We start from the raw sequence: 57,671 nt of genomic DNA, 5'->3' as shown, positions 1-57,671 counted from the left end.
GTTTGATACCGGTAACGCCACGGTTATATTGCGTCAGCTGGCGCACACCGGTTGCATCCTGCGTAGAGAAATCGCCGTAAAGCAGATAGCTCTGACCTTTATCGATCCGCAGATACAAGCGACTGGTAGATTGCGCATCAAAGCCACGCACCGAAGAGTCGCCGTAGACCGGATAGTAGCGCTCAGGCTGGATATCGCGGAACAAACGCTGCTTGACGTCCTTTTCACTGTCATAAGCGGCGGTCAGCAAATATTCGCCTTTTACCTTACCTTTAAGGAAGAAAGCGGCACGGCCTCCGGCAGTGATTTTGCCGTTATCCCATGAGGTGCTCAGTCGACTCAGTTCGTTCTCAAAACTGTCGCGCTCGCCCACTGGTCGGATCAACCCATTACGAAGGCTAACCACGCCCTCGACAATACCGTTCGCCAGCATGGGGCGCAGCGGTGCAACCAACTGGATTTGACGTCTGGTCTGAATCGGACCGCTGACTGCACGTAAAGTCAGCGCACCGGGTTGCTCTGGCGGCAGAAGATCAAACTCAGCCACGCCATCTTTGATAATTCCTCTATAGACGTCATCACCGACATGACCGGACGCATCCAGCCATTGCCCGGCGCTGGCGCTCAACGTGACCGTGGTCGGTGCAGTCACCGGAACATCATTGATGTCGGTGACGTGCAAGCGCACGCGTAATGGCTTCTTGCTATCTGCTTCTGCTGTCGCCGCGACTTCAATTGTTAGCGTCTGAAAGTCCCCCGGCGCAATGACCGTGATGCTTTGTTGCTGCGTTCCCTGACGTACGGTGAGAACATTCTTACCCGCTTTGAGCGCAACGCCAATGTATTCCCATGCCGCAATCTTGCGTGAAATCAGTTCTGTGCGGGTACCAACGCGATCTTGTCCGATCAATTGCCCGTTGACCTCGAGTACAAAGTCACCCGCTGCCAATGTGGCTGACGTCGCGACTGTGATGGCACCTTTGACCCGCACCCGGATCTGGCGCGTAGGGGCAATCTGTCCCTCGTTAAGGTCGACAAACCCGAGTGATGGGTCCAGCTTGGGTAGCAAGGTCGCCAGGGGTAACGGTGCTTCGACTAGTGCTGCACGGGCCGCATGCGTCACCAATGTTGGTACAAGCGCCTGATTTTTTTTCAGATCAATAGGGGCATTAGAAAACCCCGACGTTGCGGGGACATCGCGCTGCTGGACAATCGCTACATTTCTGTCGCTATTATCTGTCGGCTTTTTGGATAACGAGAGCGGGGCCGTCGTAGTACCTGACGCGCCGACGCCAATTCTGCCAGTAGCAGATAAGGTCTTCAGACTTTCCACCGAGGTGTTACCGTCCGTCGCGGATGGATTTACATCAAAACGACGCTTGATGACGGTCTCGATTTCGGACGCGTTGCTGGCCGCTTTTTCACGCCGCGATTCAACGTCTGTCAAACTACCGACGCCGCAACTGAGTGTAAAATCACCGCGCCCAAGTTCGCCATTGCGTAGATCGATGAATTGATTACCACCGTGACCGGAATTACGGTTAGTGGTCGCCAACGGTATCGCGCCAACCGGTAAGGTAGTGTTATCTATTTTCAATACATGGGTCAGTGGTTTTACACCGTAAATACTGTACTTTCCGTCCTGGTCGGTCTCGGCAAAAGTCCCATCTTCCAGATAAATACGCACGCCGGGGACGCCGATGGTGTGGGACTGGCCGCTGGCCTTACTGTCCGCGGCATCGCAGATCATCGACACCTTGCCGAGAGCGTATGCGTCATTGGTGAACACGCCACCGATAACATTGACGGAAACACTGGCTTGCTTAGAACGCAGGTTGCCGGAATATGCAGTGGCATGGCTTTCTGCACGTGCGCCTTCACGTGCATTGACGCCTACGCTGGCACGATACTGAATAAGTATCGGGGCATCGTTCAAGAGTATGGTATCCGCTGCATTAAAGCGTAAAGCGTTACCGCGGGTTTCTGGTTCAAGCGCTACGCCTGATCCGTTGTCGGACACGCCGCTGCCGCCACCAACGCTGCCAGCAACCATCCTTGCGGATCCTGGCACGTAAGTAAATCCTCGTGGCAACTGGTCTGCGATATTGAACCCTTTACGTGGGTCTTTTCCTGTGTATTTGAGTGTGAGCGTGTAGTTAACGTAATCAATCAATTCAACCTCACGACGATCCGCATCCTTGCGCAAAAACAGCACGTCGCCCGCACTAACGTTGACCGGATCAATTGCCAGCAGGTTATTTACCAGACGCGATGCATTGACCTCGCGCTGAATCTCTTTGTAATACACCACCTTGTCGTTAGCGGCCGGAATTTCCAACGAGTCCGCCGCCATCACAACATCCGGGGCATCGCCAGCGCCGGACAGGCGAATCGGTGTTTCCATGGGCGGCATGGCACTTGAAAAGTGTGGCTCGTAGCCAGCAGTTTCAACCGCCAGCGTATAGGTCCCAGCCGGTGCAGTGGGCGTAAAGGCATAATAAAAATAGCCCTCTGCATCGGTAATTACTTCTGCATTGGTCGGCTTTCCGACCAGATAAGCGGATAGGTCGGCCCCGCGGGCATTGACCCCGAGACGAACTTTTGCGGCGGCCACCGGCTTACGCGATTGCGCATCGTACACGCGTCCGCTGTAGGATACTGCAAGGTTTTGTTCGGCATAAACATGACCGTTTTCGATCCGCTCATAAACCAGTTCACCGGCCTCATAGTCACGCGTTACATTAGCTTGCGGCAAGCCTGTTTTACCGTCAAGTGGCGTACCGACGCGTACACCGCCGGGCGAAATAAAGCGTAGTCGATAAGGACCACCGGCAGGCAGACCAGCCAGTTGATATGCTCCTTGGGCATCGGTGATGGCCTCGGCTACTATCTGGTCGGTCTGGACCGGGGTATTACCGGTGTCGCTGTGGCGCGCAGTCTTTGCGCCACTATTTGCAGTGGGAGTCGGTGAGGCAGCGGGAGCGGCACTGGCGGCACTAGCGGTGCGTAATTGAACGCGCCATCCTGCCAATAAGGTATCGCCGCTATCGTACGCGCCGGTATGACCGCGATCCATCCAGACGCTGCCGGACAGTGAGGAGCCGCGGGTTACTCTGCTGTTGAAATTAAGCAGATTGTTGTCCGCGTGGATAGCCAACTCGCCGCCACCGCTGACTGAAACGTTGCCAAGTAAAGATATCAGGTTCTCGCCGGGCGGAAACGCCGCATCGACTGCACTTACTTTAACGATAATGTCCGAACTAAATTTATTGCCCGCAACCGCCTGCTCTGTCGAACAGGTCACAAGTTGAGCGTCGGTGATCGCACATTGCCACTGCTTATCGGCACTTGCGGTTAAAGCGCGTACGCCCTTCGGAATATTTGCAATTAAGATGATCGGTTTATCGGTAAGACCGCCACCGATATTGTTCACGCGTAGTAAGTACTCACCCGGAACACCCAGTCCCAGGTCGGGGGACTGGATATAGGGCACGATATCAGGCGTTGCGGCGCTGGCGCGCCGCAACATGACGGGATTACTTTGCACCCGCTCATTCGCATCCCAGCCGTCACTTTGCAACGCAAGTGTGTCTGGTGCGGAGGCGTCTATTACTAACGAAAATGTTGCTTGTAAACTTTCGTTCTGATCCAGTGTATTGATTGCCACTGCGATCTCGGCCACCCGTGTGCCGGGTGCCAGAGTAGATGAATGCGCCGCTGCAGCAAGGGTTGCCGCAGTTTTACTGTCCCGGACCGTGCGGTAGTGAAACAATGGATCGCTCTCGTAGCGATATAGTCTTTTTATTAGCGGATTTTGGGTAAGTAACGTGCCCTCTACATACGAAGCCCCGGCGGGTATGACATGGCGCAGCAATACGACGGTTTGCGCTTTGCCGTCGATGGTTATTGTGGTGTTATTGATGCTGCTAATTCCCGTGGCTGCTACTGCGCCCAGATTTTTAGCACTAAGCTTAACGTCAACCGCACCGTTTTGCGCATACCATAATGGCGACGCCTGCATCATCAATTGGAGTAATGCGTTGTCCGCGATAGTCGCCTTGAGGACAAATCGCGCCTGTACCTGTTGCAGCGCAGTGGTAGCGATCAATTCAAGTGTCGCTTTTCCGACCGCATTTTCCGGTACGTCGGCAACCATTAATAATGCGACCTTTTCATTCGGCTGCAAACTCAGGCCGAGGCCCGCAGCACCGGATGCTTTGAAATCTGTGATCAGGGGCGCATTGGGGTCAAACTCGCCGCTTTGCCGCACGTCCCGGTATAGCTTTGGCGCGCTCAGCAAAAATGCAGGCGGACCGCCCATGTTTGATGTAGCAGAAAATGAAAACTGACTGGCAATATTGCCAGCGTTATGCAATTGCAGCGGAACCACCAAGCGCGTGCCAGGCTGCGCGAGTGCCGCGCTATTACCTGCCAGCGTGACGAACTCCAGCGGCGCGATTTTTACGATCACCAGATTGGATGCCACGTTACGCAGGAGGCTATTCGCTCCCTCTTTATAGCTCGCCTTCGCTTGCACACTGAGCACCGTACCGGGTGCCGGGGCGCGAGCGTATGAAGCGCTGCCTGCCAGAATTAAAGCAAGAAATATGCTTCCTGACAGAAGCCACATCCACGATTGAAAATAACGTACGTTCATTTTTATTACATCCGATGCAATCCACTCAAACACGACATGGCGCGTTAAACGGGAAGATAAATTAAGAGTTGAAATGAGGACTTACGCAAAATCGCCTCAGCGGGGTTATACTTTCTAAACCCCTTGACCCGACTTGCGGGCTCGACCGGCTTTGAACGGCATGGTCCGACCTTCCTGGTCCGGCCTCCGTGGCCGGATTAATGTGCCCGATCAATGTGGCCCATTCAATGGACACCGCCAATGTGACGCGGCCAACATGGCCGAACTAATCAGCTGCCTTGGTCGACAGAGTTAGCAACCACGTTACTAAAACAGTTTTGCGTAAGTCCTAAAAATTAAAAATCGGCGATACCCTCCAGAACGGATGCTTCTCCGCCCGTTGAAATGCGCATTGCACCGGAAGGCTATCTTGGTATTACTCACCGACCTGCGGTGTAACGGCTGTTCACGCCTGAATAATAGTGACGCGAACAGCCATCATTGCGTTCAAAGCCCTCGTCAGAGACCGATCCCGTCGATTTTGACGCGATACTTAAGTACGGCTTTTTCCGTATTTTTTAATGCATTAAGTTTGCCCTCAACGGTATCGCCAGCGACAGCCGGGTCCGACTGAGGGCTGCTAACGCCGCCAGAAATTAAACTTAAGGCAGGCTTGTTTGCTGGCTCGTTGCTGATCGTCGATAGCGACGGTGCCTTGTCTGTTATGCCGAGTTCGGCATAATCCACACCGCTTTTATTTTCCAGCGTCAATCGATACCAAATGCAAGCACCGGGTTTGGCACTGATACCGTTACGTTTGAACATATCGTCAGCGGGCGCAGCGTTGCAAGCAGCATCAAGCGCTTGCTCCTTAATCAGAATGCCGTCGAAGATGCCCATTAACTTATAGGTAAATTTGTCCAGTTCACGGGGTTCAGTGGTGTACTGAAACGTTCCACTTACCGTCAGCAAGCTAGGCGTTTCTGTCGTCGGAACATCTGCAGGTGCTTTGATGGTGAGTTTAATGCGCGCTTTTTCTTTGCTGCCCAGTGTGACCTTCGCGAGCGGCTTACCATCTATGCTTACTAAGCTTGCATCAGCCAACCAGCCATCTGTCATATCGACCTCAAGATCGCTGGTATTGATCGTTAACTGAATATCACTGGTATTTAGAATGTCATGATAGAAACTGATAACACCGGTCGGCGCGATAACCTGCACCGGCGCTTTATCCGCAGATGCTTCAATCTGAGCAACGTATAGGTTCAATGGCAATTCAGCCGTTGCCTGACCAGTGGGCGCGATAACGGAGGCAACTTCGAGCATGACGCCAACTTTGGTCCTGTTACCAATACCACCGTTATTGCCCGATCCACTGACTTGAGCGCACATGTTTTTCACTTCGCCCTGACTGAGGAAGCCAGTATCTAAGAACTTAAAATTACCGGGATTCGGACCGCACGTGCCATCGACAGCCGCAAGGTATAGCGAGACATCCACGCCACCGGCATCTTTAACGCTAACGGTATAACGCTCTTGTGAAGGCGTTGTAGTAGTATTTTTAACGCGTAATTTGAAGTTGGTCACCGCAGCGTCAGTATCAACCACGCGATGCACGATTTTATCTTCTTTGTCGCCAGCTATACCTACAAAGTCGACGGTACGTTCGCCAACGGTTAGCGTGTAAGGCAACGTTTTAACCAGCGTTTCATCGGTATTATCTCGAGGAGTCGCTTTGATGTTAATGTTTGCCGCAGCGGCCAGTAACAGCGCGTTCTGCTGGTCTTCCGCAAAAGGTGCAAGCTGCACCTGCAATTCAATCGATTGCTTTTTACCCGGGGCCAGCGTAATTGCAGGGGTCTTTGACTCTTGATTACCGGTATTCCAGGCCAGTTTTGTGCCTGCTGGCAAACCTGTATCTTCAAAGGTCAAGTCAAAAGTATCTTCGCTTTCACCCTTGTTTTCAATCTCAGCGCGAAGCTTAGCGATCTGACCTGGAACAACGGCGATATTACTCTCGCCGAGCGGTAACAGCGCAAGGTCGCGTTGCACAATACCTGTGATATCGACAGGCAAGACTGGCGTTTTAACCGACGCACTAGTAATTATCGTAGCATTAAGGCCGTCAATCTTACCAACGGTAGCCTGGAAGTTCTTAACACCTAAAGTAGCGGCACTATCAGCATGCAATTTTATTCTTAACTGCGCGATGGTATTGCTTGCCCCCCCAGGGAACTCGAAAGCGAGGAAAAAATGCTTGTCATCGGTAGTAGTCAGTTTAGCCGTATATGAACCCCAAGCCACTGGCGCACCGGTAACCACTGGCGTCCACGCACCGCCGCCGTACCACACGTCGACCTTGTAATCACTAGGATCAAGGGATAACCCTTTCAACGCGTCGGTAGTAAGGTCAACATCCATCCCAATGAACATGGAACTATCGCCCGATGGCTTGATATCTAATACATAAACCAGACTGCCGGAGGCTCCATCACGCGCAAGCTCGACTGCTTTGTTATCAAGTGGACTGGCTTTGAAAGACGCTATATCAGGATGATATTCCTGTGCAAGCTCCGCCCCTGTGCCATCCGGCCCCTCCACCGACAACATGACGCTTGACACCGCGTCACTTTTGTCTTGGACCAGAGTACCATCCAATGAAAGTATTTCACCAGGCTTGATCCCGCCATTTGGCAGCCTAAATGTAACAACCGGTGAGGCGTTGGTCAGAGTAATTTCAGTATCATCGTGGGTGTTCAATCTATACCCTGACGCGTTCTTGAGGTCCGCGATTCTAATGGCCACATCCTTAATGACGACGTTACCCGTATTGCGAATAACGTTATGGAATTTGTTAGTGCCGCCGATGATTGTCTCGCCTTCGAGCGTCAGGCTATAAACGTTCTGAATAGTAGTAATAACCACGTTGGAATCAACAATCTTGGTCAGACCGGTGGGCAGCATATAGGTAGCAGTCGCTTTGGTACCAAGTTCAGTACCGCCCGGCAACTGACGCGATATTGTCTGTGCAAATACCGGCGCCATCGCGCCACCCAGCAAGACCGCAGCAAGTGTCCATGCGACAGCACGCGTCCAGCGGCTGAACTTTCTGGCTTCAATTGAGCCTGTTGTTAAAGACATTTTATTACCCCATTATTTAAAAAAACACGTCGACCACCCAGTCGATCAAAAAAATCGTTACGCTGATCCACTGACATGTGGCATCACGTTATTGTCGTTATGGCACTTCTAGTGCTACTTCCTTCCTACTTCTATTTTTACCTGCAGGCGTTGTGTCAGCTGGACCGAAAGCAACTACGCAAGTTTGCGCGGAACGGCGCATTTATGAGGCCGCACTTAATTACCCATATCTACTTATAATCACCGGCCATCACAAACGATTACTGACCACCGACCGGACGGATATTGGCGATGCAAAGTCAGCCAGCGTTTCCGTTAAAAGTATTAATAATTTTCTTGCAGCGTCTTCACAATCTGCTGCGCGACGTGTGATTTGAAGAGCGCGGCACCTAAAACTCGGATAGTCGCCAGACAACCCCGCTTTCTCCCCGCTATTTATCACCAGTTGACCTCGCTCGTTGCAATGGCTAAACCGATGCTGACAAGACGAAATAAGGCGATAAAATAATGAATATAAATAATCGGCAAATAACCTTTGTTTCAGGTACTCTGACGTCTCCATTTTGGGGCGACCTGAGATGCTGCTCCAACTGACTATGCTCTGGTTCCGTACTATCTTGCAGGCGCTGACGTACTCTTACATTCACTCTTTTTCATACTCCGATTACGGCGCTTATGCGAGCCTGCATGTCACCACCATGCGGTGCAAGTTTCAGAATGGAGAGCCTGATCGTTGACTGTTCGACCTTGCAAGCGCGACCCAACGATCAAAAATTGGAGCACGGTGCATCGCGATTAAATACTGGAGCAAGTAGATATAGTTACTGCAGGCGCCGCTTACAGTGACCCGCACTTTCACACCAAAACCGGAACAAGGCTATTTGGCGGACTCGTACGTACTGCTTTTCGTAACCATGGCAGGCTCGACTGCTTTAATGGCTTTAGCCACATCGGAAGTCTTAGGAGCGTTCACCGTTTTAGCTGCTTTAGTAGCGCCAGAAACACTATCCTGCGCATATCCTCTTGGGACAACAATGCGCGCCTTAACGGTCTTACTTTCGCCTTTTTTGAGTTCGGCGAGATTCCATCGCAGTTCGCGGTATTCTGATTCCGGTACGTCGACCGCTTGGGATTTTCCTGCGACCACAACCTGGCGTTTGATCGGGACAGGAACAAAATCCGACAAGACAGTTGTGGTTCCATTCATGGTCCGGGCCATAACCAGCGCTGGTCGTGCGCTACCTGCCAAATAGTTTGCCCCAATTGGTATCGGCAACGTTGCTTGCACGTCGCTGACGGTCTGCTCACTAAAATTAAGATAGGTCACACGGTATTCGATGACGTCGCCAGGTCGTACCTGGCGCGGGTCATCAATGAATACTTCCTTACCATCCTTGATTTGTAGTGTGTGCGAGCTGAGGGTCGCTTGCACCGGACCCTGAACTACGTTGACTTCCCCCGCTGATACGATCTGCTGCCCATGGGCGGTCATCATAGAGGCGATTAGGCACAGGGGCACGACCGCTATGCGTAACACTGCATTAATAGTTGTCATTGCTATTCCCCGTTTAAAGAAGTCCATTCTCCCGAAAATTGGGGCGATTAAATACGGGAATATTCTATTTTTCGTGCAGACTTTTCTATATTCGCTACAGACTTTTCTGTATCGACTACAGATAATTCTATGTTCGCCACAGACTTCTTAGTTTTGATATTCATTCATCAACTTTAAGTTCACTCCCGGAATGAAAGCGCCTTCTTTTTTTAAGATTTAACAGGGCGTGGTGTCAGTGCTCTTTTCGGTTTATTTTGTATAGACTCGCCACTTTGGATAACGATAATGGATAACGATAAGTCAGGAAGGGATTCAACGGTTCGACTGGCTCCGTCTCCGGTACGTCCAGCCTGGCACCGCCCCGGTGCACCGGAACTGAGATTGATGATGCGGCCGCCCTCCGGCGCAGCGGGGAAGCGCGGCCGAGATCGCTTTTGGCTGAATAAATCCCGACGGCATCGGATCCAGCATGAAGAAGACTGTGTAGAAGACCGCCTGCGAGACGGTGGCCAGCCGCGAGGTGGCGCCGAGTTACGCTGTCGCATCAGCCTCAAAGTGGCGCGGCAGGTCAGTCAGAAAGCCAGCTCAATGCTCTTCAAGTGAAGGCTGCCCGTCCTTAGCCGAGTTCTATGCGCCAGCGTCGCCGACGTCAACGAAAGCTTTGAAGCGGCAGCCCTGGCACAGCAGGCGGCAGAAGCAAGGACATCAATACGCACCGATGTCCTTCCCCAACCGCTGGGATCATTTTCCCTCAGGATTATCCAACTCCGGTATGCCGCTGTTGCGGTCGGCATAGGCGGCTTGGAAGCCAGGGCGCAGCTGCCAGCGTCTCCAGTATGCATCCAGATGCTCGAAACGCTCGTCCAGCGGGGTGGCGTTGACCGGAAACTTGGAAAAGGCGATCGCGGTTGCCAGCGTCATGTCCGAGAAGGTGGGCGCATCCCCGCCGAGGATCCATTCGCGTCCGTCCGACAAATGCTGGTTGACCAGGGCTGCATGCGCCAGCGCCTCCTTGCGACAATGTTCGCCCCAAGCCTCATTCTTGGTGAGTTCAAGCTTGAATCCGAGTCCGGTATGCAGGACGTGGAACGCCGTGACGATCCGGTAGAGGATATGCACCCAGATGCGGTGATCCCACATGTTGTCGAGACCCTGCTCCAACGCGTTCTCGCCCATGATCTTGCGGCCGGGATAGGCCTGGTCGAGATACCTGGCGATCGCGGCGGTCTCGGAAATAAAGTTGCCGTCGGCCAGCTGCAGGGTAGGAGTCTCGCCCCACGGATTCATCTTCAGGTGGGGCCATTGGCGCTGCTCACCGCCCGGTGTCATATCGTAGATGTGTTCCTGGAACTGATCGGCAATACCCTTTTCGTGCATGAACAGGCGCAGGCGCTGGGGGTTAGGAAAGGCCGACGGCGAGGTGAAGAGATGAAGTTTGATTGCCATGATTGTGGTTCCTTATGGTTGGAGCGGATAGTGTGGTGAGTCTCAGCGAAGGACCCCTGTTAGCTTGCAATCGGTCTTTTGCACAAGCATTAACGGTAGTATATTAGTTTGTTTGTCGCGGATAAATAGAGGGGTAGAGTCAATTCATTTATTGCATGGTGGAATGAACGATGGCGGTAGTTGATTCGCTTCAACTCGCAAGCATCAAGCAATTTTGCAAGGCGGCAGAATTGGGCAATTTCACCAGGATAGCCGAGTTCTTCGGCATGACACCCGCAGCCGTCAGCATAGATTGCTGGCCCTCATGCCCAAATTCATCAAGGCATACCGCAGATCGACATTGAGCTAAGCATTTCGGACAAGATCATCGATTTTATTGAGGAGGAACTCGATCTTGCAATACGCGTAGGCATTCTGCGCGATACGCGGCTAGTTGCACACAAGCTCAAGGACGCGTTTTTGGACGTCTTCGGTACGCCGGAATACCTGATGAAAAAGGCGACGCCACTTTCTCTCAATGACAATGAAGTTCACGATTGCATTCAGTACGTGTCACCGAATACCGGCCGTCCGATGCTATGGAAGTGAATTTCGCGGCAAGCGCTCATGGGATTTCGAACAAGGCTGCAGCGCTCATCCCACCGCCAACGCACATGGCGACAATCACGTAACGCGCTCCGCGGCGCTTGCCTTCAATGAAGGCATGACCTGTTAGCCGCGCCGGTCATGCCATAAGGATGGCCGACCGAGATGCTGCCACCGTTGACGTTATAAATTTCGGGGTCAATACCCAGCTTGTCACGGCAATACAATGCCTGGCAGGCAAAGGCTTCGTTTAGCTCCCACAAACCGATATCCTGCACCTTCAAACCATGCTGCTTTAACAGTTTTGGAATCGCATAAATTGGTCCTAGACCCATTTCTTCCGGCGCATTTCCTGCCACTGCCATGCCACGATATATGCCCATCGGCGTCAGGCCGCGCTGGGCAGCAAGCGCACTACTCATCAGTACACATGCACTGGCGCCGTCCGACAGCTGACTTGCATTGCCGGCGGTGACTACGCCACCCTCCAAAACCGGTGCCAATCCGGCGAGCGATTCCAGCGTGGTGGCAGGTCGGTTGCCTTCGTCCTGATTTAAGACAACGTCACTGTACGATACCGCACCGCTCCGTTTGTCCGTTATCTGCATAGTGACCCCGATTGGTACTATTTCGTCATCGAACAACCCTTCTGTCTGCGCCCTCGCAGTGCGTTGCTGAGATAGGAGTGCATAAGCGTCTTGCGAATCCCTGGATATTCCATATTTCTTTGAAATGAATTCAGCAGTTTCTAGCATTGCCACGTAACCATTCGGATAGTTCCTGATAAGATTCGCGTCTTTTTCCGCACTCACCCACTCAAAATACCGGTTCTGCACTGCGGATATATTCTCCGGTCCACCTGCCACTACCACTTCCATCCGGTCAACCAATATTTGCTTGGCCGCCGTCGCAATGGCCATCAATCCTGATGCACACTGACGGTCAATGGTCTGGCCACTTACCGTGTAAGGAAAGCCAGCCGCCAGCACTGCATTGCGAGCGATATTGGAACCGGCGGTACCGGCCGCAAGGACGGTCCCAATGACGGTATCGTCAATCCGGTCCGGCTCAATGCCGGATTTCACTACGGCATGACGCATCGCATGTGCCATTAACGTTGGTGATTTTGTATTATTGAATGTTCCTCGAAAAGCTTTACCGATCGGCGTACGAGCGGTAGAAACAATTACGGCTTCTATCATGGTGTTGTTCCAATGTATTGAATAGCGGCTTAACTTGATTTACAAATCGGAAAAATCTTTGTTGGCGTCCGCGAGTCGCCGCAGCAGCGGACTCACAGTCCAGTAGCCATGAGAATTGCCTCGGCTACTTGCGTACGCGTCCAATGCATCGACAATTTTCCGCGCCCCGAGTTGTTTGACCAGATACATCGGTCCGCCGAGATAGGCGGGAAAACCTTAGCCCTGTACCCATACGACATCGATGTCGCCCGCGCGATAGGCGATGCCGTCTTCGAGAATGCGCGCGCCCTCGTTTATCAAGGGATACAGGCATCGTTCGATAATTTCTTCATCGCTAATCTGGGCCCGACGTTGTATCCCATGTTGCTCGGCAATTTGAATACAGATGGTTTCCACCTCGATATCCGCGCGGGCTGTGCGGCCCTCGTAACGATAGTAGCCAGCCAACTTCTTTTGACCAAAGCGTTGGCGCTCGTATAGCTCGCGCACGAGCGCGCGATAAGCGGAATCGTCCGGCAACGCATTTATTTTTTTCTGTTCCAGGACGACTTTGGCAGCCACGTCCGCGCCCGCCATGTCAATCATTCGGCACAGGCCCATTGCCATTCCGGTCGACTCGATCGCGGCGTCAATCTGTGCCGGCGTGGCGCCTTCCATCAAAAGAAATTCCGCCTCTCGAAGATAGCCTTCCAACATGCGATTGCCGATAAATCCGTAACACACGCCCGATACGACTGCAGACTTTCCAATTTTTTTGGCAAATGCCATCGCGGTCGCAAGCACCTGCATTGATGTATCGCGGCCACGTACCACCTCTAGCAATTTCATGACATGCGCGGGGCTGAAAAACTGCATGCCTATCATATTGGCAGGACGCCCGGACGCAATAGCCAGCACATCGATATCCAGCGTTGACGTATTACTGGCGATGATTGCACCCCGCTTACACACTTCGCCGAGACGTTTGCTAATTGCTTTTTTAACCTCAAGGTCTTCGAACGCAGCCTCGCTGACCAGATCGCAATCCGCCAGTGCCAGGTAATCAGTAGAACCCAATATCAATGCCATGCGCTGTTCAAACTGCGTTGGGCTCAACTTTCCTTTTGATACCATCGACTCGTAATTCTTCCGGACCAGACTCAAACCGCGTTGCACGACTTCCGGTGTCATGTCGAGTAAAGTTACCGGAATGCCGGCGTTGGCAATGCTCATTGCGATTCCGCCGCCCACTGTGCCAGCGCCGACAATGCCGATCTTTCGGATTGATCGCAATGCCAGATTAGCGGGAACATCCGGAATGCGTGTCGCCGCCCGTTCAGCAAAAAAAATATGGCGCTAGGCCTGGGATTCTGAAGAATCCTTACATCGAAGAAATGCGGCGCGTTCAATTCTCAGGCCTTCGTCAAACGGTAAGACAAGTGATTCCTGGATACAGCGAACAATTTCTTGCACCGCCGTCCTGTTCCTGACCGCTGGCGTCAGTTTGCCACGAAAGTCCTCGAAGTAAGGGGGCGATGCCAGCGATACATCAAGCGTCAGATCTACCGCACGCTTGCGCGGCGCTTGCTGCCTGAGCAAATCCATTGCGAACGCGATCGACTCCTCCTTCAGATGATTTTCTGCGATCACATCAACAAGACCCAACGTAAATGCATTATCCGCATCGATTGGATTGCCACTCACTATCATATTGAGTGCATTCTCGATCCCTACGATTCTCGTCAGGCGCTGTGTACCACCGCCTCCGGGCAAAACACCGAGTTCCAAGCCACCACCGAGCACGGTGCCATGCAGTGCAGCAACGACCAGACCGCGGAATGACTCAAACGCAACGTGCACCTCGTTCGGGTCTGGAAGCGGAAGCTCGGCCTGATCAAACTCCTTGATGTCGGCGCCTGCCATGAACGTACGCCCTGCACAGATAACCACCAGGGCCTGAATGCTTGGGTCGTCTTCGGCAGCGCGCACGCAGTGCAGCAGCCCTTGCCTCACAGTACTTGATGACGCATTGACCGGAGGGTTATTGATTTCGATTACGCCAATCACACCGTGTTTGGTTAATGCTACTTGTGAATCCATGCCGCTTTGCTCCGTGTCGATACAGAAATGTAGAACCAGGCATCGGCCATGTCATTGCAAGTACTGTCGCAGTTCGTCACGACCTGCAGCCATGCACTAACTTTTGGCAATACATAATGGAAAAAATAACGTGTCGCCTGAAGTTTTCCTTGATGAAAATCACGTCGCTGCACATCGTTCGCAAGACCGAACTCAGCGGTGAGGCTGATATCCAGCCAGAGCCAGGCGATCACCACATGCCCAAAGGCCTGCAAATACGGCGTTGCGTTGAGAAGACCGTTGTTGGAGCCGTCCTCCACCAATGCCGCCCGCGTTGCCGTTTCGATTTCCTTGAGCGCAACCGCAAGGACACTGGCGTAAGCGCGCAAATTCGGCGAACTAGTAGCTTGGTCGATAGTGCGCTGAACACGCGCTAACACGTTGTCAATGCCTGACCGCCATTAATGCGTTAGGAGCAATGCAATGCAACCCCACTATCGTTCCAGCAATCCGGGCGCCATTTGGCGCTGAAATTCCCAGCGTTTTCAATTTTACTGACAACGCCCAGGATTTTTTATACCGTAGGTAAAGTGTAATTGATGAACTGTTCGCGCAACCTGTTTTTCAGGATTTTCCCGGTCGCGCCCATTGGCAACGCGTCAACAAATGCTACATCGTCAGGTGTCCACCATTTGGCAATTTTTCCTTCATAAAAAGCGAGCAATGCATCCCGATCCAGATCGGCACCGGGCTTTTTGACCACTACCAACAGCGGACGCTCGTCCCACTTTGGATGTTTGACTGCGATGCAGGCCGCCATGAAAACCGCCGGATGCGCCATCGCAATATTTTCGAGATCGATCGATCCGATCCATTCGCCACCCGACTTGATGACATCTTTGTTGCGGTCGGTAATGTGCAGATAGCCATCAGCGTCGATATGGGCGATGTCGCCGGTCGGAAACCAGCCATTACCCTCAATATCTATCTGGAGATCAGCATCGCCTTCATTTCTGAAGTAGCTGTTCACCACCCAGGGTCCGCGCACCAGCAGTTCCCCTGAGGTTTTTCCGTCCCACGGCAAAGCGTGCCCGTCCTCGCCGACAATTTTCATATCGATACCAAACACCGCACGCCCCTGTTTGGCCTGCACTGCGTAGCGTTCTTCTGGCGAAGCGGCTAACTGTTTGGGTTTAAGTGCACAGACGGTGCCGAGCGGACTTAGTTCGGTCATGCCCCAAGCGTGCAACACATGGACGCCGAAGTCGTCCTGAAACTTGCGCAACATGGCAGGTGGACAGGCAGCACCGCCAATCACGGTGCGATGCATCGTCGAAAACTTAAAGCCGTTGGTTTCTACGTAACTCAGCAAACCTTGCCAAATAGTGGGAACCCCTGCCGCCATCGTCACCTGCTCCGTTTCGAGTAGTTCGTAGAGGGATTTACCGTCCATTCCCGCTCCCGGCAACACGAGTTTGGCACCGACCATACAGGCGATATACGGCAGTCCCCACGCGTTAACATGGAACATCGGGACCACCGGCAAGATGACGTCCCGCGCGGAACAGTTCAACGCGTCAGGCAAGGCCGCCGAATAGGTGTGCAACAGCGTTGAACGGTGGCTGTAGAGCACGCCTTTCGGGTTGCCGGTCGTGCCCGAGGTATAGCACAACGCCGATGCGGTATCTTCGTCAAAGCTCGGCCACGCATAATCATCCGACGCGGCATCGATCAACTCTTCGTAACACAACAGATTAGCAATCCCGGTGTCCTGCGGCATGTGCGCGCGGTCGGTCATGGCAATGAACGCCTTCACCGTTGTGCAGTGGGCAGCAATCAATTTAACCGTAGGGAGGAACGTCAGGTCAAAGAAGAGATATTGATCTTCGGCATGATTACCGATATAGGCCACCTGATCGGGATGCAAGCGCGGATTGATGGTGTGCATAACCGCGCCCATACCGGATATCGCATAGTAAAGCTCCAGATGCCGATAGCCGTTCCAGGCCAGCGTCCCTACCCGGTCGCTGTGCTTCACGCCTAATCCGGTAAGTACGTTAGCCAGTTGGCGCGCACGACGGTGGCAGTCGCGATACGTGTACCGGTGAATATCTCCCTCGACCCGCCGCGACACAATTTCGGTATCGCCATGATGGCGATCCGCATGCACAATCAAGGAGGAAACCAGCAACTCTCCAGACATCATCAAACCATTCATGGCATTCCCATTCTTCAAATCTCCTACATTCGGATATCTATACGATATGATTTTTTCGCCATTTTCAATAGCGGGGAAACACATGACAATGCTAGCACGAGTGGCATCAAGCCAGAATCAGAATGCGTGCCGAATGCCCGTTGTCAGGGCCATTTACCTTTTTACCTACCGCGCCCGGCGCGATGGAGGTATCGTTGGACTTCAGCGTAGCCGATGCCGTCGCACCATTGTTTGGTTCGCCGTAGCTTGCATACAGCGTTGTTCTTTTAGATAAAGGATAGAGATAACTTAAACTGGACTAGGTACCTTTTTTCTCGGCACCTATCACTGCATCCTGCCGCATTCTATACACTTCCGTCAATAGCCTACCTGCACCCAGCGTCAGGGTACCGCCTAACGACACACCGCTGGCGTCACTCCAGGGCGTAGGCGGCGAGAAATGAGTTCGTGAAACGCTTGTACGGGCGGGGTGCCGCTAAAAGACAAATTTACCCACACGATCAAATAAGTAAATTTCTCCAGATGCGTAAGGGCCTTCCCATGAAAGTAGGGTGAAAATTTTGGACAAACTTGCTTTCGTTTACGAGTGCGGCCTGCGTTTTGGCGGATACGTGTAGCGCTGTACTGTCGTAGTGCTGCATCAACGCAACATAATGCAACGGTGTTTGAGGGATGTCACACTGGAAACTGCCATGGTGGTCGGCGATCAATAAGAATGGGCGAGGTGACTAGAGCCACCTGGTACAGCCTATTCAAGTACCACGTCGTCGCATTAAGTCGTCGCATTAAGTCATCAAATCATTTCGTCAGATCATCTCGCGGATCACTTCACAGGATCGAGGCTGATGCCACGCGTCTCCGGCATCATGATGTAAGTAAACAGGCTGATTAGCGCCCAAAAGATTACACAAGCGAGGAACCAGGCTACATGGTGCTGTGACGCGAAATACGTCATCAGATAAGGCGTGGTGCCGCCGATCAACGCAACGACCACGTTATAGATTGTGCCGATACTGGTAACCCGAACCTCGGCGCTAAAGACCTCGGCCATGACCGTCGGGGCGACTGCCGAATACAGTCCATAACTTAAAAGGCCGAAGCATTCCACCAGAAAAATCGACGTGAAATTTGCGCCGATCGACATAATGACAGGGTACAGAAACAACACATGCAACAGCGCGAACGCAATGAGCGGTGGGCGACGACCAACGCGGTCGGACAGCATCCCGAAGAACGGCTGTCAGATAAGGAACACCGCAATACCGGCAGTCGCGGCGCCGAATGCGACACTCGGAACGGCGCCCGCATGGCGGATTGCGTAGACAGGTACGTAGCTTACGAATAGGTAGAAAGTGGGTGCACCAAGCACTGCGATACCAAGCAGACGCAAAATCTCCCGACGATGATTTCGGCAGATCCAAAACAGCGAACGACGCTTGATCCCGCGCTCGCTGGGTGCGGCGTTGTTCGACCGCACCACGCGAGGTGTGGTGCTTACAGTAGCCGGTCAAGCCGCGCTCGAACATGCGCGCGATGCGGTGTTTCATGCGGATCAGGTTCGCGCAAGCATTGCGCTTGCCAACACGAATGCCACCGGCACGTTGCGTGTACATTTTGTTGCGTCGTCAATGCTGGCGTTTGTCCTGCGTACGATTGAGCGCTTTCGCCCGGCGTACCCGCGAGCGGAGCTGGATTTATATGAGGCGGATACACAAGCCATACTTAAGGCCATTGAGGTCGGGGACACCGATATCGGCGTAGTGCGCTTTCCAACGTCCAAGCTGCCATCTATCACTAAGGAGCCGGTGCTAAGCGATCGCTATATCGCGGCGCTGCCGGTCACCCACCGGCTCGCCGGTCGCAAGACACTGAAGCTGACAGAGTTACGCGACGAGCCCTTCATCCTTCCGTCGCAGCGCATGACACCGACCTCGCATCTGTGCGTGCTCGCGGCTTGCTATCAGACCGGGTTCATCCCACGCATCGTTCAACAGGGATCGCAGGCGCAAACCATCATCGCGCTGGTCGAGAGCGGGCTTGGCGTCGCTCTCGTACCCAAACTCTGGGGAGCGTATGGCGGGACGTTCAGTAGCCCTGCGCCCGCTTTCCGACCAGCGGGATGGCACTACCGGACTGGGCATCGCGTATCGTACTAATGCGGTGACGCCGCTGGCCCGGCATTTTCTGGAATTTGCGAAGGCAATCGTGGGTTGAGTGGGTTGAGCGGCCTCAGTCACACTGAAGCCGAATGGTCAACTCTCCCCTCCGGCGGATATTCCGGTTGTCCTCCTCAAGTTCGGGTGGTAGGAATTTGTTAATGGAAACGCTTACCGCTCCACACCTTTTTCTGGAGTAGCGGCGAGACGCGATAGCGGTCCTCACCATACACCTGTGCAAGATTGTCCAAGACGCGCACCACATAGTTCAGTCCGATGCTATCTGCCCAGGCGAGTGGCCCTCGCGGATAATTCACGCCCTTCTGCATAGCGATATCTACGTCGGCCGCGTCGCAAACACCCTGGTTCACCGCATCGGCCGCCTCATTGGCCAACATCGCCACCGTACGCATCACTGCCATGCCAGGCACATCGGCGAGCCGCGACACCGCATAGCCAGCTGACTGCAGGAAACCAACCACTGCGCGATAGGCCTGCGGGTCGGACTGCTCGGCCATCGTCACCGCCAGCCGCGTGGCGTTGCCATAATCAAGGGCGAGGTCGAGCAGCACGAGGTTAGGCGTGCCATGCTCGACGGCGCGCTGTGTTGCACTGCGGCCGTCGGTAACCAAGAGAACGGCGTTATCACATTGAATCATTGCATCATCGCCAGCGTTTTCTGCAAGCGTCACGGTCACCCCCGCTGCCCTCGCACGCGAGACGAGGGCATCGATCAAAAGGTTGTGGCCTGATACCGTCACGCGTTTCGGTTGTGCCACGATATCCTCACTAACCGGTTCAGGCTTGCTGCCGTCGTCGTAGCGATAGAAACCGCGTCCACTTTTGCGGCCAAGGAAACCGGCATTGACCAGCTCCTGTTGCACCAGTGAGGGCGTGAAGCGCGGGTCGTTAAAGTAGGCGCTGAAGACCGATTGGGTAACCGCAAAGTTCACATCGTGTCCGATCATATCCATCAGCTCAAATGGCCCCATGCGAAAACCACCGGCTTCGCGCATCACGGCGTCGATCGTAGCCACGCTGGCAGCCTGCTCGTTCAACAAGCGCAGCGCCTCGGCATAGTAGGGACGCGCTACGCGGTTAACGATGAACCCGGGTGTCGACTTCGCATGTACTGGCACCTTACCCCAGGCGATAGCTGTATCGAAGATCCGGGACGCAACCTGGGCGTCAGTCCCGAGGCCACTGATCACTTCTACCAGCGCCATTAACGGCACAGGATTAAAGAAATGCATGCCTACAAATCGGCTTGGCAACGCCAGTTTCGCGGCCAATGCAGTCACCGAAATCGACGAGGTATTAGTCGCGAGGATGCAGTCCGCGGCCACCACCTTCTCCAGATCCGCAAACAGTTGGCGCTTGACGTCGAGATTTTCAACGATGGCTTCGATCACCAGTTGCGCGTCGGCCAGGTCATTGAGATCGCCAGCAGCCATTAGCCGACCACCTGCGTCGGCGGCTTCATTTGGTGTCATCCGTCCCTTTTCGGCGAGCATGCCAAAGGTTTTGCGGATGCCTGCAATTGCCTTCTGCACCGCTTCAGGGCGGGTGTCGTACAGCTTTACCGTATGGCCAGCCGCCGCAGCGACCTGCGCGATGCCGGCCCCCATCGCGCCGCTGCCAACGACGGCGACCAGAGAAGTTTTACCTAATGCATTACGCATAATTTTTTCCTTAAGACTTGTGGTTGTTGGTCGCCAGGACGACCTTGCCCTGCGCCTTGCCGTTCTTGACCAAGGAAAGCGCTTCGGCGAACTGCTCCATCGGAAAGATCTGCATCACGTTGCGCTTGACCTTGTTGGCGCGGTAGAACGCAAAGATTTCATCCTGCACTCGGTATCTCCAGGCGGGATCGCGATAGTCACTCCGGCAGCATCCTTGTCGGGACTGAAGGGGCGCGGCGGCAAGGTCTGGTAGCGGCCGCTGATGACCAGCAGGTCTGGATAGTTGATCCCGATTGCATGAACGTCGATCAGCACCTCATCGTCACCGCCCGTGAATTCGGGGATGTCTTCGATCTTGAGGGATTCAGGTTCGCCGTATTCCCGGATTAGAATGGCACGCATAATACGTTCTCAGTATGCTTGGGCAGGCTGCAAGTAACGCCTGCGTTTTATGGAATGACCGGTAATGGCTCAGTCGAGGCCGAAGTCCTTGTTGGCTTCGCCGAGCTTGGGGTAAGTTTCGCTTATAGTGTTCGCCCGAAACTCTTCCGCCACCGGCACAGGAAGTGCATTGATCGTGTGGCCATTGCTCTCAAGCTTATTTGCAAATACGCCGCGCGCGCGGAAGTGTTCGTCCTGCATCGCTTCTTGTAGGGTAGAGACGATGACACTACAAACATCCTTGCCTTCGAAGCAGGTACGCCAGTAGGCAGCGGACCTGGCGGCGATGATGGCAGCAATTGTGGCGCGCACACCGACCGGGTCTTCGCTATCGTCCAGTAACGCACGCGGGGCCGCGATGGCGTCAAGAAAATTGGCCCAAAACTTGTCTTCCAGTGGCGCGGCGGCAACGAACTTGCCGTCACTGGTGCCATATATTTGGTAGCGCGGCGAACCGCCTGTGACAAGTTCGCCACCCGGGACCGGCCAACTCCCCCCCATTTCACCGTTGCCGATTGCCCAGTACAGAAAGGTAAACAGATTTTCGGCCATCGCGATATCGAGCTTGCAGCCCTTGCCGGTGTGATCACGCTGGCGCAGGGCAAGCAGAATATTGACCACGGCGGGATAGGTTCCGCCGGCGATATCGGCAATCAGCGCGGGGGGCAAGACCGGCGCGCCATCACTTCCTGCCGACAAGCCAAGCATTCCCGCCGCTGCGACGTAGTTCAGGTCATGTGCCGCAACGTCAGCCTTTGGTCCGGTCTGGCCATAGCCGGTGATCGCGCAGTAAATGATCTTCGGATTGATCTTCGACAGCGCCTCATAGCCGAGGCCGAGCCGATCCATCACGCCGGGCCGAAATTGCTCCACCACGATATCAGTGTTTTCGATCAGCTCGCGCAGCCGATCTATTACACCGGTTTGCTTGAGATCGATGGCGATACTGCGCTTGCCGCGGTTAAGCAGCGCGAAATTTACGCTGTCGTCACCGAACTTCGGCACGTAACTGCGCATCTCGTCGCCGCGTCCCGGGCGTTCGATCTTGATCACTTCGGCGCCTGCCTCGGCGAGAATCAGGGTTGCCATGGGGCCGGGCAGAAGCGTGCTGAAGTCAAGCACGCGGATACCTTCCAGTGGTCGCATCATTTCAGGCAACCTTCTTTTGCGCACGGGACTTGGCTACACGGGCACGACGCGCGGGAGCGTAAGGCGATTCTCCATAGGCCTCGAACAAGGCCTGCGTCACATCGAAATGATGCGCAAGGCCAGTACGTTCCAGCAAGGCGATCGGCCCTTCCGGATAGCCCAGGCCAAGCTTTAACGTCAGGTCCATATCGTCGGCAGTCGCCAAGCTTTCATCGAGGCGGCGCAGTACAGCGTTATAGTATGGGCGAACCAGACGGTCAATGATGCGGCCGCTAAAGTCGAAGCATACGGCAACCTTCAGGCCTGCGCCTTCCAGAACGGCCTTGGCGGCACTAATCGCTGCATCAGAGGTGTCAGGTTGCCTGACCAGCTCGACGAGATTGGAAGGATCGCTATCGCCGAGGCGAAAGCGCACAAATCCCAAGATGTTAAAACCTTCCGTAGCGCGGCTTTCGCCAGTATGCACTCCCAGGCATTCGTTGCCGAGTTCGATCATGATGGCGGCCTTGCTATCGGCATTGCTGAGCGTGGACAGCAATTCGCCAGCCTTTTCGCCGATAATAAGGACGACGTTGCCGTCGCTGGACTTGCCTTTCAGCAAGGGATGGTCAGTTGGAAAAGAACGGCTGTTGCCGGTATCGATAATAGAATAAGTCATGCGTCAGCTCCCGAACATCGCGTTGCCTTCATAGGTATAAAATCCGCGTCCCGACTTGCGTCCGAGGTGGCCAGCGGCAATCATGCGCTTGACCAGCGGCGGACAGGCGGCACGCGGTTCCTTGGTGATGCCGTACATTGCGTCACACAGCAGCAACTGCGTGTCGAGGCCGATCATATCGAGTAGTTCCAGCGGGCCCATCGGATAACCCAGGCCCTCCTTGATCGCGCGGTCGATGTCAGCCGGCGATGCGACGCCTGCCTCTACCAGGCGGATTGCATCGTTGTTGTAGGGAATAAGAAAGTAGTTCAGGATGAAGCCAGGGTTGTCCTTGGTTTTAACGGGACGCTGGCCCATAGCTTCGCACGCCGCCCACGCCGTGGCGAATGTCTCCTCGGAAGTGTTCAGCCCGGGCGACATCTCCACCAGTTTCATCAGCTGTGCCGGCAGGCAGAAGTGCATGCCGACGAAACGGTCGTCACGCCCGGAGCCAGCGGCAATCTCAGTAATTGACAGCGTAGACGTGTTGGAAGCAAAGATGGTGTGCGGCGGACAGACCTTGTCGAGTTTGGTGTACAGGTCGTGCTTTACCTTTAGGTCTTCGAACACTGCATCGATGACAAGATCGCATTCGCCCAAGCCATCCATCGACGTGGTCGTGACCAGGTTGCCAAGCGCCGCAGTCATTTCTTCCGCGGTCATCTTTCCCCGCTGGACCGACTTCGCAAAAAAGGCGCTGGTTTGCTTCAGCGATTTGTCGAGCGCCTCCTGGCGCGTGTCGTACACGATGGTGTGGAAACCGGCGCGAGCGGCGACGATGGCAATGCCCGCGCCCATGGTACCGCAACCGGCGATACCGACAGTCTTGATTTTACTCATTGGATTCCTCTCATTTGGTAAGGAAACTACGGCCGATCAGCTGGCGATGCACCTGGTTGGTGCCTTCCCAGATCTGTGTAATTTTTGCGTCGCGCATCAGGCGCTCGACGCGGAAATCCTGGCAATAACCATAGCCCCCGAATAGCTGCACCACGTCGGTAGTGATGCGCATGGCAATATCGGAAGCGCGCATCTTCAGCATCGATGCCTCGATACTGAAGCCGGTCTCTCCGCTGTCCACCAGCTTGGCGAGGCGCCATAGCCAGGCTTCGCACATTGCAAGATCGGTCGCCATATCAGCCAGCATGAACTGGATACCCTGAAACTCGACGATCTTGCGGCCCGACTGCTTGCGCTCGTTGATGTAGGCGACGCCATCCTCGAAGGCAGCGCGCGCAATGCCTAACGCGTGCGCGGCCACGCTGGGACGTGACTTGTTAAGCGAGGAGAACAGGACTTTCAACCCATCCCCCGGTGTGCATAGCAGATTGGTGCGCGGCACGCGGCAGCCATCAAAAGAAATTGTCGCGGTGCTAGAAGCACGGTGTCCCATCTTCTGCTCGGTACGCACCACTGACAAGCCGGGCGTGCCCTTCTCCATAATCACTACTGAAATGGCTTTCTTGGGATCGTCGATCTCGCTCCATTTGCCAAAGATTACATAGACATCGGCCACGTCACCGTTGGTAATGAAAGTCTTGCCACCGTCGATGATGATGTCGTCGCCATCCGGCGTGAAACGGGTACGCATGCCGGTCGCATCCGAACCGGCATCTGGTTCCGTTATAGCCAATGCGGCCAGACCACCTTCCGCGATACGCGGCAGCAGGCGCTGTTTTTGCTCTTCGGTACCGAAGTCGATTAACGGCTTGATGGCATGGAAGTTGGTCGCCCAGATGATGCCAGTCGAGGCGCACGCCTTGGTGATTTCGCGCACGCACTCCAGGTACGCGGTGTAGGACAGTTTCGCGCCGCCATACTCCTCGGGTATGAACATCGCATTCAAGCCAAGGTGGTTGATGGCCTTAACGTTATCCCAGGGGAAATCGCCGGTTTTATCATAATGTTCGGCACGCACCATCAGTTCGGTGCGCGCTAACGTGCGCACGCTTTCCAGCAACTGCTTCTCGTCGTCCGAAAGTTCGATGCTCGTATCGAGCCGTTCAAAAATGTTCACGTCAATCCTTTTTGAGGGTTAGTGGGCGATGCCCTGCGCGCCGTCGATATAGATGGTTTCGCCTGACAGGAACGGCGAATCTACAATGAAAAGTGCCTTGACCAGTTTCGCCACGTCTTCCGCAGTACCCGGCGTGCGACCAGGAATCCGTTTCTCCAAATATTCACGCAAGGGTCCTGCCAACATCACGTCCTTGTTCAAATCGGTGGTGATGTAACCCGGCGCAACGTCAATCACCCGGATGCCCTTGCCTGCCCACTCCACTGCCAGGCAGCGAGTGATAGCCCCAACCGCAGCCTTGGACGCGCAGTAAGCAAGGTTACGCTTGACACCCATCTTATCGAAGAAGGATCCGATGTTGATAATCAGTCCACCGGAATCTGCCATGTGTGGATAGATGTGCTGGCAGCTCATGAATACCGACGTGGTGTTGGTGGAAAATACTGTCTCATAGTCGTCGCGAGAGAAGTTGCTGCTTGGTCCTTCGAGGTGAATGCCGGCGTTGTTCACTAAACCGACGATCGGCCCACCCAATTTTGCGGCTCCGGCAAACGCGTCGCGCAGGCTGTCGCTGCTCGTGACATCGCAGGTAAAGCCGTGGCAGCGGGAAAACGCTTCCGCACTCGCACCTTGAACGGCTGGCAACTCCCCACGGCGTGACAGGCAGGCGACGGAATAGCCGAGCTCAGCCAGCGTTACGGCAATGGACGCACCGATACCGCGGCTTCCGCCGGTAACAATAATGGTTCCTTTTTCAGACATGGTCAGCAATCCTTGAATTGAGGCTTACGTTTCTCCAGAAAGGATGCCATGCCTTCTTTGGCATCCGTCGTCTGAAAGGCAAGCGTGGACAAATCGGCCTCAACTTTGAGTCCTTCGGCAAGGGAAGTTTGCAGTGCGCGTTGCACTGCCCCGCGTGCCAGGCGCAACGCCACCATGCCGTAGCCGCTGAATTCTCGTGCAAACGCGATGCCGGCTTCAATCGCGTCGCCTTCCACCAGGCGATTCACGAGGCCAATGCGCAGCGCCTCGTCGGCGGCGACGGTACGGCCAGTCATGATCATTTCCAGCGCGCGGGCTTCGCCGACGATCCGCGGCAGGCGCTGAGTGCCGCCGTAACCCGGGATGAGGCCCAGCTTAATTTCTGGCAGGCCAACCTTGGCATTGGCCATGGCAATGCGAAACGTGCAGGCCAGCGCCAGTTCCAGTCCACCGCCGAAGGCATAGCCGTTAAGGATGGCCACCGAAGGCATGGGCAGCGTGTCGAGCCGAGCGAATACCTGCTGACCAAACTCCGCGCCGCGCTTCTGCGCTTCCAGGTTCCGGTTGGTCAGCTCGGCAATATCTGCACCGGCACAAAAGGCCTTCGGTCCGGCACCAGTGATAAATAATGCTCGCACCTTCGATTTTTCTACTTCATCGAAGCAGCGGTTGATATCACCAATCAGCGAGAAGCTCAGCGCATTGAGCGCGTCCTGACGGTCGATGGTAAGGATCGCAAACTCGTCGCGATAAGATAAAGTAATTGGCATGATCAGTTCTCTTTCTATATGGTCTTGTCGCTACCGCCGGTCCAACGCACCGGGGCCGGGGTCAGGCGACCCAGCTTGACCGATTCCACCAGCTCGCGCTTCAGGATTTTTCCACTGGCGGTCTGAGGAAATGCATCGAGCGCAAGGTAGTACTCTGGCATGTCGAATTTCGACAGTCCGGCGTCATACAAGTGCTTCAGGATCTCCTCCCCCATTGGTGGCGTTGCGCCTTCTGTACACGTTACCGACAGGCAAACTTTTTCGCCAAGCCGGTCGTCAGCCACTGCAAAGGCAGCCGCCTTGAGTATCATCGGATGCGTGATGGCAAGATCTTCAATAATTGACGGGTGGATGTTGTGGCCGCCGCGAATGATCAGGTCCTTCTTGCGTCCCATGATGATCAGGCAACCGTTTTCATCGAAGACGCCAAGGTCGCCGCTCAAGAACCATCCGTCCCTATTAAAAGACTTCTCAGTCGCCGACTGGTTGTTGAAGTAACCCAGCATCAGGTTGCCGCCGCGGCCGCCGATCTCACCGATCTCGCCTGATTTGACCTCAATGTCTGGATTTTCCTGATTCCAAAGCTTGATTTCATAGCCATAACAGGAACGACCGCAGGTGCCAACGATGGTGTCGGTAATATCATTAGGAAGCGTGTACTGGTGCGATCCGTTCTCGGTCATGCCGTAGACGTTCTGCGGCAGAATGCCCCGATTGAGGAAGCCTTGGGCAATCTCGCGCGGAATCGCTGCGCCTGCCATGTAGAACACCTTGACCTTTCCGAGCTTCTCCAGACCGCGCCGCCTGGCATCGGCCAGGATGTCCATCGCATGCGTCGGAACGCCCATGACATAGGTCGCACCGGTTTCAATCATCCAGTCGATGGCACTTAATCCCTGCGGTAAGTCATTGACCACCAGTTCCAGTCCGGCAACCAGCATCTGTTCAATTGACACCGTCGCAATGTGGTGACTGACCGGGCTCAGACTGAAAAGAACCGTGGTGTCGTCATGCTCCCAGTCCTTCACCATGGCCCGGCCATTCGCCAAAAGGCTATTGTCGCTGTGCATGACCGCCTTGGGCACGCCGGTGGTGCCTGAAGTAAAGGCCAGGTAAACCACCTTGTCGGGATTGTTGTCAGGAGCCGAAACCGGGCGGGCGCCGTCGGCACGCGGAAATCCTTCGGCGCTGGCGCGTGAAGACTCTAGCCAATAAGTGCGGTGCAGGCTCTTGACTGCGCCGATCTCGTCGGCCACGCCCGCGCGCTTTGCATCTGCCCCATAGCCTTTCTGCCCAAAGAATGCTTCGCAATCGATGCGCTCAATCAGGCGCACGATCTCTGCCACGGTGTAGTTCTGGTGCAGCGACGGGTTGCAGATGTAGCCGTTACGTGAACAAGCAAGGAAAATGATGACCGACTCTATCCGGTTGGGCAGCCACACCGACACGCGCGAGCCCTTGCGCAAGCCCGCCGAGGCGAGATCAGCAGCAACCGCATCGGTCCACTCCAGAAGCTGTGCCCATTTCAGGCGACGGGTGCTGTCACGCACCGCCCAGGCATCAGGGCGCGCTTGCGCATGCGACTGCAGTTGCATGTATAGCGTCTGGTCCTGCCAGACCCCAGCTGCGTAGTAAGCGCGCGCTTGCTGCGGATCATGTAGGGTAAGGATCGTATTCATGAAGCAACTCCTGCTCAGCGACCGAACTTAGAGGCGTCTGGCGAGCGCTTCTCTTTGAAGGACTGCGACAGCTCCTTCGCCTCTTCGGTGTCAAGGTTCAGGCTCAGGAGCAGGTCATGCGTAACACGTGATAATCCGCCCACACCACCATGACGGGCGCCGAAGGCAGCCTTAATTGAAGCCAGCGCGAAGGCGCCGCGGTTGGAAATCTCTAGCGCCATCTCGCGCGTTGCGGCGGCAAGTTGATCGTCGGGGACGACCTTGTTGATGAGTCCCATCTCCTGTGCTTCCTTCGCACTGATCTTCGGATTGCAGAACCATATTTCCTTTGCCTTCTTCTTCCCGACCAGATCCTCGAGGTACCACGTGCCATACCCAGCATCGAAACTTCCCATCATCGGCCCGACCTGGCGGAAGACCGCACTTTCCTTGGCGATGGTAATGTCACACAACACCTGTAGCACGTTACCGCCGCCGACGGCAAATCCGTTCACCGCGGCGATCACCGGCTTTTGCAGATGGTCGATGGCCTCGTACATGTCCAGCACCGGCAGCACGCCCGGGTAGAGATGCGTCTCAGCCATGCCGGTCTTCTCACCACCGATACAGAAGAAACGGTCGCCGGCGCCGGTGATGACAATGACGCGCGTGCGGGTCTCCCGGCGGATGTCGTTGATGCAGTCGCGGATTTCGTGGCACATCGTCTCGTTGAACATGTTGCCGTTGTCGGGGCGATTCAGCGTGATGGTGCCGATGGGGCCATCCTCGGCGTAGATGATGGTCTCGAATTGACGTGTCATGGTGTAGGTCTCCTATGGATGTATGAGAGGGTTAGGATGTGTTGTGCAGCTCAAAGCAGTCCTGCATCGTCCAACTTTTGAATCGCGTCGTCGTCCCAGCCCAGCCATGAAGTAAAGGCTTGGCGGGTATCTTCACCCAGGCGAGGGGGATCCTTGCGGTGGGTGTTGGAATTGCCGTCGAATCGGATGCCGAGCCCGACCTGGGGCACCGCGACACCATTTCGGCGGGTCGCGTAGAACATACCCCGTTCGGTAAGCGTCGGGTCCTTCACCACTTGGTCGAGAGTATTGATCGGACCCGACGGGATGCGTGCCTTGGTAAAAAGATCGAGCCAGTGTGCGCGCGGCATCGTACTCAGTATGGACTGAATCGCTTGTACTATCTCAGGGCGGCAGGCGCGGCGACCGGCATTGTCGGCGAAGCGCACGTCGCTGGCCATATCGCTACGGCCGATTGCTGCGCAGAAGCGTTTCCAGATTGCATCGTTGCCGAGGCCGAGCGTCATTGGATGATCTGCTGTATGAAAGGTCTGGTAGATGGCAATCACGCTGTCAGTGCCGCCGCTACGACGCGGCAGTTCGCCCGAGCCAAGATAGGGAATGATCCTCGGCGTCATAAATCGTGTCATGCTCTCCACCATCGCGACATCTATTTCGTGCCCTTTTCCTGTGCGATTCCGGTCAATCAGGGCAGCCATTGCTGCCATTGCGGCGTCTGTCCCCGACAGCAGGTCCGCCGCAGGCGTTCCCACCTTTTGCGGATCGCGCTCGGAGGACTCGCCAGTCAGGTCCATCACCCCACTGTAGCCCTCGGCGATCAAATCATAGCAGGGCTGGTCGCTTTTAGCGCCGCCCAGTCCAAAGCCGGTAATCGACACGTGCACCAAACGCGGATTGATTTCTTTCAGGCGTGCATAATCGATCCCCAGCTTCTTTTGACTCCGACCTACCTGATTGATGATGATGACATCGGCAACCTTCACCAGCGCATGGAGGGCGTCGAGCCCGGCCGGTTGTGCGTAGTCGAGGGTGACACTATGCTTGTTGCGGTTCACACTCAGAAACCATAAGGATTCACCGTCCAGGAAGGGTGGCCCCCACGCACGGGCATCGTCCCCACACCCCGGCCGCTCGATCTTCAGCACTTCCGCACCGAGATCAGCCAGAAGCAATGATGCATAGGGCCCGGCGATGGAGGTAGTGAGGTCAAGGACACGGATGCCTTCGAGCAGGCTCAGCGGCGGGGTGTTCGGGGCGGGTGGTAGTTGTTCGGCGGGTAACATAGATGGTTTTCACTCGATGATGTTAACTTCTGCTTTGCAATGTCCGTGCCATCGGATGTCGGGATATTTGACGGTGGCATGAAAACTGCCTGTTTTTATAGTAAAAACACAGACTTACTCTTTTCAGTGGGCGCGTCACCAGATAGATTCCTCCCGGTTAAACCAATACGCATTCGCATAAAATGTATTTTTGGGAGACAATCATCACACCATATTCTGTATTCGAGGCAGGCATTCTGAGGAACATGAAAACCAATAGCAACGACCCGCTCGCCTTTGGCGTGCTTATGCTGGATACCAAAGGCGAGGTGATATGTGCAACCGGCCTTGCGCGCGACGATGCCATCCAGACACGCGTCCTTGAAAGCTATCAGAATGAGGAACGGCGGCGCGGTATGATGGCGCTAGAGGGTGCCCCGAAGCTGATTGCGACCTTCCGTGCTGGCGAGGACGCCACCATGTTCTTCATTCAGAACGCGGCCAGCAAGTCTACCTTGTTCGATTTCGTCGCCAGTGTCGACTTCGCGCACGCTGTATTCGACCATTTCCTGAACAATCCTTACGAGTCGGTGGTAGTGGTCGATGACCAGGCACGTATTCGATATATTCCGCCGGTACATGAACGGTTCTTCGGCATCCAGCATGGCGAAGCCATTGGCAAGAAGGTAACCGATGTCATCGAGAACACTAACCTGCATCAGGTAGTGCTTACTGGCAAGGCCGAGATCGGCAAGCTGCAGGAGATGGGCGGCGTCACGCGCGTAGTGGCGCGCACGCCGTTGATTGAAAACGGCAAAACGCTCGGAGCGCTGGGACGCGTGATGTTTAAGGGCCCGGAAACAGTGGTCGAACTCAGTAAGGAAGTAGTCAAGCTGCGCTCGGAGGTCGAGTTCTACCGGAAGGAACTCTCCGGTCTCAAGCGCAGCACCTTCGGCCTGGACAAAATGATAGGCAACAGTGACGCAATCCGTCAACTCAAGGCCGATATCGCCAAGGTCGCACCGCTGTCGGTGCAGGTGCTGATCATTGGTGAAAGCGGGACAGGCAAGGAGCTGGCAGCGCACGCCATTCATGCATTGAGCGAGCGCAGCGAAAACGCCATGGTCTTTGTCAATGCCGCGGCTCTGCCAGCCTCGTTGGTAGAGAGCGAACTGTTCGGCTATGAAGGCGGTGCCTTTACCGGCGCCGAGCGCAAAGGTCGCAAAGGCAAATTCGAGCTAGCCGACCGAAGCTCGCTGTTTTTCGATGAAATCGGAGACATGCCGGCCGAAGTACAAGTGAAGCTGCTACGCGTGCTGCAAGATGGCATCTTCGAGCGCGTAGGCGGTGACCGTCCGCGCCACTCCGACTTTCGTCTTATTAGCGCTACTAACCGCAACTTTCAGGAAATGATCGCCAACGGTGAGTTTCGCCTCGACCTGTACTACCGCATCAGCGGCGTCACGATCCGGATGCCCAGCCTGCGTGAGCGGCAGGAAGACATTCCCGAACTTGTGCAAAGCTTCCTCGTCGCGTTTGCTGATCGCCATCGCACACCGGTTAAGGGGGTCGATTCTCGCGTGTATAGTTATCTCAAGGAATTTCCGTGGCTAGGAAATGTGCGCCAGTTATTGCATGAGGTGGAGAAGGCGGCCATCTTCAGCGATGGTCCGGAGATTACGCTCAACAGCTTCCGCCTGATGCAACAGGATTCTGGCGAACGCTACGTCCCGGCGTCGCCCCATGAAGCCAGCGCACGGGCGTCTACATCCGGCAAGATTCAGGACGCGATCCACGAAATGGAAAAATCGATGATTCGAGACGCGATGATCAAGTACAACGGAAACAAGAAGAGGGTCGCGGAGGAACTCGGCATCTCGCGCGCCTACCTCTACAAAAAACTCCCGGAGAAAGGCCCGGGGCCTGCCTGAGCGCTTGCAAGCGCAAGCCGCCCACCTTGGCGAGGCGCAATGTCGGCGGCAAGTTTGCTGACATTGAGCGCATTTCTACTTCCGGAAAGCACCCGCCGCATGGCGCTCGTAAATCAGATCGTAACGCTTCCACGAGCCCAGCAACAGACCAGTACGCGCGCCCTCTCCCGTCAGCACATGCGTATGGAGTGCCAACGCGACTTGACCAAGGTCGGTGCATTCAATGAACAACACCCAGTCGGCGACCGTATCGTTTCCTGGTCGCAAGTCGCGCTCCATGCTTGCCACATTAGTCACAGCATTATTTGTTTCCCATAAGGCGATGCGGACGATGCAGGCGTTCTCCATCAAATACGGCCCAAGTTCTTCGCGGATGAAACGGCGAGCACCTTCTTCCCTTCCGTGGATGGGCTTGCAGTGGGCGACGATAGCTGCGCCGCCGGTGCCCTCGCCTATTGTCCAGGTTTCTCTGCAGGCGGATCGCTGCATATTGAGGAAACGCGGCATGATCTCCTGGGTCCAGGCCGTGGGGTGGGCAAGCTGCTGAAGGTAAGGCCTCGACGCCAATGTTTCGACCGTGTCGCAGTCGTAGACGGCCATGTAATTGGGCTGCCCGTCCACAGAACGGTAGCGCCGGGCTCGCATGAAGCCTGGCAGCGCGAGCCGTTCGGTCAGATGCTCCTGGTGATACCAGCGAGTGAATTCCTCGTCGGTCCCTTTCGGGACGTCATTCATGGCCAGCAGCACGCCGGGCTGGGGGAGCGAAGGTGCTTTGGCCTGTAATTTGTCAGCTTCTGCTTCGATTGTGCCCATGCATTCCCTCCGTTGACGTACGCTCCGCCAGCGCGCCTCATTCAAGCTCACACCGGATTTTTTCAATTTCGACAGCGGTTATGCCCGCTGCCTGCGCTAGCATAACCAATTTCTGCGCTTCTCATTGCCAGATGATGATGCCATTTCGTTTAAGCGCATGGGACTGTATGTTGAAAAGAATGCGACAGAGGCATCACGTGCCTCCGCCGTGCTGTTTACTTCTTGACCAACGGACAGGTACTTTCCGACAAGGGTTGAAAGGCCTCATCACGCGCAATGACCCGCTTGATCTTCATCAAGTCCCACTCTCCCTTAGACTCGCTGGGCTTCTTGACTTCAGCGAGGTACATGTCGTGGATCATGCGTCCGTCTTCCCTGATACGGCCACCCTTCGCGAAGAAGTCATTGATTTCAGTCTCTTTCATCTTCTTCATCACAGCCTCGCTGTTGTCGGTGCCGGTGGCCTGGACAGATTGCAGGTAATGCATGGTGGCGGAGTACATACCAGCCTGAATCATAGTAGGCATCGCCTTATGCACTGCATAGAAGCGGTTTGACCATTTACGAGTTTCGTCGTTGTAGTCCCAGTAAAAACCGGTGGTAAACAGCAGTCCCTGCGCCGCTTTCAGGCCGAGGCCCTTGATGTCGGTATCGAACATCAGCAGCGTCGCCAGCTTCTGTCCACTGCTAACAATGCCGAACTCGGCTGCCTGGCGCACTGCGTTCTGTGTGTCCTTGCCGGCATCAGCCAAGCCGATCACTTTGGCCTTGGAGGCCTGTGCCTGCAGCAAAAATGAGGAGAAGTCAGACGCGGACAGCGGATGCCTGATCGTGCCCAAGACCTTGCCGTTCATTTGCTGCACGACCCGGGTAGTATCCTTTTCCAGCGAAGTGCCAAAGGCGTAATCCGCGGTGATGAAATACCAGGAGTCGCCTCCCTCCTGCATGATGGCACGGGCGGTGCCAGTTGCCAGCGCATAGGTGTCATACACATAATGGATACCGTAAGGAGAGCACTCCTTGTTAGTCAGCGCGGTACTGGCCGATCCGGCGAAGATAATCATGCGCTTCTTTTCTGCGCCCAGCTTCTGCATCGCGAGAGAAGCCGCCGAGTCGGTGGATTCAATAATCATGTCGACCTTGTCGACATCGATCCACTCGCGGGCCTTGGACAGGGCGATGTCAACCTTATTCTGATAGTCGGCAGACACCACCTCGATCTTCTTACCATTGACCTTGCCACCAAAGTCCTTGACCGCCATTTCGACGGCCCTGACGCCGCCCGGACCGCCATTGGCGGAATAGATGCCGCTCTTGTCCACAATGACGCCGATTTTCACGACGTCATCGGAAATTTGTGCTGCAACCTGCCCCGATGCAAGGGTGGCGGCTCCCGTTACCAATGCGGTCAGTGCGGTCAGTGCGATATGTACGGCTTGCTTCATGATGTCGTCTCCGTGTTGTTATTAGTGTGCAGCCAGCGCGGATGGCGCAGCCTGCTGTGCTTCCTCGTGGGCGATGCTTTGTCCGCAACGTCTCCTGCAATCTTTGGATAGTGCAACACCGCCATGATGGAGGCAGGTGCTTGCAGCGGTAGTAGCAAATACCGTTCCATCTGCCGAAGCCTCGTTCACTAGGGTCTTTGTGGGGTGGTACAACTTTTCGTGTTTATGTCGCAGACACATATTCCCCTACCAAGTGTCTGCAAGGACGACACTTCTTGCCGCCTAATGTGCAGTTAAAACCGGCGGCAGCCGATAAGGCAGATTGCGTAATATATTTGTTGCCACACGCTCAATTGCGAAGGTTGTCATGGATCATCATTGAGGCGCCCATACGCCTACAGAAATATCTATTTTTACTACAGACTTATCTTGGACCACCTGTTTTTTTATGCGTTATTTCGCGCCCAGTGAGAATGAAAGTACGCTTTTTTTATTGAAATTGTCGCGACATGGTGGCATTTCCCTTTTGATTTTATTTTATATAGACTGCGCCCTTTCCATTTGTTGAATATTTAAAGGCGCGTCATGCAAAACCCCATTCAAAACAAAAAATTACTAAAAAAAATTCTTCCTCTGATGATTGCGTTGGCAACTTTCGGTGCCACGCAATCGGTGCTAGCTGTTGACGTTGCCCGCGATGCGCGAGGTCAGATCAAGGCAATTAAAGCTACCTCCAACGAACAAAATTATCTGGACGGTCTTACGGTTGAAGTAACGCAAAAGGCCATGGCGAATGGCGGAACAGAGGTTCTGGCCGAGGCAGTGAATACCATGTCTGCTTCACCAGTGCCGCTGAGGTTCCGCTGGTTCGTTCCGCAAAACGCGGTAGTCGAAAATCCCGATCTGAGTAAGACTGCAGGCATGGCGTTTAATATGCCTGCGGAAAAGGACCGCAACTATGACGCGACTTTGATAGCGACTGTCCTTAACGGCGACGCCAGTCCACTAATGCGGATAATTAACGTAACGATTACGCCGGTTGGATCGACGCAGGCGTATTTGAATGGTCTGACCGTGGATACGGTGCAAAAGAAGGGGTTTGATGGCTCGGTGGAGTTGACGATAAAAGCTGGAAATGAAGAAAAATCGGCATCGCCTGCTCCTGTGAAATATAGCTGGTGGGTTGCGACAGATAACAATGTCAGCACTAACCAAAAAACAGATATTCCGGAGGCGCACTTCACAATCCCAGCCTCGCAACAAAAAAACTATAAAGTTTATGTGCTCGCTAGTGATGCGCGGGACAACGGTTCCATTATCATTACCCGTTCGCTGACGGTAACACCACAAGGATCAACACAGGAATGGGTTAAGGGTCTGACGTTTGACTCAACACAAACATTGCAACCGGATGGATCCGTTGAAGTCAAAATAACGCACGGCAACAAATACCAGCCGCACTCGCCGACGCCAGTGCAGTACTATTGGCTCGCCGATCCTCTCGCAATCCCAGGAAGTATGAATCCACCGAAGGGCCAACTGCTTGATCTACCTGAGCTTAAGTTCACGATGCCAGCCGGACAGCGCGTTCCTTATTCCGCTTTCGTTAGCGCGTCCGACGTTGACGATGAGAACGTCAAAGCAGCGCATTTGGTTACAATTAATCCCCAGTTATCTCCCAAAGCCACTGCTAAGAAATAAGAGATCACGGTGCGGAGTCCTTGCCGCCGCACTATTTCTTTCTCATTCGGTTTCACTATGAATTGATCGTAGTATCACCGTTTGAGAAAGACTTTTTATGTCAAGAATCGGAAAATATTTTTATTGTACTGACCATATTCAGGATGGCTGTTTAGGTTCAAGGTTATCGAAACCGCGCCACCGATAGAACGCCATGGAGGCGATCCAGCTGCCAATGAAAAAAATAATAATCGCGTAGCCCAGATTACCAAAGTTACCCGTCAGCGTATTGATGACGCCCCAAAATTTTCCTCCAAATGCCATTTTTTCGCCTACCAGGCCGAGCACTTCCAGAGTCCCAATCGCTAACGCCACAATCACGGAAACCAGCGTGATGGTCATGTTGTAGTACAGCTTTCTGATTGGTTTCACGAATGCCCATCCATAGATGCCAAGCATCAGCGTGCCGTCCAGTGTATCGACCAATGACATGCCAGCGGCAAACAATACAGGGAAAACTAAAATGGACCAGATCGGGATACCGTTAGTTGCCTGCGTCGCCGCGATGCCCAGCAAACCCACTTCTGTGGCGGTATCAAACCCAAGGCCAAACAGGAAACCTAACGGATACATATGCCAGCTGCGCGAAATCATGGCGAACATTGGACGGAACAATCTTGCCAGCAATCCTCTGCTATTCAATAATAAATCGAAGTCTTCAGGGATGAATTCGCCGCCTTTACGGATGTGCTGGAATGCTTTGTAAATCGAGCGAAATACCATCAGGTTGATGATGCCGATAATGATCAGAAAAAAAGCGGATATCAACGTACCCACAATACTGCCGATGACTTTGAATTGCTCCAGCTGTCCGGTCAGCGCCGATGCGGTGGCGGCGATTACCACGGACGCCAGCAACACGACAGTGGAGTGCCCCAACGAAAAAAAGAAGCCTACAGCGACCGGTTGCTGGCCATCTTGCATCAGCTTGCGCGTAACGTTATCGATGGCTGCAATATGATCGGCATCTACGGCATGGCGTAGTCCCAGACTGTACGCGAGAAACGCTGTACCGAGCAAAATAGGATGACCGTCAAAAGCGACAATTGCCCATGCCCACGCAAGAATATTGAACGCCAGAAGAAAGCCGTAGATGCCGACTATTTTTCTGCGTAAATTATGGTCGAGCTTGCTATATACTGCCTTGAAAATATTCAACATATGGTTTTTCTTGGTGCTTGATTATTTATCGAAAACTATTGATGCTATAAGCCGGTATCGGCCGTCGATGCTAACGAAGGTTTTCTAATGCCTGTAGCAATGGCAAGGTTGCGTCAGCAATACGGTCGATACTTGCTTCGCGCAGCGCCATCAAATCCAGAGGTACCGCATTTGCCAGGCCCGACCATGCTAACAAGGCGCGTAAAGCCGCCGGGTTATCAAAGATGCCATGCAGATAGGTTCCCAGAATATGGTCGTCGGCAGAACGTGCGCCTTCTGCAATGGCGTTGCTTTCCAACGCTATGGTTTCAATCGCTTGTTGAATAAAAAATGCAGGCTTTGACAGTGCTGCGCCGTAGGAGATGCCCATATGAATCTCGTACCCATCCACGCTAGCATCGGCAAATGCGCAGCGACCGGTCACTTGCTTCAAGTGTTTGTCGGGTGCCATTTGTGTATCCAGGTCCAGCAATCCCAATCCTTCGGTCACGCCAGCAACGCCCTCAATCCCATGGGCATCGATCACGCTTTTGCCTAACATCTGAAAACCGCCACAAATCCCGATGATCTTGCCGCCATAACGCAGATGGCGATTCAGCGCATCCGGCCAACCTTGCTCCTTCAACCATGCCAGATCGCCCCGCGTATTTTTGCTGCCGGGCAGAATAATCAAATCTGCAGCAGGAATCGGCTGGCCAAAGGCAATAAATTGCAAATCTACCGCAGGGTGCGCCCGCAGCGCGTCAAAATCCGTGTGATTACTGATGCGCGGTAATAACGGCACGATCACCTTAAATTTACCTTTGGTCGCTTGCGCCGACTGAATCGCGTCCTCTGCATCCAGCGACAGGCCATGTAGATAGGGCAATACCGCCAGGACCGGTTTGCCGGTCCGCGCCTCCAGCCAGTCCAGTCCACCTTGCAACAAACTGATATCTCCCCGAAAGCGATTAATGACGAAACCGATCACGCGCGCGCGTTCGGTGTCCGACAGGCAATCGAGCGTACCGACGATGTGTGCGAAGACGCCGCCACGGTCAATGTCGGCAATTAATACTACCGGACAATCGACCGCCTCGGCAAAGCCCATATTGGCAATATCGCGGTCGCGCAGATTAATTTCTGCCGGACTACCCGCGCCTTCTACGATAATCGCATCGTATTGGGCTGACAAGCGCTGATACGATTCAAGCACCGCCGTCATCGCGGTGGTTTTATATTGGTGATAGTCGCGTGCGTTCATGTCGGCGCGTACATGGCCATGCACAATCACCTGGGCACCGATATCGCTGGAGGGCTTAAGCAAAATGGGATTCATGTCTGTGTGCGGGGGCAGACCCGCTGCCATCGCTTGTAACGCCTGACCGCGCCCAATTTCACCGCCATCTACTGTGACAGCGCTATTGAGCGCCATGTTCTGCGGCTTAAACGGCACCACTTTTACGCCTCGACGCGCTAATAAACGGCATAACGCGGCGACCAAAGTGGTCTTACCCGCATCGGAAGTAGTGCCTTGAATCATCAAGGTTTTATACGGAAAGGTCATTGTGCATCCAGTTGTTGGCAGCATTCATTCTGCATTTTGATCATGTCTTTTTGTAATGTGCCGTACTCGCCATTCGCTCAACGCTGTTTGCAGACGTTGCCAACCAGACTCCTCGGCGGGCAAACCCAACCGGATGCCGCCGGCACCACGCGTAAATAACCTGACCCAGAGTGCCCGTTCCGCCATGTGCTGCTGCAAGCATTCCGCATCCGCCTCTGCCCACCATTGATATAAAGCGCTGCCATTGCTATTGATACTCACACTTGATAACAGCGAGTGTAGGCGCTCACCATCACGCAGCAATCGAACCCGTGTATCGCGCTGCCACTGCGTATCCGATAATGCGGAAAATCCAATCGCCTGTGCCGGACCACTGACCGACCACGGTCCCAGATAGTCTGCCAATTGACGCAGTAATGTTTCTTCAGCTGCAACAAAGCCCAATCGCAAACCTGCCAGCCCAAAAAATTTACCGACCGAGCGCAGCACGATCAAGCCCGCTTGCGCGCTCCATGCCGCCACGCTGAGGGCTGGGGTGGTATCGGCGAAAGCTTCATCCACGACCAACCAGCCACCGCGTGCGGCTAGTTGACCAGCCCAATCCAGCAATAACGCCGGGGCGACCGTTGCGCCGGTCGGATTATTAGGATTGCAAATTACCATCACGTCGCAATCCTCCACTGCCGTTGCTAATTCTGCATAGGCAACCTCCCGCACTGCATGCCCGGATCTTGTCCAGCAATGCGCATGCTCGGCATAAGCGGGCGCTGCGACCACAACGCGCGAAGCCGGACGCAAACAAGGTAGCGCTTGAATCGCTGCCTGAGTACCGGCGACAGGCAGCATATTGGGCGCACCGTAATATTGCGCGGCGGCTTTTACCAGACCTGGGTGCTGTTCGGGCAGCCGATGCCAGACATCGGTTGCCAGCGCGGGGACCGGATAGGGGCAGGGATTGATGCCGGTAGAAAGATCTAACCACGCTTCGTGTGACTGCCCGAAACGTGTCGCCGCCGCCTGCAGATTACCGCCGTGCTCAAGCATAGGTTGCCTGCATAATCATCCTTTTTGCGTAAAAATAACTGCCCAGACCAACAGAATGGCGAGCCACAATAGCGTCGTCCGCAGGACTAGTTGCCATGCGCGGCGTATGTCGGTGAACGTGGCTACCGTGCCACTGCCGAGAGGCGGTCTGATCTCTGACACGCCGTCATACGTTGCGGCACCTCCCAGCGCTAAACCAAGTGTGCCGGCACCGGCTGACATCACAGGGCCAGCGTTAGGACTCGGCCATGCCGCTGCCTGAGTGCGCCAGCATCGGAACGCCAGTTGCGTGTGCCCCAGCGTGGCATAGGACACAGCGGTGAGACGTGCGGGTATCCAGTTAAGCAGGTCGTCAATGCGTGCGGCGACACGTCCGAATAAGTTATAGCGGGTGGACCGATAGCCCCACATCGCATCCAGCGTATTTGCCAGCCTGAACAGCACCGCGCCGGGGGCACCAGCGATAGCAAACCAGAATAAGGTACCGAACACAGCATCGTTGCCGTTCTCTAACAAAGACTCTACGGCGGCCTTGGATAAATCAGCCGGACTGGCATTGTCGGTATCGCGGCTGACGATGCGGGAGGTCAGATTTCGGGCCGCCGCCAGTTCGCCGTCCGCCAGTGCCTGTGCGATAGGCACCGTATGGTCGCGCAAACTACGTAATCCAAGGCACAAATAGAGCAGGATTGCGTGGACTGCCAGCGCAGCAATCGTCGGTAAAACTTGTAATATCAACACAACTGCCAGCACCGGCGGCAATACCGCCAGCATCCACGCTAGCGTGCCGCGCAAAATTGTCATGTGACGGGGCGTCTGCGTCTGCTTCACCGAATCAGAAGAATGCGGATTTAACCGGCGCTCCAACCTGCTGGCAACGCTTCCAAACCCTACCAGCGGATGCCAGCGACGCGTCTCGCCCAGCATCATGTCGAGCGCCGCACCGGCAATCGTCAGCAATGCAATAGCCAGAATGCCGAGACCACTTAGCATTGCGCGCCTTTCAACACCAGCGGCAAACCTGCGGCAATGAATACTGCACGTTCACACATAGCGGCAACGGCCTGATTGAGGCGACCGGCCTCATCGACAAACCAGCGTGAGACTGCGCCTTGCGGCACGATGCCCATACCGACTTCGTTGGAAACCAGAATGATGTCCCCCTTTGCGTTGGTCAGCGCTTTCAAAAAAGCCGCGCGCTCCTGTTCATAAAGCGCGGGCGGGATAATCTTGCCAATCTCAGGAAACGTGATGCTCTCGGAAAACAATAAGTTGGAACACCACACGGTTAAGCAATCGATCAGCAAGACCCGCTCCGGCGCACTCCATTCCGCAATGGCTGCGCCCAGCGTCAACGGTTGCTCCACGGTGTGCCATTGTGCCGGGCGCTGGGCCTTGTGCAGGGCTATTCGTGCCTGCATCTCGATATCGCTTTGGGTACCCTGCGCTGCCGCTGTGGCGATATAAATCACCTCGCGTTGGGTCGCTTCGGCCAGCTGCTCGGCATAATTGCTTTTGCCGGAACGGACACCGCCCAGGATGAAAGTCCGAACGATCCCGGTGTTCGGTGTTTCTGGTAAGTCAGGTGAATTGTTGTGATTAAGCATTGGTTTTATCCTCCCAAACGTTTTCAGATATCAGATTGTGCAAATTTTGCCGATTGGCCCAACCTTCCATTTCCAACATCGGACGCGGGTAAAACTCTGCAACATGACCAAGACAGAGAATGGCGATCGGCTTGGCGTCAGCCGGAATGCCCAGCAAATTGCTGAGCGCCAACGGATCGAACAACGATACCCAGCCCATACCGATGCCTTCAGCCCGCGCCGCCAGCCACATGTTTTGAATCGCACAGGCGACTGAACAAAGATCCATTTCCGGCAGTGTGCGACGGCCAAATATGTGTGGCGTACGCTGCCCCATTAAAGACACGACCAACACTTCGCCACAATCGCGGATACCTTCAACCTTCAGCCGCATGAACGCGTCCTCCCGCTCACCCAGCGCATGTGCGGTATTGATGCGCTCTTGTTCCACCAGCGCATGTAGTTGCACACGCAAGGCCGCGTCGGTGATACGGATAAAGCGCCACGGCTGCATGAAGCCAACGCTAGGTGCCATATGTGCGGCTTGCAATATCCGCGCTAAGAAGTCTGCATCAAGCGGGTCCGGCAGAAAGTGGCGCATATCGCGCCGCTCTGCAATGACTTTATATACCGCCGCGATCTCGGCATCATGGAATCGGTTCATAGAAAATTTAAGGCAAAAATAGCTGCGCGGCTGCAACCGGGTTGGATGGAAAATAACAATGTAAATAGCTGGCAATGATACGGTTCTGCTGAAATATCTTTTCTCCTGCGGAGGTGTTGTGCAGTCTTTCCCCGCTGGCTATTGGGATCATCCCGGTATCAATGATCGAATGATGGAAAGTATGCGCCCGAAGCGCACCGCCGGGCATCGGTGCGGTCTGATATCCCAATCCCTGCAGGCGCTTTTGCATGATGGCGTGCCCGGGCAAAAGACCGGCCATGCTGGCACGCTGCCCCGCCACGTCGGTCAATGATTCCATTAAATACAACATCCCGCCGCACTCTGCGTAGATCGGCTTGTTGTGACGATGATGCGCCGTTAACGCGGCCTTCATTGACGGATTATCTTGCAGTGTTTGCAGATGCAGTTCGGGATAACCGCCTGGCAAATACAAACTATCCACTTCTGGTAATGCATGATCGTTGAGTGGTGAAAAGAAAACCAGTTGGGCGCCCATCGCTCGCAGACAATCGAGATTGACAGGATAGAGAAATGAGAATGCTGCGTCTTGCGCGACGCCAACTCGGGTGCCCTGCAACAGCGTTGGTAACGTCATTAACCGGTCATCTTGCTGAGGCCGCCGAAACTGGACAGCTTTCGGTAGTTGGGCGAGTTTGGTTTGACCAATCGCGATCGCCGCACGATCAATACGCGCGTCAAGATCATGCACTTCTGCAGCTTGCACCAGCCCAAGGTGCCGCTCCGGCAGTGCATACTCTGGTGTCCGCAACATGGCACCGAAATACGGTATGTTTAACTCGGAACGCAGGCCTTGCTGCAACATCTCGGCGTGCCGCGGACTTGCCACCGCGTTGGCTAACACGCCTGCAAAAGTCACGTCGGGACGGAAACGTGCCAATCCGTAAGCAAGCGCACCAAAGGTCTGGGCCATACCGGTCGCATCAATCACGGCCAGCACCGGAACGCCGAGCAAGACCGCCAGATCGGCGCTACTCGGCTGTCCATCAAAGAGCCCCATCACACCTTCAATCAAGATCAGGTCAGCTTCCGCTGCGGCATCGCTCACCAACTGCTGGCAGGCGCTTTCGCCAGCGAGCCAGAGGTCAAGCTGATACGCGGGCTGGCTGGTGCTGCTATTGCCGCTGGTGCCGCCTGCTGCGCGCGCCAATAACATGGGGTCCAGAAAATCAGGGCCGGTCTTGAACACCCGCACACGCAATCCCCTTGCTGCATGGTAGCGCGCCAAAGCCGCCGTCACGGTTGTCTTACCATGATGGGACCCGGGGGCGCTAATAAAAAGCGCGGGGACCCTTGGCTGCAGAGGCGACGTATCAGAGTCAGACATCATTAAAATTCAACGCCCTTTTGCGCCTTGATTCCTTGCGTCTGGTACGGATGTTTGAGTGGACGGAACTCAGTCACTAAATCCGCGGCCTCAATCAAATCATCCGGTGCATGACGGCCCGTGACGACAACGTGCAACATCTCGCGCCGGACCGCAAAAACCTTTAGCACCTCTGCGAGGTCGAGATATTGATAGCGCAATACGATATTAAGTTCATCCAGTATCACCATATCGTAAGACGGGTCCTCTATCATTCGTACCGCTTCCGCCCAACCGGTTGCAGCGGTTTGCATGTCGGCGTTGCGATCCTGGGTATCCCACGTGTAGCCATGGCCAACGACGTGGAAATCGCAATGGTCATGTGCGCCCAGAATATTGCGCTCGGCGCTGTCGAGCGCGCCCTTGATAAACTGGACCACGCCTAGCTTCATTCCATGGCCAAGGATGCGCATGCCCATGCCGAAAGCGGCTGTCGATTTGCCCTTGCCGGTACCGGTATTGACAATCAACAAGCCTTTTTCTTTTTGGGCGGCGGCTTTCTTTTTTTCAAAACCTTCTTTATGGCGTTGCGTCATGCGCTTATGGGATGCGTCGTCAGTTTTCATTTGATTCCTCTGATTTTTTAAATGCCATTGCCGTGAAAATGCCATGCCGATTATTTCCAGATCGTACCGGTCAGATTGGACAACATCTCTGCCACTTCGGCGCGGCGCAGGTGATAGCCGATAAATACCAATTCCGATTGCACGGACGGTTGCACGGAGGCTTGGGTTGAGGGCGCGGCGCTGCCCTCTGCCATTTCACATATCGTGACGCGGGTGCGCACGCCCTGCAGTAACCACACTTTGGGCGAATCGCTAGTGCGTATAAAACCTTTGCTACGCAAGATGGGTGCTGAGCGCGATGCTGCCGTAACAGCCGCCTTTAGTTTTTCTACCGATTGCCGGCTAACGCTGCGTAACGTAAACGACATCCAGCCCGGATCCTGCTCGTGAAAATGTTTATGCGTGGCAAGACCGTGACTATGGGCAGCCATGCCCGAATGCGCATGACCATTCAGCACGCTTTGATGTGGCAAGAGCGCACTATCCGACGTCGGCATCTGAACCACGGGTGCGTAAGTATGGTTATGCGCCAGCTCTTTGGCCTGGTGCAACCGCAGACCTAAGGCAAGACGAATATCGAGTTGCGCGTTATAGGCTAGCTCTAGAAATCGCACATTCGAGGCCCGCGCCCGCACGCGTGACTCTGCCTCCAGCAAGGCGCTTTCATCCAACGCATCTATTTTATTCAGCACTACCACATCAGCGTATGCCAGTTGCTGATCAAACACCGTGGCAATCGAGTTACTGACCGATTCTGTGGTGTCACCTGTCGCGCTATGCTCAAACGCATCGGCTAGCAGCAATGGTGTGTCGACCACAGCCAGCGTCGCATCCAGCACAAATGTGGCGACCAGTTCCGGTCCTTGCAGCAATTCCATCACCCCGGTTGGCAATGCCAGACCGGACGTCTCGATCAGCACATGGTCAACGTTGGCGCGTCGTTCGGCGATCTTCAGCATGGCCGGGATGAATGAATCATCGTTACCATAGGCGATCAAGCCATGCGGAAAATCGTGAATACGGATGTGATCATCCCCATCGGCAACGTCGCGCATTAATACACCGTCGATGGCCATTTCACCGAATTCGTTGATCAGCAATGCCAGCCTGCGCCGTTGACGACGCTTGACCAAACCGCTTAGCAAAGTGGTTTTTCCGGACCCTAGAAAGCCGGTGACAATTGTGACGGGAATAGGTGATTGCATCAGAGTATCCTCATGGCGCTGACTTGCGGTTGCGACATATTCTGCCACTTACTGTGCCATTTACTGTGAACCACATGCTGACTCCCAATGCTGAATCTGCGCCAGCACCGACGCGAAGGTTGACGCCACGCATGGATAGGCTACCGGGGGCCGCTGCACGACCAGCAGTGGAATCCCCAACGCAGCAGCGGCATCTACCTTGGCCTGAAAACCTCCGGCGTCGCCAGAATCTTTGGTGACGATGCAATCAATACTCCAATCGCGCCACAGGGCCTGATTAAAGTCTTGTGAAAATGGTCCTTGCATCGCGCAAATATGACTGCGCGGCAAGCCCAGATCGAAGGCGCGCTGCAGGTTTTCGGCATCAGGCGTGATGCGGGCGAACCATTGCGTTTGCATCTGCGCTTGCGTTTGCACTGCGCCGGGCGCTTGCAAAAAACTGCCGAGATCCTTGGAGCCGGTCGCCAGAAATATCCGTTTACCAATCGCCATTGCGCGTTGCGCTGCCTCCGCCATGCTCGTGCAGAGTAGTGCATTCTCTGCCCCGGCGTGTGCACTCGCCAACCCGCTCGGACGCTCATAGCGAATGTAAGGAATACCCAATTCTTGCGATAAAGCTATCAACTGCTCGGAGATAATTGTGGCGTAAGGATGCGTGGCATCGACCAGTACCCGCGCGTGACTTTTTACCAGCGCTTGCCGCCGTGCTTCTACACCTTGCCGCCCGGCCCAGACGGTCACGCCGGGACAGTCTTGCAACGCGACCTCGCCACCGTATTCAGTGGCGGCGGAAACAACGACCGGATTGCCCTCTGTTGCCAGCGAGCGCGCCAAGGCGTTGCCGTCGCTGGTACCCGAAAATACCCACGTCGCAGCCGTTGGAAACGGCGCAGCATCGTCTGCCGAGGTCGGCGTTTCCGTCTCCGGTGCGCGCCATTCGTTATAGCCGCGAGGCGTAAATATCTGGTCGCGTTTGCGCTGCGTAAAGCGATTACCGATGACAATCGTGGTCAGCATGTCGAACTTGAGTGTCAACAAATCCTGCAGAGAATAAATGGCGACTTCCTGACCGGGTCGATAGGCATTTTTAACCACCCCGCACAATGTCCCCGGCGCCTTGGATTCGAGCATCAAGTTAAGGATGCGATAAACCCCTTCTTGCCGCCCTGCACTTTGGACGTTGTACAGCACGCAGGCAAGATCGGCCTGCGCAATGTGGCGAGCGCGCTGCTCTATCCAATCCCATGGACATAACAAATCCGACAAACTCAGCGTCGCAAAATCATGCGATAGCGGTGAGCCCAGCAGCGACGCGCAGGCATTGGCTGACGTAACCCCGGGAATGACGTTAACGGTAAACGTGTCGTCTTCGCGGATTTCATCATAAGCCAGTGCGGCCATCGCATAGATGCCAATATCGCCGCTGGAAATAAGCGCCACGGTGGCACCCGCCCGGGCTTTTTCGATTGCCAATAAGGCCCGCTCGCGCTCTTGCGTCAGCGGCGGCGTGTGGATTTCTTTGCCAACTATCCAGGGGCCAATCCAGCGCAGGTACAACTCGTAGGCGACGATTACGCTGCTTTCACGCAATGCGTTTTCTGCACGTGGAATGATCAAGTCCGCAAAACCCGGACCGACCGATACTAAATTTAAAACACCCGTCATAATTTTTGCTCCTGCACAATCGCAGATTTTAAAGTGAATAATTGGTCCTCTACGACCGCCACCGCAACGCCATTAAGAGCTGTTTTGGGCACGATCAATGCGCCGCGTGGCGAGGCGATCAGTGCGCATGGCTCGCACACGCCGTCCAGCGCGACGTTCTGCTGCACCCATGCGGATGGCTGCGACACCCAGGCGCGGGCCGCGACGGTCGCGTGAGAAAGCACGCGTAATGGCAACTCATGTTGCAGGCAAAAGGTTAGCAAGCCGGGTTCATTGGCCTTGAGATCAATGGTCGCGACCTCTCTTACCTCTGCCAGACTGCGCTCACCAAGTGCCGCCTGCACCGCAGCCGCGATCTGGTCTTTACTGACACCTTTGCGACAGCCGATGCCCACCACCAACGGTTTGATGGCCTCGGTCGCCGTAGTGATGACCGGTACGGCACCAATCGCGGCGGCAACGCGATATGCCAGCAGATTGGCACCGCCCTCATGTCCGGCTAATAACGATATCGCGAACCGGCCAGCCTCATCCACGACAACCACTGCAGGATCACTCAACTTGTCTTGCGGCAAACCCTCCAGAAAGCGGACAGCGATACCGGTCGCACCCAATAGCAGCCATTGGCGATGCTGATGAAATTGCGCGCCAAAAGCGATCCTTTGACTGCCATTCGCCGTCGACGCCATTTGCCATGGCCGATAACATGTCCCACCCAGATGCGTTTGCAATTGCGTGGCCAGTGGCTCGGCTTCTGCACGTACCAGCCAGATGCCCAGAGATGTGTCGTCGATATTATTCAATGGCAACCTTCTCTTCTGTTTTCTTTTTGGGAGTCTTTTTTTCCTTCTTTACTACACGGAATAAATGCGTAAATTCTTTCGAGTACAAACTCGATTCAACTTGCTGTCCATCACCTAAAGCCGCGCCGACCAACATCATCGTGGTCAGGTTCCAGCTACCGCGTTTGGTCTCAGCCAATACGGTTGCGAGCGTGCCCTCGTAGATTTTTTGCTCCGGCCAGGTGGCCCGATACACCAGCTTGACCGGCGTGTCGGCGGGATAGTGCAGGCGCAGATCAGTGACAATTTTTTTCAGATGCGGACCCGACAGAAAGATACACATCGTGGCGCGATGCTCCGCCAGTTTGGCGATTGCTTCGGCCTCTGGCACGGCGGAGGCGCGCCCCGATACCCGTGTCAAAATCACCGTCTGGGATACTTCCGGCTTGGTTAATTCAGACTGCACCATCGCGGCGGCGGCCGTGAAAGACGACACGCCAGGGACGATTTCATAGGCGATATCGAGCGCTTCCAGACGCCGCATCTGTTCGGCAGTCGCGCCATAAATTGCAGGATCGCCGGAATGCAGACGCGCTACGTCGCAATCGCTCTCCTTGGCGCGCTGATAGCAGGCTTGTTGCTGCTCCAGATCAAGCGTGGCGGTATCGAGCAGTTCGGCATCGGCACGACAATGCTGCAACATGGCAGTCGGCACTAATGATCCGGCGTAAAGGACCATGCCTGCTTTGCCTAACAAATTTGCCCCGCGCAAGGTAATCAAATCGGGTGCGCCGGGACCGGCACCGATGAAGTAAACTTTCATAACTATCTTTTCTCTCGTGGTGTTTTACGGACCAACAGGGTCGCCAGATAACCCATGGCTTCGGTCGCCGATAGCGTCGTTACCTCGGTTGCCAACAGCTCACCCGGAAGTCCGATACGGCGCGCAAAAGCGCAATGCGCGGCGATGCCCATGTCGCGCAACAAATCCAGTACCCAGGGCAAGCGGGCGCCGATTTTCATTAGCACGACAACATCGTGACTTTCTATCTCGTGGCGCAACGTCACCGCATCCTCCGGACAGGGCAAAATCAGCGTGCGTTCTTTGCCCTCACCAAGTGGCCAGCCCAACGCTGCCGCCGCCGCAGCGTAACTGGTAATACCGGGAAACGTGCGATGCGGCAATTGCGGTAAACGTGCCAGCAACGCGGCGAGTATATAACCGTAAGTTGAATAAGTCATGGTATCGCCGATGGTCAGATAGGCGACGTTCCGCCCGGCCTGAAGCTCAAGCGCGATCGCATCCGCCAACTGCGCATAATGGGTACTTAATACGCTGCGATCAGGGTCCATATTGAATTCAATTTCACGTAGCCGGGGTGAAACTTCACCACTGGAAAAATCAATTCCCACATCGATTCCGGCGAGGCATTGCAGCGCCACCGATGTCTCTGCACTGCGTGCCCGCGGTGCATAGACCAGGTCCGCTTTTTGCAAGACTTCGAGCGCCGCAACAGGCAAATATCCCGTCGGCCCCGGGCCTACGCCCACGCCCCAGAAGGTTCCGAGAGTATCTGTTTTAGGTTCTTGATTTTTCTTCGCATACGTTTCTTTATTTATCACCACGTTTACGTCCTTATTTGTTGCACTAATCTGACCAGCCGTCAGTGCCGGGGCTATCGTTTTGTTCATGCTCCCAACCTATTTCCATGCAGATCAAATAAACGCACTTCGACCCGGTCAACCGCGGGTACACGCCCATGCACGCAAGCGCCAATCCGTTGTTCGATATCCATCCAGAGTGCCTGTGCACGGGCGGGATCGCCTTCCATTTTTAATCTTTCCATCGCTGCCTCTACTGTGTTGGCGTTAGCCAGTTCTTCTACGAGCGCTGCGGGATAACCACGCTCCGCAGCAATCCGCGCTACTACTCCCATCGCCATATTGCTTTTGCTGGAATGGGTATCCCATACGCCATCCAGCACTTTAGCTAGTTTGCCGGGATGACCTGCCAGCCATAAAACCGGCAGGCGACGCCCTTCTTCTGCCAGCGCCGTCTGTGTAAAATCCAGTGAATCGCCTAAAAAATTGGCGATTTGTACCGCCCGTTTCTCCGGCAATCCCAGCACGTCTTTCGCAAAGTCACGTCCGATTTTGCCGGGCAAAAATGCCACACTGTCTGCACCGCCAGCAAGCGCCACGCGCACATACACTTCAACCGACGCGATCCAGGTTGCCAGCGACATTGGCTCTACAATGCCCGAGGTTCCTAAAATCGAAATGCCACCGACAATACCCAAACGCGGATTGAAGGTCTTGCGCGCAATCTGATGACCGTTCTCGCAGCCGATAGTGAGATCAAATCCACCCGCACCACTATTTAAATCAGCGCCATATAGTTGCAGCGCCACCGCCTGTCGCATCATGGCGCGCGGCACCGGGTTAATTGCCGGTTCGCCCACCGCGACCCGCAGACCGGGCAGTGTCGCCGTGCCTACGCCTGCGCCAGCAATAAACCGCACTTCACCGGTTGCATTCCGACGTACTTCGGCAAAGATGGTGGCACCGTGCGTACTATCGGGATCATCGCCGCCATCTTTTAATACCTCTGCGCGTACCAAACCCTGCGCCATCGCATCCATCTTAAAAACACGCATAATCGGCACCCGCAAAAAATGCAGACTATCGGGCAACAATACTTCTACTTCCGCTACTTCTTCGCCATGCAACAATAACCGTAAAGCAGCAGTGACTGCGGCTGTGGCGCAACTGCCAGTGGTGCGGCCACGGCGCAGCCCGTTAGGTGCCAACACGTCGAGATCAAACTCGGCGCGCTGATGTGCCGGTTGTGCGTCAGACGGACACATACCCGGCGAGTTGGTTTTGCGCGTCGATCATCAATCCATTGACGACACTGGCGGCCCAAGGTGATCCGCCACGCGTGCCACTATTGGTAATTCTTGGCACTTGCAGGCAGCGGCGCAGATCGTCTTTGCTTTCACGCGTACCAACAAAACCTACCGGCAAACCGATCACCAGTTGCGGCCGCCAGCCATGCTCCCGGATCAACCGGGTCACTTCCATGATGGCGGTTGGCGCATCACCGATGGCAAGCACGATGTCATTGCCAAACTTTTCAAATGCACGACGCATCCCCGCCGCTGAGCGGGTGATCCCATGCGCGGCGGACATCAGGTGGGTTTCGCGATCATGTACACCGCACCAGGTCTGGATGCCTAACTCCTCCAGCAACGCACGTTTCAATCCGGTTTGCACCATGGTGACGTCAGTGACGATTTGCTTGCAGCGCAATAACGCGCGAATACCGGTTTCAACAGCGCCCGGCGACAGAAAAATATCGTCCACCGCGTTAAAATCGCCGCTGGTGTGTACCAGACGTTGCAACACAGTCAAATGCGCTGCCGGGAATACAGACCAGTCCCGGCCCGCTGCGATGATACGAAAACTTTCGGCCTCAATCGGATGGGGGACGTAGGGCAATATTGCAGCCTGTTCAGGAATTGTTGTCGGCACGTTGGCGAGCAGGCCGCGCACTTGTAGATGATGTGCGCGCTGCGGTTCTCCGACTTGTTCCTCAAAACCAACAATCTGCACACGATATTTACATAACGCGCAGTTCATATCTGCGCGTCCTGCTACCGCTTCACGGGCACGTTCGATAAGGACATCGGCTACGTGCGCGTGTGCACCTAAATACCCGGCTTTCAACACTTCCAGACCATCTTCACGTTGTTGCAATTCATCGGCTGCCGCGTAAATCCGCTTGACCAGAATGCCATCAAATAAAAAGAAAGGCAGCACCACAAGACGAGAAAAACCTAACTGCGCTGCAGCGCGCAAACCGTCGGCGACCAGCGGCTTTGCAGTCCCCGAATAACACACGATGGCGCTGCCAAAACCCATGCCTTCCTCGAGCATGCGGGCCAGTTTGGAGACCTCGCTATTGGCGTCGGGATCGGTAGTGCCGCGCCCGACCAGCACCAGACAAGTGTCCGCGCGCCGGAGCGTCTGGGCCGAAGTCGCTTCTGCGGCAATGATGCGTTCTTGCGCTAATTGCAGTAATTGCGGGTGCAAATTGAGCGGCGCACCAAAATGGAAATCGATAGCTGGATAGTCTCGCGCCATTGCCAGCACCTCAGCGGGCATGTCGTTCTTGGCGTGACGTGCGGCTAATAATACTGCCGGAACAACGGCGATTTTTTGCACGCCTGCAGCGATGCTTTTGGTGACGGCCGCCGTCAGTGCGTCACCAATAGTCGGGCTGGAAAACTCCAGATAGCCGTGTGTCACCACGTGTTGTGGCGCACGCGCCCGGACCAGCGTTACCAGGGTCTCGAATTCTCGTACCGCATCGGGATCACGGCTGCCGTGGCCAGCGATGACGATGCTAAAATTGCTGGCATCGGTTGCACCATCAACGATCTTGATAGCCTGGCTTGCAGATTGTGGCGGATGGACAAAATTGTTCGTCATTATCAGGTTCCTGGCGCAGCTTCGATCTGGCTGTCCATTGGTGCCAGGGTGCGAATCAACATGATACTCATATCGCTAAATGTCTTGTCCACACACTCTGCCAGCGTGCCGTGCCATTCGGCCTCGGCGCGTGTCAGGTTCTCCCAGACTTCTGTCGGATGCGCGGGGTCGATGCCTTGCTGCAGCAGATAAGTGGCGATATGCGGCGGCATAAACGAGCGTGCGGCGTCCCACGGGCAAGGGATGACGATGGCATTACGCGCATCCTCAAGCACATGTACCAGATGACGTTTGAAAGGTGTCAGGTCGCCGCGACGATGAAAGGTGATAAAGGTGGTTTCATCAAAACAAACTTTGGCACGTGAGGCCAATATCTGCGCCGATGAAATACCCGGCAGTGTATCGACCGGATGACCGCAAGCGCGTTCGACCCGCTCCAGATACTGAAAACCGCTGAAATGAATATCGCCCATGAACACTACCACGCAGCGTTTTCCTTGATGGTGCGCTTTGGCGACGGCATCGAGTTGAGCGACCTGATCGCGGTAATTCATTAACACCACTTCGGCGGTCGCAGGGATGATGCTTTGAACCACGTTGACAACCGCGTCAAAGCCCGCTACCACGTCAGCCTCACGGATCAGTTCCGCGCCGCGCTGGGTAAGATAACCAATGTCGCCGGGACCGGCACCAATACAGATGATCATAATAAACTTTCGATGTCACAATATTAAAAAACGTTATGCGCTGGATTTGTAGATTTTCGGGGCAGCACGTCGGCCTCGTTATCCGATCCGCGCCCGGATTGTTAGCGCCAGATTGTCAGCTGTCAGTTGTTCCAGCGTCAGACAGTCTGCCCCCAATGCTTCGGCCAGTTGCGCAGCACGCCCTAGCCGCAGATAGCCATCCTCGGTGTCCAACACCAGCGCGGCCATGCCGCTTGCGGCTAATTGCGTCGCCATCTCAAGCGTCTCCCGCCACGGATCGTTGCCCGCCGTCATCGCCACATTGGCCTTGCCGTCACTTAGAATCACCAGTAACGGCGTTGGGCTAATGCCAACTCGTCCATGCCGCTGCAAAGTCTCGCTCGCTAAATGCAACGCATGTGGTAACGGTGTGCGACCACCGGTAGGTAAGGTACGCAAGCTCTGCTCCGCCAGATCGATACCGCGCGTTGGCGCTAGTAACAATTGCGCCGACTCGCCACGGAATGCGATCACTGCGACTTCATCACGACGTTGATAGGCGTCGGTTAACAGCGATAACACCGCACCTTTAACAGCCTCCATACGGCGTTGTGCCGCCATCGAACCGGATGCATCAACGACAAATAAAATCAGATTGGCGACTTTACCCACACGTACTTGCGTGTGTAAATCTGCGTTAGTCACACTAAAATTCTGCGGATCGCGGATTGCTGCACTACGCAAGGTTGCTGCTACAGCCAGACTACCCACCTCGCCTTGATCGTCGGCCTGTTGACGCGGAACGCTACGCACCATTCTTCCGCGTGCAGCATCTTGCACATCGCTGCGACGACCAGCGACTTGCGTTGCTCCGCGTTGATGCAGATCGGTAACTGAAAGCTGGCGCGCAGTGGCCGCCGCAGCGATAGAAAACACTTGATGGTGCTCGTCGTTTTGGTCAGGCGCTTCAGTGTGTTCCGGTGATTCTGAGGCGTCGTTATTTGGCGCGGTATCTGCCGCAGAATCTGCGCTACCTTCAGGCGACGGGGCGGCAGGTGGCGACGCTTGTTGCATCAGTTCATCAAGCTTATCCTGATCCAGGCCAGATTGCTCGAATGGTTTGCGGCGACGGCGGTGCGGCAAGACCAGTTGAGCGGCCTGCCGGATATCGACCGGGGTCACGTTGGCGCGCCCTTCCAACGCAGCCAGCGCCCGAGCGGCCTTGTGCATGACGATGTCGGCACGCAAACTGGCGACCTCAAATTCACAACAAAGATGACTGATCAAATCCAGTAAAGCGTCGTCCAATATTACCTTCGGCAGTAAAATTTGGGCGGCGTTTATCTGGACTTGCAGCGCCATTTGCCGGGGTGCCCAGAGCGCTGCATAGGCAACCGGATCGGCCTCATAGGTGATGCGGCGACGCACGACTTCTGCACGGACCGTTTTATCAGTTGGCGCAACCACCTCGACCATTAATCCAAAGCGATCCAGCAATTGCGGGCGGAGGTCGCCCTCCTCCAGATTCATCGTGCCGATGAGTGTCAGACGTGCGGGATGGGTGACCGATAGTCCCTCGCGCTGAACGGAATTGACGCCCATGGCGGCGACGTCTAACAGTACATCGACCAGATGATCGGCCAGCAAGTTGACCTCATCAATATACAAAATTCCACGATGGGCGGAGGCCAGCAAACCCGGTTGAAAGGTTTGCGCGTCGCCCTTTAATGCACGTTGCAAATCCAGCGTCCCCAGGACGCGATCTTCGGTTGCACCTAACGGTAACGTTACAAACGGGACGCTGGCCGACATCACCATCCGACCAGGATCGGCGCAGGTTTCGCAGATGCCGCATGGCGTATCGGGACGGCAATTAAACGCACAACCGGCGATCCGGTTGATGGGCGGCAGGATCGCTGTAAGCGCGCGCGCGGCGGTGCTTTTGGCGGTGCCTTTATCGCCGCGAATCAACACCCCACCGAGGCCGGGATCGATCGCGCACAGCAGTAATGCGGTCTTCAGTTGGGGCTGCCCGACGATGGCGGAAAAAGGAAAGTATGGTGCTGTCATGGCTGCTCTATTTGATTATTTGCATTCATTTTTTTACTAACGTTATTTAAGTCGGGCCGCGCGGCGTTTCACCCCGGGCTTCCAGCAAGGTCTCGCTGTCCAGAAATAATGCGCGCAACGCATCCAGCGTTTCTGGCTTGGGCGCTGCCCACATGCCGCGACTTGCCGCTTCTAGCAATCGCTCAGCAATAGCATTTTGCGCCCAAGGGTTGTTCTCTTGTAAAAATTGTTGCATCGTCGGATCGAAGCCGTAGGTGCTGGCGACCTCTTCATACATCCAGTCGTCCATGACTTGCGCGGTGGCATCGTAGCCAAATAAATAATCCACCGTCGCGGTCAGTTCCAGACCACCTTTGTAGCCATGCCGTTGAATACTGGACAGCCATTTTGGATTGACTACACGCGAGCGAAATACGCGTAAAGTTTCTTCCTTCAGATCACGTACCTGGGCCCGCGCCGGATCATGACTATCGCCAAAATAATGTTTGGGCTGGGTACCGGTAAGCGCACGGATAGTCGCGATCATACCGCCGTGAAATTGCAGATAATCGTCACTGTCGAAGATATCGTGTTCGCGATTGTCCTGATTGTGCAAGGCGACCTGCACGCCAGACAGCCGGACCCGAAACGCATCCCGCTCATCCAATCCTTGCGCATCGCGTCCATAGGCGTAACCGCCCCAGTTGACATACGCCTCAGCGAAGTCACTATCGGCCTGCCAGTTTTTCTCCTGAATCAGTGGCAGGATACCTGCGCCATAACTGCCGGGTTTTGCACCGAAAATCCGATAGCTGGCACGCCGGGTTGCCTCGCCTTTTGCCAACCCTTTGCTTAGCCAATCGTTTAACTCGCTCAGATAATGTTTGCGTACAAAATTTTGCGTCAGCGGTTCATCTAATATTAGCACCGCGTTGACTGCATCATCGATCAAGGTAATGAGCTGCGGAAAGGCATCGCGAAAAAACCCGCTGATGCGCGTGGTAACGTCGATACGCGGACGTTTAAGCTGATCTAGCGGCACCACCTCAACACCGGTTAGCTGGCGGTTCTCGGGACGCCATACCGGGCGCACGCCAAGCAAAGCCAAAATCTGCGCGACATCATCACCGTGGGTCCGCATCGCACTCGTGCCCCAGATGCTGATGGCGACGCTTTCCGGATACTCACCTGTTTCGCGCAGATGTCGGTTTAGTACTTCATTGGCGAGTTGCTGGCCCACGCGCCACGCAGATTGCGAAGGTACACTGCGGGGATCAACGGAATAAAAATTGCGTCCGGTCGGCAAAATATGCGCCATACCGCGGGTCGGTGAACCACTTGGACCGGCCGGGATATAACCGCCCTCAAGACCGTTTAGCAGGTTATCGATCTCGTCGGTTGCCCGCGATAGATTAGGTAACAGCGTAGTACAGGCGAAGTGAAGTACCCGACGCAACGACGCAAAGCGCTCGGTGGCTGGCACTGTTACGTTAGCTGCTACCGGAGCAGCGGCAACAGCCGCAACAGCGACGGCCGGTCGGCCAATACTAATTTTAGTTTGAAAATTTTTCGCTTGAGATAGCACGCTAAAAGGACGTGCTGTGGCGGTTTTGGTCGGCTGTAATAAAGGGCGGTTGACCGCAACGGTAGTATTGATGCCATCAAACATCTGCGCCAAAACAGGGTCTATGGCTGCGGCGGCGTAGTTGCTCGCTTGCAGCGCAGTAAACACTTGTCGACATAAAACATCAATGGCATCCAATGCATCTGCGCGCGTCACAATGGCACATTGCGCCAATCGCGCCAGCGCTGGGTCGGCATTCAGGCGACGGCCTTTATTGTCGAGCAGCATGGACATGCTAAGTCCAAATAATTGTGCGATTTCTTCCTGTAAGCCCGGTACATCCTGATTGGGTAAGCGTACCAGCGACACCAGCATATCAACCAGTTGGTTGTCAGCAGGGCGCTGGCCCAGAATGTGTAATCCGTCGCGAATCTGGGCCGCGCCAAGCTCACACAGATAGCCATCCAGGTCCTCAATCAGATGGGCGACGCCTGCGCCATCTAATGTGCTGAGGGCCGCGGGTAACGCTTGGTCGTGATTGTGCGCGTGATCGTGGTCGTGCGAATGATCATGGTCATGGTCAGTATGCCCATGGTCGTGACCCTCACTGTGATTGTGCTCGTGCTCGTGATCATGTCCATGATCGTGATCGTGATCGTGATCGTGATGCAGCAATCTTGCCTGCAGATCGGTATCCAGATTAGTTTGTTTTACCAACTCCCAGATTTGCTGTTGCAGCAGCGGTAGCTTGCTTGGATCTAGTACCTCAACCTGATAATACTCGTCAACCAGTTGCGTCAATTGTGCCAACGCGCCATACGTGTCTGCGGTGGTCATCGGCGGTGTCAGGTGGTCCACGACCACGGCGTGGGCGCGGCGCTTGGCCTGAGCGCCTTCACCCGGATCGTTGATGATGAATGGATAAAACAAAGGCATATCGCCCAGCAACGCATCGGGGAAACAATTCTCCGACAGACCCACGCCTTTACCCGGCAGCCATTCTAGCGTGCCATGCTTGCCTACATGCACGATCGCATCGGCGCGCCATGTGTCACGTAGCCAGCGATAT

The 57,671-nt window shown here is 54.9% G+C and carries 46 protein-coding genes and 2 pseudogenes (2 of these 48 cut by a window edge); 6 read left to right on the top strand and 42 right to left on the bottom strand.

Annotation, left to right across the window (positions count from 1 at the left end; translation table 11 throughout):
• From HAV38_RS15610 to HAV38_RS15600, 3 genes are all read right to left on the bottom strand, one after another.
• Positions 1-4,657: the 5' portion of a peptidase associated/transthyretin-like domain-containing protein gene (locus tag HAV38_RS15610; RefSeq protein ID WP_168056295.1), read on the bottom strand. It extends 2,087 nt beyond the left edge of the window; 4,657 of the gene's 6,744 nt are visible here — the first part of the coding sequence; its start codon is at positions 4,655-4,657; its stop codon lies beyond the left edge, outside the window.
• A 498-nt stretch (positions 4,658-5,155) separates the two neighbouring features.
• A complete protein-coding gene (locus HAV38_RS15605) occupies positions 5,156-7,777 on the bottom strand; it encodes a hypothetical protein (protein WP_168056294.1) in 2,622 nt (873 codons plus the stop codon).
• Positions 7,778-8,654: 877 nt separating this feature from the next.
• Positions 8,655-9,332, bottom strand: a complete 678-nt coding sequence (locus tag HAV38_RS15600) for a DUF11 domain-containing protein (RefSeq protein WP_168056293.1) — start codon at positions 9,330-9,332, stop codon at positions 8,655-8,657.
• 285 nt (positions 9,333-9,617) lie between these two features.
• Between HAV38_RS15600 and HAV38_RS15595 the strand changes: the two genes are divergently transcribed.
• Positions 9,618-9,935 (top strand): hypothetical protein, encoded by a 318-nt coding sequence (locus HAV38_RS15595; protein ID WP_168056292.1) that lies wholly within the window; start codon positions 9,618-9,620, stop codon positions 9,933-9,935.
• A 138-nt stretch (positions 9,936-10,073) separates the two neighbouring features.
• Here the strand turns inward: HAV38_RS15595 and HAV38_RS15590 are convergent, their stop codons facing one another.
• Positions 10,074-10,778 (bottom strand): glutathione S-transferase family protein, encoded by a 705-nt coding sequence (locus HAV38_RS15590; RefSeq protein ID WP_168056291.1) that lies wholly within the window; start codon positions 10,776-10,778, stop codon positions 10,074-10,076.
• Positions 10,779-11,069: 291 nt separating this feature from the next.
• On the opposite strand from HAV38_RS15590, the gene HAV38_RS22315 reads away from it, so the two are divergent.
• Positions 11,070-11,366, top strand: coding sequence for a LysR substrate-binding domain-containing protein (locus HAV38_RS22315; protein ID WP_184013405.1), 297 nt, complete (start codon positions 11,070-11,072; stop codon positions 11,364-11,366).
• A gap of 16 nt (positions 11,367-11,382) precedes the next feature.
• On the opposite strand, the pseudogene HAV38_RS15580 reads toward HAV38_RS22315, so the two are convergent.
• The 5 genes and pseudogenes from HAV38_RS15580 to HAV38_RS15560 form a co-directional block, all read right to left on the bottom strand.
• A pseudogene (locus HAV38_RS15580) lies at positions 11,383-12,565 on the bottom strand (acetyl-CoA C-acyltransferase).
• Positions 12,566-12,781: 216 nt separating this feature from the next.
• Positions 12,782-13,837, bottom strand: coding sequence for a 3-hydroxyacyl-CoA dehydrogenase (locus tag HAV38_RS15575; protein WP_168056290.1), 1,056 nt, complete (start codon positions 13,835-13,837; stop codon positions 12,782-12,784).
• A gap of 63 nt (positions 13,838-13,900) precedes the next feature.
• Positions 13,901-14,644 carry an enoyl-CoA hydratase/isomerase family protein gene (locus HAV38_RS15570; protein ID WP_168056289.1) on the bottom strand — a complete coding sequence of 248 codons (744 nt, stop codon included), beginning with the start codon at positions 14,642-14,644 and terminating at the stop codon, positions 13,901-13,903.
• A complete protein-coding gene (locus HAV38_RS15565) occupies positions 14,629-15,063 on the bottom strand; it encodes an acyl-CoA dehydrogenase C-terminal domain-containing protein (RefSeq protein WP_168056288.1) in 435 nt (144 codons plus the stop codon). Before HAV38_RS15565 ends, HAV38_RS15570 begins: the two co-directional genes overlap by 16 nt.
• 134 nt (positions 15,064-15,197) lie before the next feature.
• On the bottom strand, positions 15,198-16,841 hold the full coding sequence (locus HAV38_RS15560; protein WP_168056287.1) for a 3-(methylthio)propionyl-CoA ligase: 1,644 nt from the start codon (positions 16,839-16,841) through the stop codon (positions 15,198-15,200).
• A gap of 122 nt (positions 16,842-16,963) precedes the next feature.
• Here HAV38_RS15560 and HAV38_RS22130 point away from each other — a divergent pair, with 122 nt between their 5' ends.
• Entirely contained in the window at positions 16,964-17,086 is a 123-nt protein-coding gene (locus tag HAV38_RS22130) for a hypothetical protein (RefSeq protein WP_260326396.1), read from the top strand.
• Positions 17,087-17,664: 578 nt separating this feature from the next.
• On the opposite strand, the pseudogene HAV38_RS21955 reads toward HAV38_RS22130, so the two are convergent.
• Positions 17,665-18,069 (bottom strand): annotated as a pseudogene (locus tag HAV38_RS21955) (MFS transporter); the annotation flags it as partial.
• A 208-nt stretch (positions 18,070-18,277) separates the two neighbouring features.
• On the opposite strand from HAV38_RS21955, the gene HAV38_RS15550 reads away from it, so the two are divergent.
• Positions 18,278-18,997: a LysR family substrate-binding domain-containing protein gene (locus HAV38_RS15550; protein WP_245182390.1), complete on the top strand. Its 720-nt coding sequence runs from the start codon at positions 18,278-18,280 to the stop codon at positions 18,995-18,997.
• Positions 18,998-19,155: 158 nt separating this feature from the next.
• Here the strand turns inward: HAV38_RS15550 and paaH are convergent, their stop codons facing one another.
• The 12 genes from paaH to HAV38_RS15495 all read right to left on the bottom strand — a co-directional run bounded on the left by paaH (position 19,156) and on the right by HAV38_RS15495 (position 30,277).
• Positions 19,156-20,679: a 3-hydroxyacyl-CoA dehydrogenase PaaH gene (gene paaH, locus HAV38_RS15545; RefSeq protein WP_168056285.1), complete on the bottom strand. Its 1,524-nt coding sequence runs from the start codon at positions 20,677-20,679 to the stop codon at positions 19,156-19,158.
• A 10-nt stretch (positions 20,680-20,689) separates the two neighbouring features.
• Complete coding sequence (locus tag HAV38_RS15540) at positions 20,690-20,848, bottom strand: zinc-binding dehydrogenase (protein WP_168056284.1); 159 nt, start codon at positions 20,846-20,848, stop codon at positions 20,690-20,692.
• Positions 20,794-21,081, bottom strand: a complete 288-nt coding sequence (locus tag HAV38_RS22310) for an alcohol dehydrogenase catalytic domain-containing protein (RefSeq protein WP_375791667.1) — start codon at positions 21,079-21,081, stop codon at positions 20,794-20,796. Before HAV38_RS22310 ends, HAV38_RS15540 begins: the two co-directional genes overlap by 55 nt.
• A 69-nt stretch (positions 21,082-21,150) precedes the next feature.
• A complete protein-coding gene (locus HAV38_RS15535) occupies positions 21,151-22,269 on the bottom strand; it encodes a CaiB/BaiF CoA transferase family protein (RefSeq protein WP_168056283.1) in 1,119 nt (372 codons plus the stop codon).
• Between the two features lies 1 nt (position 22,270).
• Entirely contained in the window at positions 22,271-22,927 is a 657-nt protein-coding gene (locus HAV38_RS15530) for a 3-hydroxyacyl-CoA dehydrogenase family protein (protein WP_168056282.1), read from the bottom strand.
• A gap of 3 nt (positions 22,928-22,930) precedes the next feature.
• Positions 22,931-23,806, bottom strand: coding sequence for a 3-hydroxyacyl-CoA dehydrogenase family protein (locus HAV38_RS15525; protein WP_168056281.1), 876 nt, complete (start codon positions 23,804-23,806; stop codon positions 22,931-22,933).
• A 10-nt stretch (positions 23,807-23,816) separates the two neighbouring features.
• On the bottom strand, positions 23,817-24,983 hold the full coding sequence (locus tag HAV38_RS15520) for an acyl-CoA dehydrogenase family protein (RefSeq protein WP_168056280.1): 1,167 nt from the start codon (positions 24,981-24,983) through the stop codon (positions 23,817-23,819).
• Positions 24,984-25,001: 18 nt separating this feature from the next.
• Entirely contained in the window at positions 25,002-25,745 is a 744-nt protein-coding gene (locus HAV38_RS15515) for an SDR family NAD(P)-dependent oxidoreductase (protein ID WP_168056279.1), read from the bottom strand.
• Positions 25,746-25,747: 2 nt separating this feature from the next.
• Complete coding sequence (locus tag HAV38_RS15510) at positions 25,748-26,515, bottom strand: enoyl-CoA hydratase/isomerase family protein (protein WP_168056278.1); 768 nt, start codon at positions 26,513-26,515, stop codon at positions 25,748-25,750.
• A gap of 14 nt (positions 26,516-26,529) precedes the next feature.
• The gene (locus tag HAV38_RS15505; protein WP_168056277.1) at positions 26,530-28,194 is read right to left on the bottom strand and encodes a class I adenylate-forming enzyme family protein; all 1,665 of its coding nucleotides are present in this window, start codon (positions 28,192-28,194) and stop codon (positions 26,530-26,532) included.
• Between the two features lie 14 nt (positions 28,195-28,208).
• A complete protein-coding gene (locus tag HAV38_RS15500) occupies positions 28,209-28,994 on the bottom strand; it encodes an enoyl-CoA hydratase-related protein (RefSeq protein WP_168056276.1) in 786 nt (261 codons plus the stop codon).
• Between the two features lie 50 nt (positions 28,995-29,044).
• Entirely contained in the window at positions 29,045-30,277 is a 1,233-nt protein-coding gene (locus HAV38_RS15495) for a CaiB/BaiF CoA transferase family protein (RefSeq protein ID WP_168056275.1), read from the bottom strand.
• 245 nt (positions 30,278-30,522) lie between these two features.
• On the opposite strand from HAV38_RS15495, the gene HAV38_RS15490 reads away from it, so the two are divergent.
• Positions 30,523-32,187 carry a sigma-54 interaction domain-containing protein gene (locus HAV38_RS15490; protein ID WP_168056274.1) on the top strand — a complete coding sequence of 555 codons (1,665 nt, stop codon included), beginning with the start codon at positions 30,523-30,525 and terminating at the stop codon, positions 32,185-32,187.
• 75 nt (positions 32,188-32,262) lie between these two features.
• On the opposite strand, the gene HAV38_RS15485 is transcribed toward HAV38_RS15490, so the two are convergent.
• A complete protein-coding gene (locus HAV38_RS15485) occupies positions 32,263-33,000 on the bottom strand; it encodes a DUF4286 family protein (protein ID WP_168056273.1) in 738 nt (245 codons plus the stop codon).
• Positions 33,001-33,215: 215 nt separating this feature from the next.
• Complete coding sequence (locus tag HAV38_RS15480) at positions 33,216-34,445, bottom strand: ABC transporter substrate-binding protein (RefSeq protein WP_168056272.1); 1,230 nt, start codon at positions 34,443-34,445, stop codon at positions 33,216-33,218.
• 585 nt (positions 34,446-35,030) lie between these two features.
• Here HAV38_RS15480 and HAV38_RS15475 point away from each other — a divergent pair.
• Entirely contained in the window at positions 35,031-36,146 is a 1,116-nt protein-coding gene (locus HAV38_RS15475; protein WP_168056271.1) for a hypothetical protein, read from the top strand.
• Between the two features lie 138 nt (positions 36,147-36,284).
• Here HAV38_RS15475 and HAV38_RS15470 read toward each other — a convergent pair whose 3' ends face one another.
• The 18 genes from HAV38_RS15470 to HAV38_RS15385 form a co-directional block, all read right to left on the bottom strand.
• Complete coding sequence (locus HAV38_RS15470) at positions 36,285-37,346, bottom strand: HoxN/HupN/NixA family nickel/cobalt transporter (RefSeq protein WP_168056270.1); 1,062 nt, start codon at positions 37,344-37,346, stop codon at positions 36,285-36,287.
• A gap of 70 nt (positions 37,347-37,416) precedes the next feature.
• A complete protein-coding gene (locus HAV38_RS15465) occupies positions 37,417-38,892 on the bottom strand; it encodes a cobyric acid synthase (protein ID WP_168056269.1) in 1,476 nt (491 codons plus the stop codon).
• Between the two features lie 24 nt (positions 38,893-38,916).
• The gene (gene cobD / locus HAV38_RS15460) at positions 38,917-39,936 is read right to left on the bottom strand and encodes a threonine-phosphate decarboxylase CobD (protein WP_168056268.1); all 1,020 of its coding nucleotides are present in this window, start codon (positions 39,934-39,936) and stop codon (positions 38,917-38,919) included.
• 15 nt (positions 39,937-39,951) lie between these two features.
• On the bottom strand, positions 39,952-40,929 hold the full coding sequence (gene cbiB / locus HAV38_RS15455; RefSeq protein ID WP_168056267.1) for an adenosylcobinamide-phosphate synthase CbiB: 978 nt from the start codon (positions 40,927-40,929) through the stop codon (positions 39,952-39,954).
• A complete protein-coding gene (gene cobU, locus HAV38_RS15450; RefSeq protein WP_168056266.1) occupies positions 40,923-41,543 on the bottom strand; it encodes a bifunctional adenosylcobinamide kinase/adenosylcobinamide-phosphate guanylyltransferase in 621 nt (206 codons plus the stop codon). The genes cbiB and cobU overlap by 7 nt, the downstream gene beginning before the upstream one ends.
• Positions 41,536-42,186 (bottom strand): 5,6-dimethylbenzimidazole synthase, encoded by a 651-nt coding sequence (bluB, locus tag HAV38_RS15445; RefSeq protein WP_168056265.1) that lies wholly within the window; start codon positions 42,184-42,186, stop codon positions 41,536-41,538. Before bluB ends, cobU begins: the two co-directional genes overlap by 8 nt.
• Positions 42,187-42,193: 7 nt before the next feature.
• Positions 42,194-43,552, bottom strand: a complete 1,359-nt coding sequence (locus tag HAV38_RS15440; protein ID WP_168056474.1) for a cobyrinic acid a,c-diamide synthase CobB — start codon at positions 43,550-43,552, stop codon at positions 42,194-42,196.
• 2 nt (positions 43,553-43,554) lie between these two features.
• Positions 43,555-44,157, bottom strand: coding sequence for a cob(I)yrinic acid a,c-diamide adenosyltransferase (gene cobO / locus HAV38_RS15435; RefSeq protein WP_168056264.1), 603 nt, complete (start codon positions 44,155-44,157; stop codon positions 43,555-43,557).
• Positions 44,158-44,207: 50 nt separating this feature from the next.
• On the bottom strand, positions 44,208-45,362 hold the full coding sequence (locus HAV38_RS15430; RefSeq protein WP_168056263.1) for a CobW family GTP-binding protein: 1,155 nt from the start codon (positions 45,360-45,362) through the stop codon (positions 44,208-44,210).
• A gap of 60 nt (positions 45,363-45,422) precedes the next feature.
• The gene (cobJ, locus tag HAV38_RS15425) at positions 45,423-47,027 is read right to left on the bottom strand and encodes a precorrin-3B C(17)-methyltransferase (protein ID WP_168056262.1); all 1,605 of its coding nucleotides are present in this window, start codon (positions 47,025-47,027) and stop codon (positions 45,423-45,425) included.
• Positions 47,024-47,821, bottom strand: coding sequence for a cobalamin biosynthesis protein (locus HAV38_RS15420; RefSeq protein ID WP_168056473.1), 798 nt, complete (start codon positions 47,819-47,821; stop codon positions 47,024-47,026). Before HAV38_RS15420 ends, cobJ begins: the two co-directional genes overlap by 4 nt.
• Position 47,822: 1 nt before the next feature.
• Positions 47,823-48,632 carry a precorrin-4 C(11)-methyltransferase gene (cobM, locus tag HAV38_RS15415; protein WP_168056261.1) on the bottom strand — a complete coding sequence of 270 codons (810 nt, stop codon included), beginning with the start codon at positions 48,630-48,632 and terminating at the stop codon, positions 47,823-47,825.
• Positions 48,633-48,634: 2 nt separating this feature from the next.
• Positions 48,635-49,501 (bottom strand): precorrin-2 C(20)-methyltransferase, encoded by an 867-nt coding sequence (gene cobI / locus HAV38_RS15410; RefSeq protein WP_168056260.1) that lies wholly within the window; start codon positions 49,499-49,501, stop codon positions 48,635-48,637.
• Positions 49,498-50,676, bottom strand: a complete 1,179-nt coding sequence (gene cbiD, locus HAV38_RS15405; RefSeq protein WP_168056259.1) for a cobalt-precorrin-5B (C(1))-methyltransferase CbiD — start codon at positions 50,674-50,676, stop codon at positions 49,498-49,500. Before cbiD ends, cobI begins: the two co-directional genes overlap by 4 nt.
• On the bottom strand, positions 50,663-52,303 hold the full coding sequence (locus tag HAV38_RS15400; RefSeq protein ID WP_168056258.1) for a precorrin-8X methylmutase: 1,641 nt from the start codon (positions 52,301-52,303) through the stop codon (positions 50,663-50,665). Before HAV38_RS15400 ends, cbiD begins: the two co-directional genes overlap by 14 nt.
• A 2-nt stretch (positions 52,304-52,305) precedes the next feature.
• On the bottom strand, positions 52,306-53,010 hold the full coding sequence (locus HAV38_RS15395) for a cobalt-precorrin-7 (C(5))-methyltransferase (RefSeq protein WP_168056257.1): 705 nt from the start codon (positions 53,008-53,010) through the stop codon (positions 52,306-52,308).
• 78 nt (positions 53,011-53,088) lie between these two features.
• A complete protein-coding gene (locus HAV38_RS15390; protein WP_168056256.1) occupies positions 53,089-55,059 on the bottom strand; it encodes a putative cobaltochelatase in 1,971 nt (656 codons plus the stop codon).
• Between the two features lie 46 nt (positions 55,060-55,105).
• A protein-coding gene (locus HAV38_RS15385) for a cobaltochelatase subunit CobN (protein WP_168056255.1) crosses the window boundary here: on the bottom strand, positions 55,106-57,671 show its 3' portion. 1,643 nt of this gene lie beyond the right edge of the window; only the last 2,566 of its 4,209 coding nucleotides appear in the window; its start codon lies beyond the right edge, outside the window; its stop codon occupies positions 55,106-55,108.

Source organism: Glaciimonas immobilis (assembly GCF_011947285.1).
Taxonomy (GTDB): domain Bacteria; phylum Pseudomonadota; class Gammaproteobacteria; order Burkholderiales; family Burkholderiaceae_D; genus Glaciimonas; species Glaciimonas immobilis.
This window is presented reverse-complemented; position numbering and strand designations above follow the sequence as displayed.

What these genes read in the sequence shown, in the direction of transcription:
- HAV38_RS15515 (WP_168056279.1), bottom strand. Translation starts at nt 25,745, where the DNA reads ATGTCTGAAAAAGGAACCATTATTGTTACCGGCGGAAGCCGCGGTATC.
- HAV38_RS22130 (WP_260326396.1), top strand. Translation starts at nt 16,964, where the DNA reads ATGCGTGCCGAATGCCCGTTGTCAGGGCCATTTACCTTTTTACCTACC.
- HAV38_RS15400 (WP_168056258.1), bottom strand. Translation starts at nt 52,303, where the DNA reads ATGACGAACAATTTTGTCCATCCGCCACAATCTGCAAGCCAGGCTATC.
- HAV38_RS15465 (WP_168056269.1), bottom strand. Translation starts at nt 38,892, where the DNA reads ATGACCTTTCCGTATAAAACCTTGATGATTCAAGGCACTACTTCCGAT.
- cobD (WP_168056268.1), bottom strand. Translation starts at nt 39,936, where the DNA reads ATGCTTGAGCACGGCGGTAATCTGCAGGCGGCGGCGACACGTTTCGGG.
- HAV38_RS15595 (WP_168056292.1), top strand. Translation starts at nt 9,618, where the DNA reads ATGGATAACGATAAGTCAGGAAGGGATTCAACGGTTCGACTGGCTCCG.
- cbiB (WP_168056267.1), bottom strand. Translation starts at nt 40,929, where the DNA reads ATGCTAAGTGGTCTCGGCATTCTGGCTATTGCATTGCTGACGATTGCC.
- HAV38_RS15390 (WP_168056256.1), bottom strand. Translation starts at nt 55,059, where the DNA reads ATGACAGCACCATACTTTCCTTTTTCCGCCATCGTCGGGCAGCCCCAA.
- cobI (WP_168056260.1), bottom strand. Translation starts at nt 49,501, where the DNA reads ATGAACAAAACGATAGCCCCGGCACTGACGGCTGGTCAGATTAGTGCA.
- HAV38_RS15560 (WP_168056287.1), bottom strand. Translation starts at nt 16,841, where the DNA reads ATGAATGGTTTGATGATGTCTGGAGAGTTGCTGGTTTCCTCCTTGATT.
- cobJ (WP_168056262.1), bottom strand. Translation starts at nt 47,027, where the DNA reads ATGACGGGTGTTTTAAATTTAGTATCGGTCGGTCCGGGTTTTGCGGAC.
- HAV38_RS15430 (WP_168056263.1), bottom strand. Translation starts at nt 45,362, where the DNA reads ATGCAATCACCTATTCCCGTCACAATTGTCACCGGCTTTCTAGGGTCC.
- HAV38_RS15530 (WP_168056282.1), bottom strand. Translation starts at nt 22,927, where the DNA reads ATGACTTATTCTATTATCGATACCGGCAACAGCCGTTCTTTTCCAACT.
- cobU (WP_168056266.1), bottom strand. Translation starts at nt 41,543, where the DNA reads ATGCTTAATCACAACAATTCACCTGACTTACCAGAAACACCGAACACC.
- HAV38_RS15470 (WP_168056270.1), bottom strand. Translation starts at nt 37,346, where the DNA reads ATGTTGAATATTTTCAAGGCAGTATATAGCAAGCTCGACCATAATTTA.
- cobM (WP_168056261.1), bottom strand. Translation starts at nt 48,632, where the DNA reads ATGAAAGTTTACTTCATCGGTGCCGGTCCCGGCGCACCCGATTTGATT.
- HAV38_RS15505 (WP_168056277.1), bottom strand. Translation starts at nt 28,194, where the DNA reads ATGAATACGATCCTTACCCTACATGATCCGCAGCAAGCGCGCGCTTAC.
- HAV38_RS15395 (WP_168056257.1), bottom strand. Translation starts at nt 53,010, where the DNA reads ATGATCATCTGTATTGGTGCCGGTCCCGGCGACATTGGTTATCTTACC.
- HAV38_RS15600 (WP_168056293.1), bottom strand. Translation starts at nt 9,332, where the DNA reads ATGACAACTATTAATGCAGTGTTACGCATAGCGGTCGTGCCCCTGTGC.
- cbiD (WP_168056259.1), bottom strand. Translation starts at nt 50,676, where the DNA reads ATGTGTCCGTCTGACGCACAACCGGCACATCAGCGCGCCGAGTTTGAT.
- HAV38_RS15480 (WP_168056272.1), bottom strand. Translation starts at nt 34,445, where the DNA reads ATGAAGCAAGCCGTACATATCGCACTGACCGCACTGACCGCATTGGTA.
- HAV38_RS15440 (WP_168056474.1), bottom strand. Translation starts at nt 43,552, where the DNA reads ATGTCTGACTCTGATACGTCGCCTCTGCAGCCAAGGGTCCCCGCGCTT.
- HAV38_RS15500 (WP_168056276.1), bottom strand. Translation starts at nt 28,994, where the DNA reads ATGACACGTCAATTCGAGACCATCATCTACGCCGAGGATGGCCCCATC.
- HAV38_RS15605 (WP_168056294.1), bottom strand. Translation starts at nt 7,777, where the DNA reads ATGTCTTTAACAACAGGCTCAATTGAAGCCAGAAAGTTCAGCCGCTGG.
- bluB (WP_168056265.1), bottom strand. Translation starts at nt 42,186, where the DNA reads ATGAACCGATTCCATGATGCCGAGATCGCGGCGGTATATAAAGTCATT.
- cobO (WP_168056264.1), bottom strand. Translation starts at nt 44,157, where the DNA reads ATGAAAACTGACGACGCATCCCATAAGCGCATGACGCAACGCCATAAA.
- HAV38_RS15535 (WP_168056283.1), bottom strand. Translation starts at nt 22,269, where the DNA reads ATGATGCGACCACTGGAAGGTATCCGCGTGCTTGACTTCAGCACGCTT.
- HAV38_RS15510 (WP_168056278.1), bottom strand. Translation starts at nt 26,515, where the DNA reads ATGCCAATTACTTTATCTTATCGCGACGAGTTTGCGATCCTTACCATC.
- HAV38_RS15525 (WP_168056281.1), bottom strand. Translation starts at nt 23,806, where the DNA reads ATGAGTAAAATCAAGACTGTCGGTATCGCCGGTTGCGGTACCATGGGC.
- HAV38_RS15475 (WP_168056271.1), top strand. Translation starts at nt 35,031, where the DNA reads ATGCAAAACCCCATTCAAAACAAAAAATTACTAAAAAAAATTCTTCCT.
- HAV38_RS15490 (WP_168056274.1), top strand. Translation starts at nt 30,523, where the DNA reads ATGAAAACCAATAGCAACGACCCGCTCGCCTTTGGCGTGCTTATGCTG.
- HAV38_RS15495 (WP_168056275.1), bottom strand. Translation starts at nt 30,277, where the DNA reads ATGTTACCCGCCGAACAACTACCACCCGCCCCGAACACCCCGCCGCTG.
- paaH (WP_168056285.1), bottom strand. Translation starts at nt 20,679, where the DNA reads ATGCGTAATGCATTAGGTAAAACTTCTCTGGTCGCCGTCGTTGGCAGC.
- HAV38_RS15570 (WP_168056289.1), bottom strand. Translation starts at nt 14,644, where the DNA reads ATGGATTCACAAGTAGCATTAACCAAACACGGTGTGATTGGCGTAATC.
- HAV38_RS22310 (WP_375791667.1), bottom strand. Translation starts at nt 21,081, where the DNA reads ATGCGTGCCATTCTAATCCGGGAATACGGCGAACCTGAATCCCTCAAG.
- HAV38_RS15485 (WP_168056273.1), bottom strand. Translation starts at nt 33,000, where the DNA reads ATGGGCACAATCGAAGCAGAAGCTGACAAATTACAGGCCAAAGCACCT.
- HAV38_RS15590 (WP_168056291.1), bottom strand. Translation starts at nt 10,778, where the DNA reads ATGGCAATCAAACTTCATCTCTTCACCTCGCCGTCGGCCTTTCCTAAC.